43 protein-coding genes, 2 tRNA genes and 2 pseudogenes (2 of these 47 running past the window's edge) are annotated in these 57,671 nt (G+C 36.1%); 32 read left to right on the top strand and 15 right to left on the bottom strand.

From position 1 onward, the window contains the following. From C9914_RS04215 to C9914_RS04195, 5 genes are all read left to right on the top strand, one after another. Window positions 1–114 carry the end of a serine/threonine protein kinase gene (locus tag C9914_RS04215; protein ID WP_106763589.1) on the top strand. Its footprint begins 1,599 nt before the window's first position, so 114 of the gene's 1,713 nt are visible here — the last part of the coding sequence; its start codon lies off the left edge, out of view; it ends in the stop codon at window positions 112–114. After that, window positions 111–617 (top strand): hypothetical protein, encoded by a 507-nt coding sequence (locus C9914_RS04210; RefSeq protein ID WP_106763587.1) that lies wholly within the window; start codon window positions 111–113, stop codon window positions 615–617. The genes C9914_RS04215 and C9914_RS04210 overlap by 4 nt, the downstream gene beginning before the upstream one ends. 12 nt (window positions 618–629) lie before the next feature. After that, window positions 630–1,088: a hypothetical protein gene (locus tag C9914_RS04205; RefSeq protein WP_106763586.1), complete on the top strand. Its 459-nt coding sequence runs from the start codon at window positions 630–632 to the stop codon at window positions 1,086–1,088. Window position 1,089: 1 nt separating this feature from the next. Continuing rightward, window positions 1,090–8,889: an Ig-like domain-containing protein gene (locus C9914_RS04200; RefSeq protein WP_106763584.1), complete on the top strand. Its 7,800-nt coding sequence runs from the start codon at window positions 1,090–1,092 to the stop codon at window positions 8,887–8,889. Window positions 8,890–8,965: 76 nt separating this feature from the next. Beyond that, complete coding sequence (locus tag C9914_RS04195) at window positions 8,966–9,577, top strand: HAD family hydrolase (RefSeq protein WP_106763582.1); 612 nt, start codon at window positions 8,966–8,968, stop codon at window positions 9,575–9,577. Window positions 9,578–9,630: 53 nt separating this feature from the next. On the opposite strand, the gene hisS is transcribed toward C9914_RS04195, so the two are convergent. The 10 genes from hisS to C9914_RS04145 all read right to left on the bottom strand — a co-directional run bounded on the left by hisS (window position 9,631) and on the right by C9914_RS04145 (window position 19,918). Further along, window positions 9,631–10,923 carry a histidine--tRNA ligase gene (gene hisS, locus C9914_RS04190; RefSeq protein WP_106763580.1) on the bottom strand — a complete coding sequence of 431 codons (1,293 nt, stop codon included), beginning with the start codon at window positions 10,921–10,923 and terminating at the stop codon, window positions 9,631–9,633. Window positions 10,924–11,390: 467 nt separating this feature from the next. Next, the gene (gene mgsA / locus C9914_RS04185) at window positions 11,391–11,789 is read right to left on the bottom strand and encodes a methylglyoxal synthase (protein WP_022265340.1); all 399 of its coding nucleotides are present in this window, start codon (window positions 11,787–11,789) and stop codon (window positions 11,391–11,393) included. A 46-nt stretch (window positions 11,790–11,835) separates the two neighbouring features. Beyond that, entirely contained in the window at window positions 11,836–12,573 is a 738-nt protein-coding gene (locus C9914_RS04180; protein ID WP_022265339.1) for a nucleotide-binding protein, read from the bottom strand. A 123-nt stretch (window positions 12,574–12,696) separates the two neighbouring features. Then, entirely contained in the window at window positions 12,697–13,590 is an 894-nt protein-coding gene (locus C9914_RS04175) for an undecaprenyl phosphate translocase family protein (protein WP_106763578.1), read from the bottom strand. A gap of 108 nt (window positions 13,591–13,698) precedes the next feature. After that, window positions 13,699–14,040, bottom strand: coding sequence for an ASCH domain-containing protein (locus C9914_RS04170; protein WP_207654832.1), 342 nt, complete (start codon window positions 14,038–14,040; stop codon window positions 13,699–13,701). Window positions 14,041–14,064: 24 nt separating this feature from the next. Beyond that, window positions 14,065–14,553: a methylated-DNA--[protein]-cysteine S-methyltransferase gene (locus C9914_RS04165; RefSeq protein WP_022265336.1), complete on the bottom strand. Its 489-nt coding sequence runs from the start codon at window positions 14,551–14,553 to the stop codon at window positions 14,065–14,067. A gap of 2 nt (window positions 14,554–14,555) precedes the next feature. Further along, a complete protein-coding gene (locus C9914_RS04160; protein WP_106763576.1) occupies window positions 14,556–16,091 on the bottom strand; it encodes a RecQ family ATP-dependent DNA helicase in 1,536 nt (511 codons plus the stop codon). After that, entirely contained in the window at window positions 16,091–17,689 is a 1,599-nt protein-coding gene (locus C9914_RS04155) for a S1C family serine protease (protein ID WP_106763575.1), read from the bottom strand. The genes C9914_RS04160 and C9914_RS04155 overlap by 1 nt, the downstream gene beginning before the upstream one ends. Continuing rightward, the gene (locus C9914_RS04150) at window positions 17,686–19,242 is read right to left on the bottom strand and encodes a sensor histidine kinase (protein ID WP_022265333.1); all 1,557 of its coding nucleotides are present in this window, start codon (window positions 19,240–19,242) and stop codon (window positions 17,686–17,688) included. The genes C9914_RS04155 and C9914_RS04150 overlap by 4 nt, the downstream gene beginning before the upstream one ends. Beyond that, the gene (locus C9914_RS04145) at window positions 19,226–19,918 is read right to left on the bottom strand and encodes a response regulator (protein ID WP_106763573.1); all 693 of its coding nucleotides are present in this window, start codon (window positions 19,916–19,918) and stop codon (window positions 19,226–19,228) included. Before C9914_RS04145 ends, C9914_RS04150 begins: the two co-directional genes overlap by 17 nt. 533 nt (window positions 19,919–20,451) lie before the next feature. Between C9914_RS04145 and glgB the strand changes: the two are divergent. From glgB to C9914_RS04120, 5 genes and pseudogenes are all read left to right on the top strand, one after another. Further along, window positions 20,452–22,584 (top strand): annotated as a pseudogene (gene glgB / locus C9914_RS04140) (1,4-alpha-glucan branching protein GlgB); the annotation flags it as partial. Between the two features lie 500 nt (window positions 22,585–23,084). Then, the gene (locus tag C9914_RS04135; protein ID WP_106763570.1) at window positions 23,085–24,299 is read left to right on the top strand and encodes a glucose-1-phosphate adenylyltransferase; all 1,215 of its coding nucleotides are present in this window, start codon (window positions 23,085–23,087) and stop codon (window positions 24,297–24,299) included. Window position 24,300: 1 nt separating this feature from the next. After that, on the top strand, window positions 24,301–25,416 hold the full coding sequence (glgD, locus tag C9914_RS04130; protein ID WP_106763568.1) for a glucose-1-phosphate adenylyltransferase subunit GlgD: 1,116 nt from the start codon (window positions 24,301–24,303) through the stop codon (window positions 25,414–25,416). Window positions 25,417–25,552: 136 nt separating this feature from the next. After that, a complete protein-coding gene (gene glgA, locus C9914_RS04125; RefSeq protein ID WP_106763567.1) occupies window positions 25,553–26,977 on the top strand; it encodes a glycogen synthase GlgA in 1,425 nt (474 codons plus the stop codon). A 210-nt stretch (window positions 26,978–27,187) separates the two neighbouring features. Beyond that, window positions 27,188–28,795 carry a peptide ABC transporter substrate-binding protein gene (locus C9914_RS04120; RefSeq protein ID WP_106763565.1) on the top strand — a complete coding sequence of 536 codons (1,608 nt, stop codon included), beginning with the start codon at window positions 27,188–27,190 and terminating at the stop codon, window positions 28,793–28,795. 304 nt (window positions 28,796–29,099) lie between these two features. Here the strand turns inward: C9914_RS04120 and gpr are convergent, their stop codons facing one another. Further along, window positions 29,100–29,981, bottom strand: a complete 882-nt coding sequence (gene gpr / locus C9914_RS04115; protein WP_106763564.1) for a GPR endopeptidase — start codon at window positions 29,979–29,981, stop codon at window positions 29,100–29,102. Window positions 29,982–30,104: 123 nt separating this feature from the next. Between gpr and C9914_RS04110 the strand changes: the two genes are divergently transcribed. From C9914_RS04110 to aguB, 5 genes are all read left to right on the top strand, one after another. Further along, entirely contained in the window at window positions 30,105–31,001 is an 897-nt protein-coding gene (locus C9914_RS04110; RefSeq protein ID WP_158707327.1) for a M14 family metallopeptidase, read from the top strand. 178 nt (window positions 31,002–31,179) lie between these two features. Continuing rightward, window positions 31,180–31,959, top strand: a complete 780-nt coding sequence (locus C9914_RS04105; RefSeq protein WP_106763561.1) for a hypothetical protein — start codon at window positions 31,180–31,182, stop codon at window positions 31,957–31,959. Between the two features lie 25 nt (window positions 31,960–31,984). Further along, entirely contained in the window at window positions 31,985–32,485 is a 501-nt protein-coding gene (locus tag C9914_RS04100) for a hypothetical protein (protein WP_106763559.1), read from the top strand. A 67-nt stretch (window positions 32,486–32,552) separates the two neighbouring features. Continuing rightward, window positions 32,553–32,804: a sporulation transcriptional regulator SpoIIID gene (gene spoIIID, locus C9914_RS04095; RefSeq protein WP_022263823.1), complete on the top strand. Its 252-nt coding sequence runs from the start codon at window positions 32,553–32,555 to the stop codon at window positions 32,802–32,804. A gap of 14 nt (window positions 32,805–32,818) precedes the next feature. Then, window positions 32,819–33,700 carry an N-carbamoylputrescine amidase gene (aguB, locus tag C9914_RS04090; RefSeq protein WP_106763557.1) on the top strand — a complete coding sequence of 294 codons (882 nt, stop codon included), beginning with the start codon at window positions 32,819–32,821 and terminating at the stop codon, window positions 33,698–33,700. Window positions 33,701–33,800: 100 nt separating this feature from the next. On the opposite strand, the gene C9914_RS04085 is transcribed toward aguB, so the two are convergent. The 3 genes from C9914_RS04085 to C9914_RS04075 all read right to left on the bottom strand — a co-directional run bounded on the left by C9914_RS04085 (window position 33,801) and on the right by C9914_RS04075 (window position 36,714). Continuing rightward, on the bottom strand, window positions 33,801–35,042 hold the full coding sequence (locus tag C9914_RS04085; protein ID WP_106763556.1) for a sensor histidine kinase: 1,242 nt from the start codon (window positions 35,040–35,042) through the stop codon (window positions 33,801–33,803). Window positions 35,043–35,056: 14 nt separating this feature from the next. After that, window positions 35,057–35,731: a response regulator transcription factor gene (locus C9914_RS04080; RefSeq protein WP_106763554.1), complete on the bottom strand. Its 675-nt coding sequence runs from the start codon at window positions 35,729–35,731 to the stop codon at window positions 35,057–35,059. 185 nt (window positions 35,732–35,916) lie between these two features. Next, window positions 35,917–36,714 (bottom strand): heparan-alpha-glucosaminide N-acetyltransferase domain-containing protein, encoded by a 798-nt coding sequence (locus C9914_RS04075; RefSeq protein ID WP_106763552.1) that lies wholly within the window; start codon window positions 36,712–36,714, stop codon window positions 35,917–35,919. Between the two features lie 114 nt (window positions 36,715–36,828). Between C9914_RS04075 and C9914_RS04070 the strand changes: the two genes are divergently transcribed. From C9914_RS04070 to C9914_RS04020, 12 genes and pseudogenes are all read left to right on the top strand, one after another. Next, window positions 36,829–37,470 carry an HAD hydrolase-like protein gene (locus tag C9914_RS04070; protein WP_022263818.1) on the top strand — a complete coding sequence of 214 codons (642 nt, stop codon included), beginning with the start codon at window positions 36,829–36,831 and terminating at the stop codon, window positions 37,468–37,470. Window positions 37,471–37,878: 408 nt separating this feature from the next. After that, window positions 37,879–39,369: pseudogene (gene malQ, locus C9914_RS12010) on the top strand (4-alpha-glucanotransferase); the annotation flags it as partial. 30 nt (window positions 39,370–39,399) lie between these two features. After that, window positions 39,400–41,820 carry a glycogen/starch/alpha-glucan phosphorylase gene (locus C9914_RS12005; RefSeq protein ID WP_408003187.1) on the top strand — a complete coding sequence of 807 codons (2,421 nt, stop codon included), beginning with the start codon at window positions 39,400–39,402 and terminating at the stop codon, window positions 41,818–41,820. A 247-nt stretch (window positions 41,821–42,067) separates the two neighbouring features. Next, entirely contained in the window at window positions 42,068–43,060 is a 993-nt protein-coding gene (locus tag C9914_RS04060) for a hypothetical protein (RefSeq protein WP_106763551.1), read from the top strand. Between the two features lie 158 nt (window positions 43,061–43,218). Next, window positions 43,219–43,989, top strand: coding sequence for a TIGR00282 family metallophosphoesterase (locus tag C9914_RS04055; protein WP_106763549.1), 771 nt, complete (start codon window positions 43,219–43,221; stop codon window positions 43,987–43,989). Window positions 43,990–44,111: 122 nt separating this feature from the next. Further along, window positions 44,112–44,372 (top strand): stage V sporulation protein S, encoded by a 261-nt coding sequence (locus C9914_RS04050; protein WP_022263814.1) that lies wholly within the window; start codon window positions 44,112–44,114, stop codon window positions 44,370–44,372. A gap of 85 nt (window positions 44,373–44,457) precedes the next feature. Then, the gene (locus C9914_RS04045) at window positions 44,458–46,128 is read left to right on the top strand and encodes a DAK2 domain-containing protein (RefSeq protein WP_106763548.1); all 1,671 of its coding nucleotides are present in this window, start codon (window positions 44,458–44,460) and stop codon (window positions 46,126–46,128) included. 375 nt (window positions 46,129–46,503) lie between these two features. Continuing rightward, window positions 46,504–47,376: a YitT family protein gene (locus C9914_RS04040; RefSeq protein WP_106763546.1), complete on the top strand. Its 873-nt coding sequence runs from the start codon at window positions 46,504–46,506 to the stop codon at window positions 47,374–47,376. Window positions 47,377–47,405: 29 nt separating this feature from the next. Continuing rightward, on the top strand, window positions 47,406–48,704 hold the full coding sequence (locus tag C9914_RS04035; protein WP_022263811.1) for an AI-2E family transporter: 1,299 nt from the start codon (window positions 47,406–47,408) through the stop codon (window positions 48,702–48,704). 12 nt (window positions 48,705–48,716) lie between these two features. Next, window positions 48,717–50,234, top strand: a complete 1,518-nt coding sequence (gene pap / locus C9914_RS04030) for a polyphosphate:AMP phosphotransferase (protein WP_106763545.1) — start codon at window positions 48,717–48,719, stop codon at window positions 50,232–50,234. 389 nt (window positions 50,235–50,623) lie between these two features. Then, window positions 50,624–53,971, top strand: coding sequence for a starch-binding protein (locus C9914_RS04025; RefSeq protein WP_106763543.1), 3,348 nt, complete (start codon window positions 50,624–50,626; stop codon window positions 53,969–53,971). A 225-nt stretch (window positions 53,972–54,196) separates the two neighbouring features. Beyond that, complete coding sequence (locus C9914_RS04020; protein WP_106763542.1) at window positions 54,197–55,060, top strand: prohibitin family protein; 864 nt, start codon at window positions 54,197–54,199, stop codon at window positions 55,058–55,060. Between the two features lie 63 nt (window positions 55,061–55,123). Here C9914_RS04020 and C9914_RS04015 read toward each other — a convergent pair whose 3' ends face one another. Then, on the bottom strand, window positions 55,124–55,306 hold the full coding sequence (locus tag C9914_RS04015) for a hypothetical protein (RefSeq protein WP_022265438.1): 183 nt from the start codon (window positions 55,304–55,306) through the stop codon (window positions 55,124–55,126). Between the two features lie 174 nt (window positions 55,307–55,480). Between C9914_RS04015 and trmL the strand changes: the two genes are divergently transcribed. From trmL to C9914_RS03990, 5 genes are all read left to right on the top strand, one after another. After that, window positions 55,481–55,984: a tRNA (uridine(34)/cytosine(34)/5-carboxymethylaminomethyluridine(34)-2'-O)-methyltransferase TrmL gene (trmL, locus tag C9914_RS04010; RefSeq protein ID WP_022265437.1), complete on the top strand. Its 504-nt coding sequence runs from the start codon at window positions 55,481–55,483 to the stop codon at window positions 55,982–55,984. A 93-nt stretch (window positions 55,985–56,077) separates the two neighbouring features. Continuing rightward, window positions 56,078–56,153, top strand: a tRNA-Thr gene (locus tag C9914_RS04005). Between the two features lie 40 nt (window positions 56,154–56,193). Then, window positions 56,194–56,277, top strand: a tRNA-Tyr gene (locus C9914_RS04000). A gap of 227 nt (window positions 56,278–56,504) precedes the next feature. Next, window positions 56,505–57,467 (top strand): bifunctional biotin--[acetyl-CoA-carboxylase] synthetase/biotin operon repressor, encoded by a 963-nt coding sequence (locus C9914_RS03995; protein WP_022263993.1) that lies wholly within the window; start codon window positions 56,505–56,507, stop codon window positions 57,465–57,467. 73 nt (window positions 57,468–57,540) lie between these two features. After that, window positions 57,541–57,671, top strand: the 5' end (the start) of a protein-coding gene (locus tag C9914_RS03990) for an ABC transporter ATP-binding protein (protein WP_022263992.1). It continues 574 nt past the right edge of the window; only the first 131 of its 705 coding nucleotides appear in the window; the start codon lies at window positions 57,541–57,543; the stop codon falls past the right edge of the window.

Raw genomic sequence — 57,671 nt, 5'->3', positions numbered from 1 at the left:
GATATTGATGACTCTATATATAAAGAGCAAAAGCAACAGGTTAGTGCTATGATTTCTGATACTATGGAGAAATATAAAATAACAAGTGCAGAAAAAGGAAGTGGCAATGAATGACATATGAAATATATCAATATATCTTCTATGGCTCACTTATAATGTGCATAATTATGTTGGTTTTGTCTATTATACTCTTTTTTGTCTTTAAAATTCCTAAGATAGTCGGTTTTTTAACTGGTGCTACGGCACGAAAGGCAATCAAAAGTATAAATGAGCATACAGAACAATCAATGAGCCAAAGACTTAAACACAAAAAAGGTAAAGCACATAACGAAATTGATTTTTCGTCTTCTGGCAAACTTATGAAGAAGACAAATGTATCAATGGACTCGGATTCACCAGTAACTGAAAAGTTTAAGACGGCATCATTAGCACCTTATAATGAAACTATGGTGCTTAACCAAAGAGGTAATGAAACTACGGTTTTAGTGCAGATGAGTTCGTTAGAAGAAACAAGTGTTTTGAATAATAAGGCTGGTACTTATAATGGTTCAGAACCAAAAGAGTTTGCGGTTATATATGATATTACATATATATGGACAGATGAAATTATAAATTAGGAGGTTACCTAAATGAAAAATGAGAATAGTAAGGGAAAAGCTTTTCTCTTGTTATCAATGATTGCATTTTTTATAATGTCGGCTACATTTTTAGTAATGCCACTTATACATACGAATATTGATAGTGGAAGTAATGCTTATAATATTATCGTTGGTATTATCTTTTGGCTTACTTTAATCTTTGGTATGATAAGCCTATTCTTAGCTAGAAAAAATATAAATGGAATAAAAGAGGCAAAAAGAGGAATAGGTATTATAAAATTCTTTCAGAATAAAATTGCTGCCATTTTTGATATTTTGTTGATAATCAGTATTATAGGACTTATTATCTTAACGATTGCAACTGATGGTACATTATATATATGTTATATATTTTTTAGTGCAGTTACTTTTACATTTATTATGCACTGCATATTAAATGGTAAGATGTTTAATTGCTTGATTATAAATAAAAAAAGGAGTGAAGCTTAAGATGGCAGATAGTAATATTAAACTTAGAGATAGAATTGTTTCTGGTGTTCTGGCATTACTTATTCCAATACTTGGACTTAATATAGGAAGCTCGTTTAATTCAGCAGAAGCAGTTTCTTATAATGATGAAAGTACTAACAATCTAAGTGTTTCTCAACATAGCACTGAGAACACAGATAATAAAATAACTTTGACTTTAAATGCAATTACTAAAGGTAAAAGTTCCAATATTCCTGTGCCGAATACGGTTTTTAAGTATAAGGTATATGCTGATATAGATAAAAAGAATCTTATTTCTGATGAAAAGGTTGCTTATTCAGGCAGTAATGGTCAAGCAAAAATTGAATTAGATGATAATGGAACTGTATATGTTGATATAGTATCAGCTGACGCCTATGGATATATTTCAAGTGGTATAGATATGGTTGAAGTTCAGTCAAATACTGTTTCTAATATTATGCTTTATAAAGACAAGGGAGCATATTATTCAATCTCTTTAGAGGAACTTATATCTGAAGGCAGTGTAAATAAAAATGTTGTAGATTCCTCTAATTTTGAAAATAACAGCATACTTGTTAAACACTACATAACAAATGAAAATGGAAAATTAGTTCTTGATGAGCGTGGCAGTAAATATATGAGGTATACTGAAGGACTAAATAAGTATACAACCGAGCTTTATCAGAATGAAATATATGAATTTACACTCACATCTAGTGAATATCAAACCCAAACTGTGGTATATAACAACTTAAATCCTGATAATATTGAGGTTGCAGAAAGTTCATTAACAGGAAATATAGATAATTTTAAAGGTAAAAAAGTTTATGAAATACGACCTATAACTGTTGAAAAATTACTTGGTAATGAAAGTCTGAGGCTTGCATATAGGTTAGAAAATGGTAAAGAAAAAGAGTTTTCTTCAGCACTTGATATGATTTATAGTCATAGTATGGATATATATGTAAAACCAGATAACTCTAATAGTGAGTATTTAAGCAATATAACAGCAACATCTTCTAATGAAAAGATAGTTTCTGTTGTAAAAAATGGTTCATATATTAACCTTAACGCCAATAGTGTTGGTGAGGCTACTATTAATGTAATGGTGCCTTATGATGGAAAGTATAAGAAAAGTAAATTGAGCTTTAAGGTGACAGTAAAGAAAAAAGAAATAGGTAACGACAAGGTAACACTTTTAGGTATTCCTCAAAATCCTGAAGTAAATAGTAAAAGTAAACTTGATGTATCAGTTTCTACTTCTGAGAACATTGGAAAAATTACAAAAACATATTCTATATTAGATGTTACTAAGCTTGATGGAAGTGAGGTTGAAAAAGAATCATATGATAATTATGTTAGAATTGATAATGATGGTAATTTTACTTTCCTTAAAGCTTGCACATTTGAAGCAGAGGTAAATGTAACAAGTGAAAATTCAAATATTATTTTTGCACCAGTAAAAACAGGAACAATTACCATCAATAAAGCTAAATTAAGTTTAAATTTTGAAAAAGAAAACTTAAGCATTAAATATGGAGAAAAAGCTGAAAATAAACTAAATGGTTTTAATTCAGAATATGGTACTTTGACATATTCCTCGAGTGATAGTAAGGTTGCATCGGTTGATACGAATGGAAATGTGACTGGAAATGATATAGGAAAAGCAACTATCACAGCTGCACTTGATAGCGAATCATATGTATTTGGATATGATTCAGATGGCAGAGAAATCAATGAAGCTTCTTATTCAGTAGAAGTAGGAAAAGCAGACCAAGATATTTCTTATTCAAATAAAATGATTGAAATTGTTAATTATGGTGACGAAATAGAAATTAGCCCTACTTGGTTTAGTGGCATTCAAGAAAATGCGACATTATTAAATGCTGAAATTGAAGAAAACGATTATGTGGAATTAAGTGAAAATAGGATAATAGTTAAAAAGGCTGGCGATAATGCACAATTTAACATTAGATTTAGTTTTGATGAAACAAGACATTATAATAAATTTACTACTCGTTATTTTACAGTAGCTGTTAAGCGTGGGGACAGAAGCATTGATATTTTTGCTGGTAATAAGAAAATTACAGGCCATACACTTGAACTTAATTATGGTGAACAAAAACAATATCAGCTTTCGTATGCTTTGCCAAAAGAGGAAAATGTAGATGTAAATGTTAGTTATAATATTTACAAGCTTCATAATGGTGTTTATGAGAAGTTGATTGGCGAAGGAAAAACCTCAATAGACAATACAGGACTCATAAAATTTGCGGATAAAGATATTGGAAAATATAAGGTAACTATTAAAAATGCACAGGGCGAGTGCTATAATGAATCTAATGCAGAGGCATATATCAATCTTGATATTGCAAAATCAGATTCTTTATATTGTAATTATTCTAAGACAGATTATAATGACTGGTATAACACAACAAATGGTGTCACTATTACCCCTCCTGAAGGATATAAAATTAGTGATAATATGAGCATTAGTGACAGTAACTGGAAAGATGAATATGTATATACTAACAATGGAAAAAATCAGCATATTCAATTTTATGTTAGAAATAATGAAAATGGAATAGTTTATGGAGTAGAAAAAGAAAATATAAATATTGATAATACTAAACCTTATAATCTTGATATTTCTTATAAGAGCGAAAAAAATGTATATAATACTATTCTTGATTATATTACATTTGGACTTGTAAGCAGTAGAGATACAAATATTGAAGTAACCTTGAGTGCTTATGAGGATATTTCTGGTATAAAGAGTTTTTCTTATGAGTTAATACCTGAAGCTGGCAGAGAGCTTGACACAGAAAATAAGGTTAGTGAAAATGTTATACTCGATAATATAGAAACAGCGATAGATGACAACGGAAAGACCTATTATAAAGCATCATTTAAGATAGAGGCTGAGTTCAGAGGCGATATTAAGTTTACTGCAAAAAGTAAGGCAGGACTTGAAACAGAATACGATAAAAATGCTAAGATTATAGTTGATAATAGAAAGCCTGATGTTGATATTAAGCTCGATTCTGAGGCTGTGGCAACTAATGGACAGTATTACAATAAATCTGTTGTAGCCAATATTAGCATTTCTGAAAGCAATTTTGATGCGGACAAGGTTGATATTTTTATCAATAATAAGAAGCTTTCTGAAAGTGGATATAAACTTGAAAATGATGAATGGGTTAAGAATGGCAATACAGCAAAGATAACATGGACAAACTCAATTAAATTTAGTGAAGATGGAGTTTATAACATTTCTGTTATTGCAAGTGATGAGCTTGGACAGGTTTCTGATGAAAAAACATCAAGCTTTGTCATAGATGAAACAAAACCGATAATTTCTGTTGACTATTTTTCTGATTCTCCGGCTGTGAACGAAAAATTCTATACAACAAAAATTAGAGCAAAGGTATCAGTTGATGAAGTAAATTTCAGAGCCGATGATATTATATTTGAGCTTAAAGCACAAGATGTTACACTTAATAATATAAGCGATTATGAAACAGTTCTTAAAGAATTGAATGATACACTTCATAATGGAGAGTGGATTTCTGATGGAAATAATCATTATATTGAAATTGAGTTTAACGCAGATGCAAATTATAGTTTTACATTAAATTATACTGACCTCGCAGGGAACGATGCTGAGGAAAAGTATAATTCACCTGATTTTACGATTGACCAAACACCACCAACAAATCTTAATGCCAAATATTCAGAGGAAAAGAACTTCTTTGAAGAAATTATTGATAATATTACATTCAATACCTATTATTATAAGGATAATGTAACAATTAAATTTAGCGCAGATGATATGACTTCTGGTATTGATTCGATTGATTGGGAATATCAAAGACAGGTCGGTTCAAGTGATTCGTCTGTTGCTGATGTAAGTAAGCACTTTAAAAAAGAAGATGTTACATTCTCTGAAGATGGAAAAACTGGTGAAGTAACAGTTGAATTGTCAGCAGAGGAAAGCAAACAGTATCGTGGAACGATTTCGTTTACAGTTACTGATATGTCAGGAAAAACAGCAACTTATCCAGTAGAAAACAAAGATGAGAGAATAACTGTTGTTGATAATATTTCACCGACAAGAAGTGTTGAATATCAAACAAACAACTTTGTAAAGTCAATATATGCAGATAGCTTTAAAAATGCTACATATGATATGAAGTCTGACGCTAATAATTATAGACTCTATTATAAAGACGATGCCACTCTTAAATTTACAGTTAAAGAGGCTAACTTCTTTAGCGAGGATATTAATCTATATGATAATGGTAAGTCTATAAACTTTAGCGAAAATTGGCAACAAAATGGTGATGAGTATACAAATACGCTTACCCTAAGTGATGAGGGAGAGCATATTATTAAAATGACATATACGGACCGTTCAACTAATGAAATGAAGTCGTATGAGTCGAATGTTATAATTATTGATAGGACAAAGCCTGTTATAGATGTTCAATATTCTCCAGAAAATAAAATTTCTGATGCAAATAAAAATGTTTACTGCAATAAACAGCAGACAGCAACTATTAAAATTACTGAGCGTAATTTCCGTGCAGATGATGTTGCAGTAACAGTTAGTGCTAAGGACGCAGGTGGAAATAACATCAAAGTAACTGACTATGCGGCATATCTTTCGTCAAGAGATAGCTGGAAAAAGAATGGAGATACATATACAGCAACAATAAAGTATTCGGTAAATGCAAATTATACTTTTGATATTTCTTATTCTGATTTAGCTTCTCACTCTGCTGGTAACTATAAGCAGGATAAATTTACAGTTGATGAATATGCCCCAGCAACTTCAAAGATGAAAATTTCATATAGTAAAGAACTTAATTTCTGGGAAAGTGTATTAAATGGCATTACTTTTGGTTATTACGCATATCAGAAAGATGTTACAGTTACTTTGACAGCGGTTGATGATATTTCAGGCGTTGAAAGTATGACATGGACATATACAAGAGAAAATGGTTCAAGTACTACTAAAAATCTGAAAAGTGATGGCGGAACTATTAACCGTGAAAATATGACAATTACATCAGATAAGAAAATAGCAACTGCAAAATTCACTCTTACAGCCGATCAATCAAAACAGTATAGAGGAAAAATTTCCTTTACTGCAATTGATAGGTCCGGAAATCCAAGCAATGTAAAGAATGATAGTAAAAATAGTATTCTTATAGTCGATAATATCTCACCAACAAGAAGTGTTGAATTTAGTAAGGCTGATAGGATTGTTACTGCATCTGATATGAATGATGTAAGTAATTACAACTATGGTACAGAAGGAAATTTATATAAGCTATACTATAAGGACAGTGCAACAGCTACTATTAAAATTACTGAGGCAAACTTCTATTCAGAAGATGTTAATATAGAAGTTAATGGCTCAAAGCAAAAGCTGAATAACTGGAAACAGAATGGCGATACTTGGACAGGCAGTCTTACACTCTCAAAAGAGGGAGAGTATATCATAAAGATTAGTTATATTGATAGGTCAAATAATAAGATGAAAACTTATACATCGAATGAGATTATTGTTGACCATACTAATCCTGTAATCAATGTTGCATATTCTCCAAATAAGGTTGTAAATACTGCTAATGGAATTAAATACTATAATTCTGCACAGATAGCTACTATTAGTGTTATTGAGCGTAATTTCAGAGCAGATGAGATTGCTGCAAATATTACTGCGGTTGATGTTAATGGAAAGGCTGTTGGTGTTGAGAATTATGCTCAATACCTTAGCAAGAGAAGCAACTGGATAAAAAATGGCGATGTATACACAGCAAATATTAAATATTCGACTGATGCTAATTATACCTTTAAGATAGAGTATGAGGATTTGGCTGGAAGAAAAGTGCAGAACAATGTTGAGGATAAGTTTACAGTTGATAAGACTGCACCTAAAAACTTGAGAATATCATATAGCCAGAATGTTTTTCAGAATGTGCTTAATTCTATAACATTTGGTTATTACAATGCACCTGTTACTGTTACTATTTCAGCAGAAGATGATACTACAGCTATTGGAAAATTTGTATATAGTTATTTGAAGGATAATAATTCAAGTAATGTTAATGCACAGCTGCTTAATGAAGCAATAAGCAGGGCTGATATAAAGAGAAATGGCAATGTGAATACTGCAACATTCAAAATTCCAAAATCAGTTCTTGATGCTCAGCATCAGTATAATGGTACTGTTAAATTTACAGCATATGATATGTCACAAAATGATAGTGATAAATCAGATACTAAGAAGATAATAGTTGATAATATCAAACCTGAAATAGATGTAACTCTTAATAAACCAATATCAACAGCAGATGGAACAGCTTATTATGATGGTAAAATAGATGCCACACTAAAAATAAATGAAGCTAATTTCTATTCTGAAGATGTCAGGGTTATGGTTTATGATATAAACGCAGAGCGTACATTGAACCCTTCAGTAAGCTGGACAGATAATAGTTCAGATTTACACACAGGTACTTTCTCGATTGATAAGGACGGAAAATATCGTATAGAGGTTGAATATACAGACCGTTCAAAGAATAAGATGAATAACTATACTTCTGATTATCTGGTTATTGATACTAAGAAACCAAGCTTAAAGGTTACTAATATCAAAAATAATACTGCTAACAAGGATAAGACCTATGGCTTTACTATTGAGGCAAGCGATACTAATATTGATTATAATAGCTTTAAGCCAGTTCTTGAAGCACTTATGATGACAAGCTCAGGACAATTTACAAGAGAAAGCATTGACCTTAGCAAGTATCTCAGAAAAAATAGCAGTACATCATATTCATATGTTGTTGATAATCTTAGTGATGATGCAGTATATACACTTAGCTGTTCTGTTGCAGATATGTCTGGCAATAAGACAGACAAGATTCTTCTTGATGATGGCAAGACATATGATAATGCAGAATTCTCTATAAACCGAAATGGTTCAACCTTTAAGATTGATGAGAATACACAAAAGCTTTTAGATAACTATTATGTTTCAAGCGTTGATAATGATATAGTTATTCAAGAGATAAATGTTGACCCGATAGAAAATTATGTAGTTAAGCTTAACGGAACAGCTCTTAAAGAAAATGAGGGATATACAAGCTCTGAAACTACAGATGCTTCTAAGTGGTGCGAGAGAAAATATGTTATAAGTTCATCGTTGTTTGAAAATGAGAGCGATTACGATATAAAAATTGAATCAACTGATAAGGCTGGTTCTGTGGCTTATAGCGATTTGAAAGGTCTTGAAGTTAAGTTTGTAGTTGATAAGACTCCACCTACACTTATAGTCAGTGGTATAGAGGATAATGGTCGTTATCAGGTAAAGGAGCAGAAAGTTACAGTTATTCCTTCGGATAATGGAGGAAAATTGGGAAGCTTGAGAATAGTTATTCTTGATTCTAATGGCAAGGAAATAAATGTTTTGTTTAATAAATCTGGAGAGGATTTATTAAAATATCTGAGCAGTAATAATGGCAAGGTTGAATTTAATATTCCAGAAGGTTTTGAAAACCAAGTCGTATTTTACTGTGATGATTGTTCGGTAGGTTCAAATGGACAGTTTAATGAAAATAAGAAAATTATTTCAAATATAACTGTTTCACCGAATAATTTCGTTATTTTCTATGCTAATAAGCCAATGTTCTATAGTGTAACTATTGGTGGTTCTGTTTTGATTATCGGTATTATTGCAGCGATTGTTCTTATTGTTCGTAGAAAAATGAGAAAATATATATCACAATAATATTGGCTTTATAAAATAACACCCCATTTATCGGATAATTTCTGATAGGCGGGGTGTTGCTATTTTGGAGGAATTTATGAAAAAATGGTTGTTTTTCGATGTCGGTTCTACACTTATAGATGAAACAGAATGTGAAAAGCAAAGAATTATTGATACTATCAATGGGAGTTCTATTAGCTATTATGAATTTTATCATAATATGGAATATTATGCTTGTTGTAATATGAATTTCTATAAATGTGCTTTAGAAAGATGTGGACTAAAGAAAGTCCCTTGGAAAAGTGAACTTGAAACTATTTATCCACAGGCAGATTATGTTTTAAATTATTTAAGTGTAAAGTATAATCTTGGAATTATTGCAAACCAAAATAAAGATTTATCAGAAAGGTTAAGACAGTTTGGAATATATGATTACTTTAATATAGTTGTTTCTTCGTCTGATATTGGTTTTGCAAAGCCTGATGAACGGATTTTTAAATTTGCATTGAAGCAGGCAAATTGTCCGGCACAAAATACTTATATGATAGGGGATAGGCTTGATAATGATATTATTACTGCACAGCATATAGGAATGAGAACAGTGTGGATAAAGCAAGGATTTGGAGGATTGGGAAATCCTGACAAGCTTTCAACATTTCCAGACTATATTGTTGAAAACTTATCAGAACTCTTAAATCTACAATTTTGAGTTTACAAAAAAGTGGTTACAAGCTTTTTAGGCTTGCAACCACTTTTAATTTATTATTTTACAGCGAACTGCGATTGAATATAGACATTATAGAAATCTGAGAAGAAGTTTTCTCCGAGAGAAATTTCTGTTTTCTCACCAGTTTCCATATTTTTGAGCTGTGCTTTGCCACTCTCAATCTCACTATCGCCGAGGACTATGCTGAACTTTGCTCCGATTTTATCAGCATATTTCATCTGTGCTTTAAGGCTTCTGCCTACAATATCACATTCAGCAGAAAGTGATGATGAACGAACTGTTTTTACAAGCTCAAAGGATTTAAGCTGTGCTTTTTCGCCTAAGCCTGCAATATAAATATCACAGGTTGGTGCGGCTGGAATTTCAATGCCTTGAGCTTCAAGCAAGAGAAGAAGTCGTTCGATGCCGATTGCATATCCGAGAGATGGTGTGTGCTGACCACCAAGCTCTTCGATAAGTCCATCATAGCGACCACCGCCACAGACTGTACCCTGAGCACCGATAGATGAGGAAACAAACTCAAAAACTGTGCGTGTATAATAATCAAGTCCACGAACGATAGTTGGGTTTACAGTATATTCTATACCAACGGAATCAAGACACTTTTTTACACCCTCAAAGTGCTCTCTACAATCATCACAGATATAATCAAGAACAGTTGGAGCTTTTTCTGCAATTTTAGAGCAGATAGGACTTTTGCAGTCAAGTATTCTCATTGGATTTTTCTCAAGTCGGGAAAGGCAGGTTTCGCAAAGCTCTGATGTGTGTTCTGCGAAATATTCTTTAAGGGCTTTGTGATAATTTGCACGACAATTTGGACAACCAATAGAGTTAATTTCAAGGTTTAATCCCTTAACTCCAAGACGCTTGAATATCGAATCTGCTGCACATATAACTTCAGCGTCAGCAAAATATGAGGCTGCACCGTATACTTCCATACCAAACTGGTGAAATTCACGAAGTCTGCCCTTTTGAGGCTTTTCGTAACGGTAGCAAGATGTAAAGTAGTAAGCCTTGATAGGATAGCCATCATTATATACACCGTGTTCGAGGATAGCTCTTGCTGAACCAGCTGTACCCTCTGGACGGAGTGTGATTGAATCTTCGCCCTTAGTATTAAATGTATACATTTCCTTTTGGACAACATCTGTTGTATCACCAACTGAACGCTGGAAAAGCTCTGTATGCTCAAAAACAGGTGTACGAATTTCCTTGAATGAGTGAGCATTGGCTTCTTCTCTCATTATTTTTTCGATAAACTGCCACTTATAGCTTTCTTTTGGCAGTACATCTTGAGTTCCTTTTACACTTTTAGTAATTAAATCCATTTTCTATCTTCCTTTATGTTCAAAGTTATTTGCTTGACTTTTAGCATTTTAGAGATTATAATTAGACAGTACGGAGGATATTCGCAGTAAGCGGTTCTCCCAAAATCGTGTTAAAAGAAACACCGACATTTTGGAAGTGTGGCGGTGTTTCTTTTATTTTATACTAAAAAGTAAAGAGTGATAATTTCAGTCAACATAATGACAAACTGAAATAAGTTCGCTGTATGTAACTATATTATCACCTCCCTTATTCAGGGAGAACCGCCTACCGTATGTGCGAATATCCTCATACTGATAAGTATACACGATATAATAATACCTGTCAATCGTTCCTTATATTAAAATAAATAACTGCGTATCCTTAGTTTAAGGAAACGCAGTTATTTTAGTTTGTAGATATACGCTACATTTATTGCAGAATTTCCTAATACTGCTTGTATTAATAAAATATTTATTTCTTAATTCAATTAAGATTTTACGATATTACGCCAATCAAGGTCACCACGCTCAAGACCATGGATAAGAACTTCACCAGTGGCAATATTTGTTGCAACTGGAATATTGTGCATATCACAAAGGCGAAGAAGGTTTATATCGTTTGGTTCGTGTGGCTTTGGATTCTGTGGGTCACGCAGAAAGATAAGCATATCAACTTCATTGAATGCAATTCTTGCGGCGATTTGCTGGTCACCACCCTGAGCACCGCCGAGAAAACGCTGAATCTCAAGACCAGTTGCTTCTGCTACAAGCTTGCCTGTCACACCTGTTGCACATAGGGTATGTCTGCTTAGAATACCACAATATGCGATACAGAACTGAACCATAAGTTCCTTTTTTGAATCGTGTGCAATAAGAGCTATATTCATTAAAAATTACCTCCTAAGAGTTTAAGTTACAATTTGTATATAGGGCTTATTTTATTTCGAGAGGAACATTCTCTCCGTCCGCCCTTGCGGCAAATCGGTTAAAGGCATAGACAGCATCAGAGTTTCCTTCAATAGGTTTGCCCTGTTGAGAAAGTGCTGACGCAGTAAAATCTTCTGGAATTACTGCTATAAGTCTTGCACCTGCTTCGTCAATGACTGCATCTAAATCTTCGTAGAGATTGGCTTTTCTGAATTTTTTTTCAGAAAATTTGTTGATTACAAGTCTTATATCTGTTATTCCTGCCGATTGAAGGTTTTCTCTGACCATAGAACAGCCACGGGCCGAGAGCGGGTCTGCGTTACAGACGAGGAATGCTCTATCCGCAGGAGCGATAGCGGCCTCAAAGCCTGAGCCGATACCTGCGGGGCAGTCGATAATTATATGGTCGTAATATTTACGAAGAATATTTGTAAGCTGTCGCATAAGATAGGGGCTAAGCTCATCGTGAACGCTCTGCGGAGCAGGCAGCACATAAAGCTCTGCCATATTTTTGCAAGGATAGATAGCACTCGCAGGCGGACAGCTTCCGTTAATAACATCTGCTATATCAAAGACAAGGTCACTGCTGACACCAAGCATAAGGTCGATGCCACGCATACCAGCGTCACAATCTATAAGCAGAACTCTGTTTCCACGGCGAACAAGTGCCGCCGCTAAACCTACGGAAACCGTAGATTTTCCTGTTCCTCCTTTGCCGGAGGTTATAACTGTTACCATTCCCATTTTGCAATACCTCTTCTAACATTTTAGCACAATCTAACGCAAAAGTCAAAGATTTTTTTGTAAATTTTGTAGGTGCAGATATAAATTTTCTTTGATGTCAATATACATAGTTACTAATATATATTATTTTGTTATAAGATAAACTCCACCTGCTCCGAAAATAAATCCTGCTATACAGGCAATCATAATATAATTATTTGGTATTCCCGGAAAAATTTCTATTACACAAGTAAGCATTAAACCCATTATTATAAGGTGTGTCGGAGCGAGAAAATGCTTGATTGTGAAGCTAATGATTTTTGATATAAACAGACAACCTATAAAAAATCCGAGAAAAATAAAAAATAAGTTTAGTAAATCAAGGCTGATAATTGATGAAAGTATGGAATTATACATTCCAATAAAATATAAGCTATGCGAAAGACTTATTCCTGGAATAAGTATAGCTATTGCCGATACTATACCACTTATAAACAGCATTCCATAGATTTGAAAGTAATCTGTTGGATTGATTATGGGGTGATTTTTAGGTAAAAAATTAAGAGCATAAGCAAGTCCTCCGCCAAGAATTATCCATAAAAGATAGAGAGGTTTGAATTTTTTGATTTTTCCTCGGCGGTAAATTGACGGCAGAGAACCAATAATTGCACCAATAAAAAGGTATATCATAGGGTATTCAAATTTTTGCATTAAATCTAATATTATCTGCGAAAACAGGAGTATCCCAACGACAATGCCTGCTACAATCTGCAAAAGCAGTAGAAAATTATAATTAAAGTTTTTGAATAGCTTGCCTATTGAGTGTATAAGCTTATCATAAAGACTAACTATATTTGCCATTGCTCCACAGTTTATACCACCAACAAATATTGTAGAGCCGATTATAATTCCACCGAAGATATTTTCAATAACCTCTTTAATATAGAATAGCGGTCGTTGATGGATATGCTTTTTAGTTGTGAAATTTTGAACTGCCCTATCAGGCATTTTTTGCGGTATGCTATTGCCTCGTGCCATAGGTTCAGCTCCTAACAAATTATTGTCAATATTTAAAAGTTACTTTTATATAATAGTAGTTTCTTGGCGAGCGAGCAAAGCTTGCCCATATATATTGGGAAAGCTCAATTATTCATTAAGTGCAATTTCAATTCCAACAACACCATATTGCTTTTGTTTTTCTGGAGTGTAATATTCGTTCATATCTTCAGGATTCGCAAATTCATTATCTTCATAACCGATAGAAGCTTTATCAAAATGCTTGTAAAGCTCTGCGAAGCTTTCATATTTATGTAGTGCTAAGACTGTAACACTTATTGTTTCGCCATCTTTAAGATTTCTAAAGATAATTTCATCGCCAATATTAAGCTTTCTGCGTTTTTCGTCATAAAGTCTAAGCTCAATATTTTTTCTGCCGTTTTTAATCATATTGAACGGCTTATTGTTTAGTTTCATTTGATGTATTTTCACTAAACTCACCACCATAAATTTATTTTACCACTTTATTGGAAAATCTTCAACATCTGTAATATTTTCGAGCTTTAGAAGGAATTTAAGTTTATCTACTCCTCCGCCATACCCCTTTATAATGCCTTTTGCACCGACAACTCTATGACAAGGGATAGCTATTACAATAGGATTTTTGTTATTCGCCATTCCGACAGCTCTTGCCGCACAAGGCTGATGTATTTTATTTGCAATGGTTTTATAGCTTGCTGTTTTGCCATAAGGAATTTCTGTTAATGCTTTCCAAACTGAAAGCTGAAATACTGTTCCAGAAGGCTTTAGTGGAAGATTAAATTCTTTGCGTTCACCGTTGAAATATTCTGCAAGCTGTTGCTTGGCTTGGCTTAAAAGTTCTGTTTCGTTTTCGCAAGAAGCTTCAAGAGTTATCTCGCCATATGCAATATTAGTTATATAGTCGTTTTCCTCAGCAAGAGTCATTTTACCAAGAGGAGTTTCGATAAATATATAGTTTTTCATATTTATACACCTTTTTTATCAATGTATTTTTGAATTTCGGCAAGGAAGATTGAACCGTAGCGTTTTAGCTTATTATCGCCGATGCCATTTATAGATAAAAATTCTTTTTCGGTTCTTGGCTTAGTGCCTGACATTTCTCGCAGTGTTGCATCTGAAAATACAACATAAGCAGGAACACTCTGTCGCATAGCGATATTTTTTCGCAAGACCTTTAAATGCTCGAAAAGCTCCTTATCGGGAATGACTTCCTCTTTGGTATAGCTTTCAGTTTTGCGGATTGGTTTTATAATTTCTGAATAGTCATCGTTTGCGTAACCCTCACATACACTGCAATTATTGCAATGCTGGGGTGCATACTCACCGAAATAATTAAGCATACGCTTTCTAAGGCAAACTGTTTTTGAGGTAGAGTAGAAGGTCATTATTCTTAGCTTTTCAAGCTCTTCTTTAAGAAAAGCTTTTCTTTCTTCGGGAGTAAGACTTTCGTTTTCCTCACTGCCTTTGTTAATCATAAATTTATTAAGAGAAACATCTGAACCGCTATAAAGTAAGATGCATTCGGCTTTTTCACCGTCACGACCTGCACGACCAGCTTCTTGATAATATTGTTCAATATTTCTTGGCATATGGTAGTGTATTACAAAGCGTACATTTGGCTTGTTTATGCCCATACCAAAAGCGGAGGTCGCAACTATAATTTTAACTCTGTCATATATGAAGTCGTCCTGATTTTTGGTTCGTAGTTCATCGGACATTCCTGCGTGATAGGGTAGAGCGTCTATGCCATTTTCAGAAAGTGTTTCACATAATCTTTCAACTATTTTTCTTGATGAGCAGTAGATTATGCCTGATTCATCAGAATTTCTTTCAAGATAATTTAATATCCAGCTTTCTTTGGAGAGAGGTTTATAAACGGCAAAATGAAGATTTGGTCTGTCAAAGCCAGTTGTAAGCTCAAATGGCGAATGGAGCTTTAGCTTTTCAGCAATATCTTGTTTAACAAGGCTTGTTGCTGTTGCAGTAAAGGCGGCAACTATTGGGCGATAGGGCAGAAGCTCTATAAAATCTGAGATTTTTGTATAGCTTGGTCGAAATTCGTGTCCCCATTGAGAGATACAGTGAGCCTCATCTATTGCAAGAAGTGATATATTTGCATTTTTAGCGAAATCAATAAAGCTATCGGTTAGAAGTCTTTCCGGAGCAACATATATTATTTTATATGTACCAGCCTTTGCCCTTTCGGTGGCAAGGGCAAGCTGTCTTGGTGTAAGTGAGCTATTCAGATATGCCCCTCTTATGCCCATTTCTATTAGTGAGCGAACTTGGTCCTGCATAAGTGAAATGAGCGGTGAAACGACTATTGTTATTCCGTCAAGTGCAAGGGCGGGAACCTGATAGCATACAGATTTACCCGCCCCAGTTGGCATAATCGCAAGAACATCACGATTAGCAAGTATTGAATTTATAATTTCTTCTTGACCTGCACGAAACGAATGATAGCCGAAATATTCTCTTAAAATATTATGAATATCAGTCATTATTGTCCAGTATCCTCCAAAAGAACTACTGATACGCTAAAGCTCTTAGCTTTGCCATCAGAATTGAAGTTTTTAAGTCTGAAAAGCTTTATGCTTATTCTATCACCAGGCTTATGTTCATCTATTGCATCAAACATTGATGAAAGGTCTTTGATGGTTTTGCCATCAATTTCTGTGATAATGTCGCCTATCTGAACATCAGAACTTGAAAAAGCATTTTCTTCTGATAAAGATTCGATTTTGACACCAACTGGAGTATCATTTTTCTTAGCAGCATAGGTTGACCATTCTGATGCAGTAATGCCAAGGTAAGCTCTGCCCTTGACATAGCCATTTCGGATAATATTATTAACTATGCTTATTACTGTATTGCTTGGAATGGCAAATCCCATACCTTCATATTCCTCAGAAACAAGCTTAGATGTATTTATTCCGATAATCTGGCTATAAGAATTGATTAAAGCACCACCTGAATTTCCTGGATTGATGGCGGCATCAGTTTGAATATATTTTACAGCACTACTTGAGCTTATAGTTCTGTTTATTGCAGAAATTGTACCTTTTGTAAGTGAATTTGAGAATTGCAAGCCGCCAGGGTTGCCGATAGCATAGGCATTTTGTCCGATAGTTACACTATCAGAATTTGCAAATTCTGCGACTGGAAGATTTTTTGCATCAATCTTTACAACAGCAAGGTCAGTACGCTTATCAAAGCCAACAACTGCACCGATATATTCTTCATTGGTGCTTAGCTTAACAAGAATACCAGTATCTTTTGAGTCATTTATTACGTGACTATTGGTAGCTATATAACCATCACTGCTGATTATGATGCCAGAGCCTTCGCCAGATTCTGTTATTGTGTAATCTGTTCCTGCTGGATAAGAAATTATTCCAACTATACTTGGTGAAACCTTATTATAAATTGTTACAGCCTCATTATTATCACTATTTTCGGGTGTTGATGCAGCCTCAATCTGAGGACCGTTAGGGTTTGCGGAAGCATCTGGTGCTTGTGATGTCTGAAGCCACGAATTTTCTGGAACATAATAAGAATATTCGCCTGAGGAATCATATTTTATGCTATCATCTTTGTTAGAATAATTTATTTTTATACTTGCGATAGTGAAACCTATGGCTGTACTTGGAATGACAACCGCAAGTGTGATTGCAAGAACTTTCAGACCCTTTCTCGTTCTGTACCTTCCATTCGACATAGGAAGCGGAGGAGTATATGGTGTGGAATATGGCGGTTGATATTGTTGATTATAGCTGAGATTTGGTTGATTTGAAAAGGTATTCTGTTGCTTGGGGTAGCTTTCTGTTGAATGAGGATTTTCTGCTTGATAGAAATAGCTGTTATTAGGTTGATATTGTTGGCGGTATTGCTTAGTAGTATTTGTATTTTCTGATGGACCGCTATATTCGTTATCAACATTATAATGAGTTTGAGGAGAACTAAAGCCTTCCTTAATATCATTATGGTTATTATCTTGTGGAAGCTTTTGTTCTTCCTGCGGTGTGGACGGTTCGGAGCCTGGCTGTTTATACTGCCAAGAATTTTGGTTGAAATCGTCCTCTCTGCGTTCATCGCTCATTTTTCTGAATCTCCTTTTTTGAAGGGAAGTTTAGCATTTTTATTTTCAAGCTTTGAGACTTTATTCTCGTGTCGAGATTTCTTAGGTGTTTTGCGTGGAATATAGAAATCAAAGCGACAATATTTATTAATTTCACTTGAAACAGTAATTTTACCACCGTGAAGTCCGATAATAGTTTTTACAAGATAAAGTCCTAAGCCCATACCCTTCTTATCAATGCTCCTCGACTTATCTGTTTTATAGAATTTATCAAAGACAAGCCCAAGGTCGTTTTTGTCAATGCCATGACCGCTATTTATAATAGCAAATTCGGTTTTGTCTGGCAGGTCATTTATGATAAATTGAATATATCCATTTTCATTAACGAATTTTACGGCGTTTTCTATAAGGTTATAGACTACCTGATGAATAAGGTCGGCGTCACCATCAATATAAACGCTCTGCATATCTTCAAGTCCACGAATTTCAATATTCTTGCGTTCTATCTCAGCCTCGAAGGTTACAAGAGCGGAAATAAGCGTAGAAACAAAATCGAAATTCTGATAATTTAGCTTTAGTTCGCCATTATCAATTTTAGAAAGGTCGAGCATAGAACGGACAAGGCGTGAAAGTCTGCGAACCTCGTCACTTACTATTTTTAGATAGTAATTTTGTTTTTCTGGCGGAATAGTTCCATCAAGAATACCATCTATAAAGCCTGCTATGGTTGTCATAGGAGTTTTAAGCTCGTGTGAAACATTTGCTATAAAGCTGCGGCGAATGTTTTCAGATGAACATAGTGATTCTGCCATATTATTAAATTCATCTGCAAGCTGACCAATTTCATCTCGTGATTTTACTTTAACCCTTGTGCTGAAATCGCCTTGACCAAATTTATGTGCGGCAAAGGCAATCTGACGCAGGGGCTTGACCATATAATAGGTATAAATACCAATGGCGATAATTGCAACTGCAAAGGTTATAAGTGCAGAAACAAGAAATATATTGAGCATAAGTGAGGTGAACTGATAGTATTCGGAGGTATCTGCAGTTGTGAAAGCTATACAGACAAGCTGATTACCGATATAAACCGGCTGACCGTAGATATAGTGATTTTGCTTGAATACTCCGCCGAGGTCGGTTTCGTCATAATATTTGTCATTAAGAATAGTTTTTTTAACAACTTCATAGTCAATGAATTTACCTTCAGTAGCATATACGGCATTGCTATTAGCAACGATGATTTTTCCGTTGGCATTGACGAAAAATACCTCACCACCGATATTGCTTGAAATAGTTTCCATAATATCTTGCAGAGCAATACTTTCATCAAAAAAATAATCTTGCTTGATAGAATCTTGTAATCTTATGTATCTTGTGCAAAGTGACGCAAGTGAGGATGTATTTTTGCTCATAGTTTCCATCTTATTATTTGTCCAATATTTTGTCAGGACGCTCATAAGAATAAAGCCTAAAATCAAAAAGCTGAGAAGTATAATGACAAAGCTTATTGCAAGATATTTATGGAAAAGAGTACTTTGTCCGTTAAGCTTAAATTTAATCTTTAGCTTCAAATTTATATCCAACTCCCCATACTGTCTTTAATGCCCATTTATCAGAAACACCTTCTAACTTTTCTCTAAGGCGTTTGACATGGACATCAACTGTTCGTGAGTCACCGTAGTAATCAAAGCCCCAGACCTCATCAAGAAGCTGGTCACGAGTGAATACTCTGTTTGGATTGCTTGCAAGGTGATAAATAAGCTCAAGCTCCTTCGGAGGAGTATCAATTTGAACTCCATTAACTTTAAGCTCATAGTTGGTGAGATTTATAGAAAGCTTATCATATTTAACAAGCTTGATTTCTTCTTCGACTTTGTCGCCGCCTGTTCTTCTGAGAACAGCTTTTATTCTTGCTATGATTTCCTTAGCTTCAAATGGCTTTACTACATAGTCATCTGCACCAAGCTCAAGACCGAGAACCTTATCGAAAACTTCACCCTTTGCAGTGAGCATGATAATTGGCACTTGTGAAGTCTTTCTGATTTCACGGCAGACATATAGTCCATCGTGAATAGGAAGCATTATATCAAGCATAATGAGGTCTGGCTGTACTTCTTTGAATTTTGTAAGGGCTTCTTGGCCGTCATTTGCAATTTCTATATCATAACCCTCTTTTTCGATATAGAGCCTAAGAAGTTCACATATATTTTTATCGTCATCTACTACTAATATTTTCCCTTTTGTCATAGTTTCTAATCCCCCTCATATTTGAACAGCAAAGCTGATTTTTTATTTATATTGTTTACTGGTGAGTATGGCGGAATTCTATTGCCATATACATAGAATAAATTATAGCATAAATTTAAATAAATTTAAATAAATTTTATGAATTTTATTTTAACAATCATTTTTAGATGAAATAAAGTAGACTCAATATTATAGAAATTTGGTGACGAAAATTACTTTTTTTCGACGAGTGGGAGGTATTATACTTTATTTTTGAAAGGTGATTTTCGGGCTTTACCTAAGGTTTATGTAGATTTAATGGTCATTTTTCATAAAATATACAAAAAATTATTAAAATGAGCTAATAAGACTTGAAAATTATCCAAAAAATTGGTATGATATACATATATAATTAAATGGAATACCAAACTACATCGTTTTTGAAATAACCGCAGAAAAATTTTAGTAATTCTTTTCTGTGCTTGTGTATTTTAAATAAAATAAGGTCAAAATCGGTTTGTTTTGGCATTACTCAAAGAGTAGGAGGAGTATATATGATTCTCGAAAACAAAAAAAACCTTGAAATGTCCCCTATTGAATCATTCCACAACGGTGAGAATTATACAGCCTATAATTTTTTTGGCGTACATAAGGTTAAGACTGACAAGGGAATATCTTTTGTGTTTCGTACTTGGGCACCAAACGCAAAGACTGTTTCAGTCGTAGGTACTTTTAATGACTGGGACAGAGAAAAAAATCCCATGCAACGAATCAGCGATGGCGGAGTCTGGGAATGCTATATTGATGAGGGTATAGAAAACTTTACTATATATAAGTATAGCATAGAAACCTTTGATGATGTTTGTATTCTAAAGTCTGACCCATACGCCTATCACTATGAAACACGCCCTAATAACGCGTCTGTATATTTTGATATTGATGGCTTTAAGTGGACTGATGACAAGTGGTATCAACATAAGAAAAATGTATCGCACTATTCAAGTCCTGTGAATATTTATGAGCTTCATATTGGTTCTTGGAGAAAGTATGCAGATGGAAATACTTTCTCTTATACAAAGCTTGCGGACGAGCTTATTCCTTATGTTAAGGATATGGGATACACACATATTGAGCTTATGCCTTTGACAGAATATCCATTTGATGCCTCTTGGGGTTATCAGGTTACAGGATATTTTGCTCCGACTGCACGATATGGTACACCTTTTGATTTTATGACATTTATAGATAGATGCCATGAAGCAGGACTTTATGTTATTATGGACTGGGTTCCTGCACATTTTCCGAGAGATGCTTATGGCCTTGCAAAATTTGATGGTACTCCTTGCTATGAATATGCCGACCCAAGAAAGGGTGAACACAAGGATTGGGGAACTCTTGTGTTCGACTATGGCAAAAATGAGGTTGTAAGCTTCCTTATTTCAAGTGCTATTTTCTGGATGGACCGCTATCACATTGACGGAATTAGAGTTGACGCTGTTGCTTCTATGCTCTATCTTGATTACTCAAGGCGTGATGGCGAATGGGTTCCAAATAAATTTGGTGGTAAGGAAAATCTTGAGGCAGTTGCTTTCCTCAGAAGGCTTAACGAGGTGGCTTTCCAATACTTCCCTGAGGTTATGATGATTGCAGAGGAATCAACCTCTTGGCCAATGGTTTCTCGTCCTACATATTCGGGCGGTTTGGGCTTTAACTATAAGTGGAATATGGGTTGGATGAACGATATGCTACATTATATCTCACTTGACCCACTTTATAGACCATTTAATCACGATAATCTTACATTCTCATTCTACTATGCTTTCTCTGAAAACTTCATTCTTCCGATTTCTCACGATGAAGTTGTTCATGGAAAGGCTTCTCTTATCAATAAAATGCCAGGCAGCTACGAACAGAAGTTTGCAGGAGTTCGTACCTTTATAGCATATATGATGGCTCACCCAGGCAAGAAGCTGGTCTTTATGGGTACTGAATTTGGTCAGTTTAAGGAATGGGATTACGCAACAGAGCTTGATTGGATGTTGACAAGCTATCCTGCACACAATCAGCTCAAGAAATACTTTAAGGCTATTAACCATTTCTATCTTGAGAATAGTCCTCTCTGGGAGATTGATTTCTCTTGGGAAGGCTTTAATTGGATTTCTAACGATGACTATACACAAAGCTGCATAAGCTTCAGAAGAATAGATAAGAGTGGTAAGGAAATTATTGTCGTATGCAACTTCCAGCCGGTCCTTAGAGAAAATTATTCTATTGGTGTTCCTTTTGATGGTACATATGCAGAAATATTCAATACAGAAGCAACTGAATTTGGCGGTTGCGGAATATCAAATGGCAAGGCTATTCGTTCAGATGGTGCTCCAATGCATGGATTTGAACAGTCTATTACATTGACATTGCCACCACTTTCTGTAATGTTCTTTAAGCTTGTAAGAAAGCGTGCCAAGAAAAAGACTATTGATGCTGAGGTTACAGAGAAAAAGAGCAAGGCTAAAGCAAAGGCAAAGCCAGTTTCTAAAGACACAAAGGGCGAAAAGAAAACTAAGACAACTAAAGCTAAAGCAAAATCTAAGCTTATAGATGTTGAGCCTGCCGAGGTTAAGGCAGAGCCAAAGGCTAAAGCTAAGAAAGAAGCTGAGGCAGAGGTCAAGGTTGAGCCAAAGGCTAAGGCTAAGAAAGAAGCTGAGGCAGAGGTCAAGGTTGAGCCTGTCGAGGTTAAGGCAGAGCCAAAGACCAAGGTTAAGAAAGAAGCTAAGGCAGAGGTCAAGGTTGAGCCTGTCGAGGTTAAGGCAGAGCCAAAGACCAAGGCTAAGAAAGAAGTTAAAGCAGAGGTCAAGGTTGAGCCTGTCGAGGTTAAGGCAGAGCCAAAGACCAAGGTTAAGAAAGAAGCTAAGGCAGAGGTCAAGGTTGAGCCTGTTGAGGTTAAGGCAGAGCCAAAGACTAAGGTTAAGAAAGAAGCTGAGGCAGAGGTCAAGGTTGAGCCTGTCGAGGTTAAGGCAGAGCCAAAGACCAAGGCTAAGAAAGAAGTTAAAGCAGAGGTCAAGGTTGAATCCGAGGTTAAGGCTGAACCAAAAAAAGAAATTAAAAAACCTAAAAATAAGAAAAGTAAGGTATAAATATATTGACTATAAAATCGGATAACAAAAGGTTATTCTAAGGAGGAGTACAGATGTATCCAAAGCAAGAGGTTGTAGCAATGTTGCTTGCAGGTGGTCAAGGAAGCAGATTGGGCGTATTGACACAAAAAATTGCAAAGCCAGCAGTTCCGTATGGTGGTAAGTATCGTATAATTGACTTTCCGCTCTCTAACTGTGTGAACTCAGGTATTGAGGCTGTTGGTGTTTTAACGCAATATCAGCCATTAGTTCTTAACGAATATATCGGCAATGGTCAGCCTTGGGATTTGGACGGCATGAATGTTGGCGTTCAGGTTCTTTCACCATATGAGAAAAAAGGTGGTGCGGATTGGTATTCCGGCACAGCAAATGCTATATACCAAAATATAAACTACATAGATAGATATAATCCTGAATATGTTGTTATCCTTTCAGGAGACCATATCTATAAAATGGATTATTCTAAGATGGTTGCTTATCATAAGGAGCATGATGCAGACTGCACTATTGCGGTTATTGATGTTCCGCTTGCAGAGGCTTCACGCTTTGGTATTCTAAACACTAATCCTGATGGTTCTATCTACGAATTTGATGAGAAACCAGCTCATCCAAAGAGTACAAATGCTTCTATGGGTATTTATGTATTCAGTTGGGATAAGCTTAGAAAATATCTTATTGAGGACGAGGCTAATCCAGATTCTTCAAACGATTTTGGTAAGGATATTCTTCCGAAAATGCTTGCAGATGGTCAAAGAATGTTTGCTTATGCATTTTCAGGATATTGGAAAGATGTTGGAACAATCGAAAGTCTTTGGGAGTCTAATATGGACTTGCTCGACCCGAATGTTACTCTCGACCTTGCAGACGAAAACTGGAAGATTTATTCAAGAAATCCTGTTGTTGCTCCACATTATGTCAGCCCAACAGGCGTTGTACAAAATTCGCTCATCTCTGATGGCTGTATAATCGAGGGCAATGTTGATTTCTCAGTTCTTTTTTCTAATGTTACTATTGCTCCAGGTGCAGTTGTAAATGATTCGATACTTATGCCTGGTGTTGTAGTTGAAGAGGGTGCTGTAATTCAATATGCTATCGTATCTGAAAATGCAGTTATCAAGAAAAATGCAGTTGTTGGTGCAAGACCTGAAGATATAGAAAACAAGGAAGATTGGGGAGTTGCCGTTGTTGGCGATAACCGTACAATCGGTGAGGGTGCTGTCGTTGCCCCGAAAGAAATGGTCTACGAAGATAAAGAGGGGGTAAACTGATATGCGTGGAAATAATGTTATAGGCTTGATTTTCACAAACCTTCATGGAGAGCTTATAAGCGAGCTTACTGATAAGAGAACAATGGGTTCTGTTCCTTTCGGGGGAAAGTATAGACTTATAGACTTCCCGCTTTCTAATATGGTAAATTCAGGAATCAACAAGGTTGGTGTTATTACAAAGAATAATTATCAATCACTTATGGACCATATCGGAACAGGTAAGGCTTGGGATTTATCAAGAAAGCGTGACGGACTATTTATGCTTCCTCCTTTTAACAACAGTGAGGAGGAATACAGAAACAGAATAAGTATTCTTAACTCAATTAAGAAATTCCTTATTAATTCTAAAGAAGAATATGTGCTTATTTCTGATTGTGATACTGCTTGCAATATAGATTATCAGAATGTTCTTGAAAAGCATATTTCTAATGATGCTGACATAACTGTTGTGTATAAGAGAGGTCAGCTGCCAGAGCATCAGGACGAACCGACAGTATTTTCTCTTGATTCTACTGGCAGAGTTAAAGATGTCCTCATTAATCCAATCATCGAAGGCCCATGCAGTTTCTATCTTAATAAGATTCTTATGAAGCGTGAGCTTTTGATTTCTCTTGTAAGCGAATGTGTAAGCAAGAATAAGAACAACTTTAAGAGAGATATTATTCAAGGACAATTTGATAAGCTTAAAATTTATGGCTATGAATTTGAAGGCTTCTGTGCAATTATGGATTCTATGAGCAGCTATTTCAATGCAAATATGCAGCTAATGGATTTAAATATAAGGAACGACCTTTTCAATTCTGCAAGACCGATATATACAAAGGTTCGTGACGATATGCCAACAAGATATGGTCTTGGCTCTAATGTTAAGAATACACTTATCGGTAATGGCTGCGTTATCGAAGGCGAAGTTGAAAACTGCGTACTCTTTAAGGGTGTTCATATCGGCAAGGGTGCAAAGGTCAGCAACTGCGTTATAATGCAGGATACAGTCATTGGTGCAGGTTCTAATCTTAGCTATGTTATAGCTGATAAAGATGTTGTTATAAAGGATAATCGCTCTCTTATGGGCTTCCTTACATATCCTGTTTATATTAACAAGGCAAGCACAGTTTGATTTTAAAACTTAAATAACTCTCTTGCTGAGAGTGATTATATGCCGATTTTGTGTAGGGGCTTTCATACTATCGGTATGTATATAAAAATATTCTATACAATGCTTTTTGTATTGTAGTTTTAAGGAGGTATAAACCTTGAAGGTTTTATTTGTAACAAGTGAAGCACAGCCGTTTGCAGCATCAGGCGGTCTGGCAGATGTTTCTGGTTCGTTGCCACAGGCTCTTCGCAGAAGACTTATAGGCACAAGAATTGTTATGCCACTTTATGATGAAATACCACAAAATCTAAAAGACGAAATGCGTTTTATCACAAGTCTTTCTGTGCCTGTTGCATGGAGAAGACAGTATTGTGGTGTTTTTGAGGCTCGTTGGGGCGGAGTAATTTATTATTTCCTCGATAATCAGTATTACTTTAAGCGTTCAGGTCTTTATGGCCACTATGATGATGCAGAGCGTTTTGCTTTCTTCTCAAGAGCGGTTCTTGAAATGCTCCCATTTATCGACTTTAAGCCTGATATTATTCATTGTAATGACTGGCAGACAGCTCTCGTGCCTACATACTATTCACTTTTTTATGGGCAAAATCAATGGTATCAGGGTATTAAGACTATCTTTACTATTCATAATATCCAGTATCAAGGTAAGTATGGCACAGAGCTTTATGAAGAGGTTGTTGGTATTCCACAACATCAGCGTTCAGTCCTCGATTGGGACGGCTGCATTAACTTTATGAAGGGTGCTATCGAAACAGCTAACAGAGTAACAACAGTTAGCCCAAGTTATGCTTGGGAAATTCGTGACCCATGGTTCTCACATGGTCTTGACCCAATTCTTAACGCCCGTTCGTGGAAGCTTTGCGGCATACTGAACGGTATTGATACCGATTCTTATAATCCTGAAACAGATATTCAGATTTATAATAACTTTAGCGTTGATGACCTCAGTGGTAAGGCTGAAAATAAGCGTAAGCTTCAAGAGCGTCTTGCACTTGAGCAAAATCCTGATGTTCCGATTATTGCTATGGTTACAAGACTTGTATCTCATAAGGGTCTTGACCTTGTTAAGGCTGCTCTCGACCAAATGATGCGTGAGGAATATATCCAGTTTGTAATACTTGGTTCAGGCGATTGGGAATACGAAAGCTTCTTCCAGTCAATGCAGGATAGATACCCAGGCAGACTTTGTGCTTGTCATGGCTTTATCCCTGAGCTTTCAAGAAAGATTTATGCAGGTGCAGATATGTTCTTGATGCCTTCTAAAGCAGAGCCTTGTGGACTTTCTCAGATGATTGCTCTCCGCTATGGTACTATTCCGATTGTTCGTGAGGTTGGCGGTCTTCGTGACTCTATTCAAGATAGTGCAAATGGTGATGGCAATGGCTTTACTTTCAAGAATTACGATGCGATGGATATGCTTGGTGCAGTAAGAAGAGCTATTGCAGGATATTGGCAGCGTGATGGCTGGAATGTTCTTGTTAAGCGTGCTATGACATGGGATTTAAGCTGGAATAGAAGTGCTGGCGATTATATCAATCTTTATAAGACTGTTATTAACGAATGATTTTGTTAATAATTGAAATAAAATTGAACAGCTAATAATAAAGACAAGTGATGGCTTAGAATATCACTTGTCTTTTGTTTATTTTTAGATATAATAGCAGAAATTTTCATATATAATCTTGTGTAACAGATTTGTAAGTTGATTTAGAGCATAAACCATATTATTCTTAATTATATTAATATTATTTAGATTTTGGCAAGGAGAATTTCTATGCGTTTTATTAAAATATTTTTAGCTGGCTTTTTGGTGCTTAGCCTTATGCTTTTTATGTGTGGCTGTTCTGATGATGGAGGAAAATCAGAACTGATTATAAAATATAATATCGAAAGTGAACCTATCACACTTGACCCACAGATTGCCAATGATAGCTCGTCAAGGCTTGTAATTCTTAATATTTTTGAAGGGCTTATGAGGCTTGATGAAAAGGATAGGGTCATTCTTGGAGCAGCAAAAAGCTATGAAGCAAACAAAGATTACACACATTTTATATTCACTCTGTGTGATGATTTAAAATGGAATGACGGCACTGAACTTACAGCAGAGGATTTTAGATATGGAATTGTAAGAGCATTATCGCCTGAAACTGGTTCTGAAACAGTTGAGAACCTTTACTGCATAAAAAATGCAGAAAATTTTCATAAGGGCAAGGCTAAGAAATCAGAGCTTGGAATAAGTGTTGATGAAAATAAGATAATCTTCGATTTGGAATATTCGGATGAGGCTTTTCCTAAAGTTTTGACTTCTCCGCCAACTATGCCTTGCAATGAAAAATTCTTTTTGTCAACAAAAGGACAGTATGGCAGAGATGATGAGTTTATTTTGTCAAATGGTGCTTTCTATATTAAAAACTATGGTTGGTCACATAACAATAGCATAAGCCTTGCAAATAATAAAAATTATGTTGGAGATGAAGAGGCTATTCCTGCGGGAATTAATATTTCAATAGGAAGTATAAGAAATGGTTATCAGGCTATTGCTGATGGAAAGGTAGATTGCTATGCAATTTCGGGCAGTGATTTGGAAAGCGCAAAAAATTCTGGAATGACAATTAAGGAATATGATGACACAACATGGGGCATTTGCTTTAATATGCAAAACGAAACTATGCAGAATAGTAATATAAGAAAAGGCTTGCTAAAGGCTCTTAACAGAGAAAATATTGAAAAAGCTGTGCCTGAACATTATAACATCACAAGAGGAATTGTGCCGAAATCTGTGGAAGTAGGTTCGCAGAATTACCGCACAAAAGCTGGCGAGATGTATCTTAAACAGGACAAAAATGCAAGACAGTTTGTTTATGACGGTATGCAAGAGCTTGAATTGACAAGGCTTACTGATATTGAGATTCTTTGCCCTGATGATGAAAAACTTCAACCGCTTATAAATGAAATACTTGAGGATTGGAACGAAAGTACAGGATATTATTTTAATAAAAATCCTGTTCCTCAATCTGAGCTTGAATATGCTGTTTCTGTCGGAAATTATACAGCGGCGTTTTTGCCTATTCAAAGCGACGGTGATTCTCCCTTTGATACACTTAAAAAATTTCGTACAAATGAGAGCGGTAATGTATCAAATTTAAGCTCAAAGGAATATGATTCTTATATCGAAAAAATAGAAGATTCTTCAGATTATGAAAGCTTGGATACAATTATTAAAGCTGAAAAGTATCTTTGTGATAATGCGATATTTTATCCGATTTGTACTGAAACAAGATATTATGCAAGTGCAGAGGGAATAGTGGGGATAATGTTTCATCAATTTGGTGCAGAAGCAGATTTTCGATATGCTTCGGCTGTTGGAGTAGCTAACGATTAGTTAGCATATTTTTCTAAGACACTTAAAAGTTTCGCTCGAGCCTTTTTAAAGGCTCGCAGTTTCCAAAGGCAGAGCCTTTGGTCGCTCTCCGCAGAGAGCGAAATACTTTATACTTCCTAAAGCGCAGGAGGGTAGAAAAATATTCCAGTGGAATGTTTTTCGTAGGGAACCCTCGCAGGGGGTTCCCTGAAAGCTAAATGTTAATTAAAACTTTGTATTTTTATAGTTTTTAAAAGTTGTTATGAGATAATAATTATTGGGGCGAATACAGTTCGCCCCTTTGTTTTTACAAAAATTGTGTTTATTAGGCAAGGAGCAGACAGAAATCTTCTACGCTTAATCCTTTATGCAAGGCACAATTTAAGGACATTCCAACAAGACGAGAGGCTCTTTCTATTAAAAGGTCTATTTCTCGTGGTGTTACTATCATTTGTTCACCACGAGGGGATACAAGACCTTTTTGCTGATATGAAAGCTTAGCTTCTGGGATAAGCTCTAATGCAAGAGTTTGTGCGTCAACTACCGTTGGAACGCCTATGCCTATGACAGGGATTCCCATTGTTTCTTTATTAAGGCTAAGGCGATGATTGCCAACGCCTGAGCCTGGAGAAATTCCTGCGTCTGAAATCTGTATAGTACAGCCAAGCCTTGAAAGACTTCTTGAGGCAAGAGCATCAATCGCTATAACCGCTGAAGGCTTTATGCTCTCAACAACGCTCTTGATGAGTTCGCCTGTTTCTATTCCTGTCTGACCGAGAACACCTGGTGCAAGAACAGCAACTGAACGAAGTCCGGAAAGCCCTAAGGAATGCTTTAATTCTCCTGTTATATGTCGAGTGGCAAGAATATTATCCGCACTTTTTGGGCCGAGGGCATCGGGAGTTATGGTTTCATTGCCTATTCCAGCGATAAGAATAGTCCCTTCTTTTGGGAGCAAGGGTTCAATAAGCTTGCCAATATATTCGGCTTTGGAATCGCCATCACGAAGATTATCTGTGAGCGGTGCAAGTTCGGCGGTTATATATGTTCCGATTGGTTTATTCATCTTTTTGGCGGCTTTTTGGTTGAGGATTTTAATTTCAGAAATTTTAATGCCGTCTTGTTCTTCCTCTTTGACAACTACACCTTCTTCTTTTTCATCAACAAATTCTCTTGCTTCAAGTGCAAGGTCTGTTCGCAGCTGCATAAAAGTTCCTCCTGATAACAAGTTTATTGTTAATAGCTTGCCCAAAAGAAAGCAAATATTACATTTTTCATATTTCGAGGAAATTTAGCATAAGATATATGGAAATAACTGCGGGGTGATATTGTGCTTAATCAGAAATATCTCTATGCACCTAATGATGAACATAATAGGAATTATCTTATAGGTGAGCTTTTTTCTAAATATCCCTTTCTAAAAAAAGAGTGTATAGGTGTAAGTCATTGTGGACGAGAAATTCCTATGCTTAGCTTTGGCACAGGAAAAAAAGTTTTATTTGCGTGTGCCTTTCACGGTATGGAATGGCTGACTACACTTGTTATTCTGAGGTTTCTTGATGAACTTTTGGAAAGCATAAGCAAGAAAAATTTTTTCTGTGGCATTAGAACAGAAAATGCTTTTCACAATCGTACACTTTGTGTTGTGCCTTGTGTAAATCCTGATGGGGTTGAAATTTCTATCAATGGTGCGGAGAGTGCTGGCGAATATTGTGATAGCATTAAGGCAATAGGCAGTGAAAAGCGATGGCAGGCTAATGCCACAGGAGTTGACATAAACCATAATTTCAATGCGGGTTGGAAAGCTTTGAAAGCACTTGAAATAAAGAACGGAATTAACGCTCCAGCACCTACAAGATTTGGTGGAAAATTTCCCGAAAGTGAACCTGAAAGCAGAGCTATGGCAAGGCTTTGCAGAAATAATGATTTTATTCGTGCGTTTGCGTTTCATAGCCAAGGAGAGGAAATTTACTGGAGCTTTGGGAAATATATGCCCGAAAATGCAAGGCTTCAAGGAGAATTACTGGCTGAATTGAGTGGATATACGATGAGTGAACCTGATGGTCTTGCTGTTGGTGGAGGATTTAAGGATTGGTTTGTGGAAACTTTTAATTCTCCCGCTTTTACAATAGAAATAGGAAATGGAAAAAATCCGCTTCCTATTTCTGACCTTGAGGGCATTTATGAAAGATTAAAACAAATGCTCTTGATTTCTATTGTGATGTGATATATAGGAATTAGAATGATTTTAGTAGCTGCGAGCTGTGTTTGCCCAATAAAATGACTTTTGAAAGGCTTGAATGAATTATATAAAGCTAAGCTTACCATACTTGAAAAATGGAGGAAATTGTGATAGTATAGGGTTACGATTGTATGGGCTTTGACTTTGAAAGGAAAGGATAATTATGAAAAAAAGTTATAGATTTATCGCTGTTCTTAGTTCGCTTATTATCTGTGTGGCAGCTTTTAGTGCTTGCGGTGCTGATAATGAAAATAATAACAGTAACGATAGTAGTATAAGTAATTCATCTGCACAGAGTTCTTCCGATGAAAGTTCAGAAAAGAAAACCTCAAGCGATGACGAATCTAAAAATGATGAATCAAGCGAAGATTCTGAAAAAAATGAGAACTCAGAAGAAGGTTCTGAAACAACCGAAAATTCAGATTCAAAAGATTCGTCTGATAAGGAAAGCTCTAAGGCTGAAAGCAGTGTCAACAGTGAACAAAATGCTAGTAATGCAAGTGAAGCTCAAAAGCCTTCTGAAAGCTCAAAATCTACTGGTAACAAGGATTTCGATGAGGTATTTAAGGATAATAAGCTTGATATTTTATTATCAAACGATATGAAGAGAGCAGATACAACAGAGGCTATGTCCGAAACTTTAGCGAAATATGAAAAGCTCTGGCTTGCTGAAGCTGAAAATGCAAATAATAAGCTTCAGGCATCATCTCTTTCTGATGAGGAAAAGAAAGCAATTCAAAGCGATTATGATGCTTGGATAAATGGTTTTCAGACAAAAAGAAAGGAAATTGTAAAAGAAGAAAAATCAAAGTGGGATAGCGGTTCTATTTATATAGTCAATGCTGCTGAGAAAATTAAGGATTATTGCAGAGATTATGCTATGAATCTTTATGAAAAGCTTTATAGAGTTGATGGTAGCTTTGAACTGGCTTATAGCGAATGATTTTATCGAAAGGGAGTGCCATTGAATGACACGAGCTGTCAGACTTTTTAAGAGGTCATTTAGCTTATTATTTTTGGCAGGAATGATGTTTGTCTTGTCGGCTTGTTCATCTGCTGAGGCAAGTAAGCAGAATAATGAATATTATGAGCAGCTGAGCAAATGTACTGATACTTTTCTTATGAAAAACAGAGAGCTTAAAGAAATAAGTAATTCTTGGAGTTATAAAGATAAAGCTTCCACAGAAAAATATATAAATAAGCTTATTGAAATAGAAGAAATTGCCGCAAAGACTAAGAATATTGATGCAAGCAAAAATTTCATTGAATTTGATAAGGAAAATGTTGAAGAACCTTGCGATAAGGTTCTTGAAACTGTTGCTATAACAAAAGCTTTGGTTCAATCAGCATATGATAACAGAGATGATTCTGATTATCAGAAGGTTAATGAGGAAAATTCTGAAATCTATAACGAGGCATATGATGATGTAATATCTTCAGTAGCTACTCTTAGGGCAAGAATCAGATAAACTAAGCTTGCATATATTTACAGAAAATTTCATATAAATTACCACTAAACCATAGGAGGGTAATTATGTGAAAGGCTTTGTAGAACAGAGAGCGGTTGAGCTTGGAGAATATATTATCCAGAGCAAGGCTACTGTAAGAAAGACAGCCAAAAAGTTTGGAATAAGTAAAAGCACTGTTCATAAAGATGTCAGCGAAAGGCTGAAAAAGGTTAATCCACAGCTTTATCGTGAGGTGAAGAGTGTTTTAGAGATAAATAAGGCACAGCGTCATATCCGTGGTGGTATGGCTACAAGAAGAAAATATAAGGGAGATTGCTGAAAGGAATTTTAATTATGAGGAAAGTTAAAGTTGCTGCTGTTCAGATGTCTATGAGCAGTTCTCGTGAAGAAAACATTTCAAAGGCAGAAAAGCTAGTAAGAGAGGCTGCGGCAGAAGGGGCTAATATTGTGCTTCTTCCTGAACTTTTTGAAACGCCATATTTTTGCCAAGAAAGAAATTACGATTATTATTCTCTTGCTTTTGAGGCAAAAAAAGACCCTGCTGTTATAAGAATGACAGAGCTTTCTCGTGAACTTAATCTTGTTATACCTGTAAGCTTTTTTGAGAGAGCAAGGTATCTGAGATATAACAGCGTTGCTATTCTTGATTGTGGAAGCTTTCTTGGCGTTTATAGAAAGACGCACATTCCTGATGACCATTTTTATCAGGAAAAATTCTATTTTTCTCCAGGAGATACAGGCTTTAAAGTATTTAAAACTACTTTCGGAAAAATCGGCGTAGGAATTTGTTGGGACCAGTGGTTTCCTGAGGCAGCAAGATGTATGGCATTAAAGGGTGCAGAGCTTTTATTCTATCCAACTGCGATTGGTTCTGAGCCTATTCTCGAGGTTGACAGTATGCCACACTGGAGGCGTTGTATGCAGGGACATTCAGCTGCAAATATCATTCCTGTAATCGCCGCAAACAGAATTGGCATTGAAAGCGTTGAGCCATCATATGAAAATAATCATCAGAAATCTTCCTTAAAGTTCTATGGCTCATCATTTATCACTGATGAATTGGGCGAGATAAGAGCCTCTGCGGATAGAGAATCCGAAGCTGTTATAACCACAGAATTCGACCTCCACGAGATTGAGGAAGAAAGATTAAGCTGGGGAATTTTCAGAGATAGACGACCTGAACAGTACGGAATTATTGCAGGTCTTAAAGACTAAAAGTTTATAATACAAAAAAGCTACTCTTGCTTATTTTTAGTTTGATATGTATCTGGAATTTTAGACACATATCACTTAGCAAGAGTAGCTTTTTATTTTGTTATAGTATAGCTTTAAAGGTGATTATACCATCATCAACTTTTGCGGAAATCTTTCCCTTGTGAGCCTCAACTATTGCTTTTGCAAGAGATAAGCCTATTCCATAACCACCAGTTTCTCTCGACCTTGACGAATCAGCTCTATAAAATCTATCAAATAATCTTGAAAGCTCGTTTTGCTTTAATGTACAACCTGTATTGCTGACAGCAAGAATTGTTCCTCTGCTATTTCGAGTGAGGGTTACTTTTATTGTGCCGTTTTTATCTGAATATTTTAGTGCATTATCTATTAGAATACCTGTCAATCTTGCTATGCTCTCAGAATCTCCCTTTATAGAAAGCTGTGGAGTTATCTCGGAAACGAGAGTTTTATCAAGCTTTTTGGCAATAGGTTGAAAATCTTCAACAGCGTGTTCTATCGTACCAGAAATTGAAAACATACACATATTTAAAGTGGATTTGCCCTCATCGACCTTAGAAAGCTCAAGCAATGATTTAACAAGGCTATTAAGACGCTTAGTCTGATTGCGTATACTGTCTATCCATTCAGATTTGCCTGTATCAAGCTCAAGAACATCAGCATTAGCAGAAATTATAGCAAGTGGAGTTTTAATTTCGTGACCGGCATCAGTTATGAATTGTTTTTGCTTTTCCATATTTTCTATAACAGGCTTTATTGCTCGGCGTGAAAGCAACGAAACAAGAATAAATACTATCAAAAGGCTTATTGCACCAATAGAACATGACCATATGAGATATGTTGATAATGTTTTTAGCTGATTACTGCGGTCTACAAATACTATAAGCTTTCCATAGCTTTGTTCAGTTATGCGATATTTATATGAACCATAGCTTCCTGAATTTGAACCACTATTCAGCATTTCAAGTGCAATGCTTTCTGCCTCATCTGGTGAAACTGCGGCGATATGTCCTGTGTCCAGCTGAATAATATTATTATCTGAATCAACCATAACAGTAAAAAAGCGTGTTTCAAAGGGCGTTTCTTCTGTCATCATACTGAAATCAAAGAAAGGCTTTCTTTTGTTGAAATCTTTGGGTTCAGTATGGTTATTATTTTTCGGAAATTTACCATCATTATCAGAAAGTATATTGAGAATATTTTCGGTTGCCTCATTTTCGTGAATAGTGACAGCTATATTTATTCCGCCTACTATACATACTATAACTGCAAGAAATGAACACATGGCTATAAGTACAAATTTTTTTTGAAGTTGTTTAATCATATTTCAACCCTCGTTTAATCAGCTTTTTCGAGAGTATAGCCAAGTCCTCGTGATGCTTTAATCTCAACAGTCGAGCCTATTTGAGCGAGCTTTTTTCTTAGTGATGAGATATAAACCCATACAACATTTATTTCTGCTTCGGAATCATAACCCCATACTCGCTCCATAATTTTTTCTGTGGAAATCAGGCTTGCAGGGTTTGAGATGAGAAGCTCGATTATGCCATATTCCTTGCCACCAAGACGGATTGTTTCTTTAGATGTTGAAAGCTCAAAGCTTTGCTTATTTAAGGTTAAGTCGCCATATGTGATTGTATCAATGGCATTACCTGTACTTCGTCTGGTTACAGCTCTTACTCTTGCAAGAAGCTCTCCCATATCAAAGGGCTTTGCGAGATAATCATCGGCGCCGAGGTCAAGACCTGTTATTTTGTCTTCGGTTTCTGATTTTGCGGTGAGGATAAGTACAGGAGTGTTGTTTCCGTGACTTCTAAGTGTTAAGAGTACCTCTAAGCCATTCATTTTTGGCATCATAAGGTCAAGAATAATGCCGTCATATTGGTCGGCTTCTGCATAAGCAAGTGCGTCTTCTCCATCATAAACTGCATCAACAGTATAATTATTATGTCGGAGAATTGCTTTTAACGCATTGGAAAGTTCTTTTTCATCTTCACAAAGTAGAAGCTTCATAATCTCACAACCTTTGAATTTATTCTTTAATTTAAATATATAGAAGAAAACTAAAATTAAATTAAAAATGTTGTAGTGGCTTTTAAGTTTTATAGTTGGTTTTGTAAGAAAAGTTTATTGCCACTATTGAAGATTTTACCAATGAATTACCGACAAGGCGAACTTCGTTCGCCAGAAAGGTGTTTTTAAGGCAACATACCTAACATAAAGGCTATGACATAGGTTATGCCAAATATTATTGGCTGATGTGCAACATATATCAGAAGTGCGTGTCTGCCCAAGAATGAGAAAAATGGAATATGGCTTTTATAAGCGAATTTCGGAAACCTTTCTTCTGCAGCGTACTTACCTATATATGTTCCGAAAAGAAATGCGAAAAGCCATGGTATCAACGGAAAATAGTCTGATGAAGAAAAGCTTGCATTTGGAAAGCCTATCGGAAATAGCCAAGATGTTGAATAAAGTACATTCGGAAGCTTTATTGCAAAAATATTTGGTATGCCAAGGTATCTATACGGCACACAATAGCTTATTGCAAACAGAACTGCGAATAAAATCATTCCGAATATTCGTGGTATTTTTGAGAGTGGCTTTTGCATCAATCCATATATTAGCATAGAAACAGAAAGCATATGCAGGACGCCAAACTGGATTATATATTCTGGCTCTACGACTGATGTTACAAGTGTTACTGCCATTGCCACTATAAAAAGCTTTGCACCACGAGATAGATTTGAGTGGCTAAGATTTGAAGATATTCCTGATATTATTATAAAAATTGCCGCAAAAAATGGTTCTGCCGGCATAAAGAATTTTAGTAAAGATAAAAAGAATGGAACTTTGAAAATTTCACCGATAGAAAAAAATGCGTGATAAAATACCATACAAAATACAGAAAAGCCTCGCAGTTCATCAAGAGCATAAATTCGCCTTCGATTTGATTTCGGTTTTTGGGTTTTGTTGAAAAATTTTTCAATATTCATTTTATTTCCTCCAATAATGCCGAAATATCTTAGTGGGGCTTTTCGCAATCAAATATATATGCTACAATTATAACAAAGAAAAAGGGATTTTTCAACTTGAAGGAGAGTTGGGTAATGAGAAAGTATGACGCTGTATTTTTTGACCTTGACGGAACTCTTAGCGAATCCGGAGAAGGCATACTTTGGTGTGTCAGAAGGACAATAGAGGATTTAAAAATAGTTGTTCCGGAAAATTTCAGACTTGAATCATTTATCGGTCCGCCACTTGCAGATAGTTTTTATAGGCTTGGTCTTGATGATGAAAAGGTCAAGTTTGGTGTTAAAACTTATAAGAGCTATTATGATACTAAGGGCAAGTATATGAATAAAGCTTATGACGGAATCAAAGAGCTTTTAGAAAGACTTCGTGAAAAGGGTTACAAGCTTGGAGTTGCAACCTCTAAGTATGAGCTTTTTGCAAGGCAGATTATAGATAATATCGGACTCTTGCAATATTTTGATTTTGTTTCGGGTGCTACGGCAAACGCAGAGCGTCAGAAGAAAATTGATGTGCTTAATTATGGAATTAAAAATCTTGGTGCTACTCCCGAAAATTCTGCCTTGATTGGCGATACCAAGTTTGATGCAGAGGGAGCAAGGCTTTGTGGCTGTGGCTTTGTCGGGGTTTTATATGGATATGGAACTCGTAAAGAAATGGAAGCCGAGGGTGCTGTGAATTTTGCCGAAACAGCAGGCGAAATTGAGAAGTTTCTTTGAGCTTATATGCACAAATTGACGAAAAATCTTTTTTCCGACTGAAAATTAAAATTAGTGCTATGATTATTCGAAATTATATGTTATAATAAAAAATAAGGGTGTAAAAACACAAGAAGAGCTTTGAAAATTTGCTCTGTGCAAAATGCACATCGTATTTTAGCCAAAAATTGCACATTATTTTAAGGATTTTTCGCTATTATGTATTGAAAAAATCATAAAATTGTGTTAATATCTATTTATGGGCTGTTATTTTGACATATTTGTAAAATAAAGTTAGTATAATTTAAATTGGTGTGTAGATTTTATTTGGAAGTTTATACATTATTTAATTCTGCTTGAACAGCCAAAATTTATTTTGTAATTATTTCGCCATTATACCTTTATAAACCCAGGCGGAGAAAATTTTATATGGACGGAGATGATTTCATGGCAAGAAGTGCCGGAATTCTTATGCCGATTACTTCCCTTCCGTCACCATACGGAATTGGTACTATCGGCAAGGCGGCCTATGACTTCGTTGATTTCTTGAAGTATTCAGGTCAAAAATACTGGCAGATTCTTCCTGTTGGACCGACAAGCTATGGCGATTCGCCATATCAGTCGTTCTCAACCTATGCAGGTAACCCATATCTGATTGACCTCGACTTCCTTTGCGAGGAAAATTTGCTGATTCGTGATGAGATTACAGCTTTAGATTGGGGAGAAGACGAGGAAAAGATAGATTATGCAAAAATCTATAATAATCGCTTTAAGGTTCTGAAAATTGCTTATGACCGCTTTATGGCTCTTGATGACAAAGAAAAGTGGGATTTTTGGAAGTTCTGTGACAAAAATGACAGCTGGCTCGGAAATTATGCTTTGTATATGTCTGTAAAGAACTATTTCGGAAACAAGGCATGGACAGAGTGGCCTGATAAGCTTATAAGACATCGTAACCCTGATACTATAAATTATTATAATAAGCTTCTCGGATATGATGTAGGTTTTTGGAAGTTTGTTCAGTATAAGTTTTATAGCCAATGGGCAGACTTTAAGAAATACGCAAATGACAACGGTGTTCTCATCTTCGGAGATATGCCTATCTATGTTGCAATGGATAGTGCTGATACATGGGCTAACCCTGATGTATTCTGGCTCGATAGTGACCGTAAGCCTGTATGTGTTGCGGGTTGTCCTCCGGATTATTTCTCAGAAACAGGTCAACTTTGGGGCAATCCACTTTATGATTGGATTTATCTTGAGGAAACAGGCTATGACTGGTGGTTTAAGCGTATTGAAAGTGCATCAAAGATGTTCGATGTAACTCGTATCGACCATTTCAGAGCTTTTGCTTCTTTCTACGCTATTCCGTATCCTGCGGAAAATGCTATAAACGGTTCTTGGATCGAAGGACCTGGTATGAATTTCTTTAATAAGCTTAAAGAGCGTCTGGGCGATATTCCGATTATTGCCGAGGACCTCGGTCTTATGACACCCGATGTAATCAAGCTTCTTAAAGATACTGGATACCCAGGAATGAAGATTCTTGAATTTGCATTCGATTCTAAGGAGGATAGCGACTATCTTCCACATAACTTTAGTTCAAATACAGTTTGCTATATTGGCACTCATGATAATGATACAGTCTGTGGTTGGTATAACCATGCAAGTGAAGAAGACCAAGAATTTGCTAATGAATACTGTAACCTGAATAAAAAGGAAGGCATAAACTGGGGCTTTATACGCACAGCATATCAGAGCGTCAGCGATTATGCGATTGTTCAAATGCAGGATATCCTCGGACTTGGCTCTGAGGCTCGTATAAATATCCCTTCAACGCTCGGTGGCAACTGGGCTTGGAGAATGAAAGCAGGTGCTAATACACCTGAGATTTCAAAAAAGCTTTATAAGTTATCAAAAATCTACAGAAGGCTGGAGGACAAAAAAGAAATGAAGAACAACATCATCGACAACCTTATTTTGACAGCGAAGAACGAGTATTGTAAGGAGCTTGAGGAGCTTTCTCCTGCAGAGCTTCATGAATGCCTCGGCAGAGCTATGATGGGCGAAATCACTGAAAAGTGGGCTAAGGCTAAGAAGAACCACGCAAATTCACGCCGTGCTTACTATTTCTCAGCAGAGTTCCTTATGGGACGAATGATGTATAATAACCTTTATGCTATGGGTGTTCTTGACCAAGTTAAGAAGCTTCTCGCTGACAAGGGCATTGATATCAATGTATTCGAGGAAATCGACGACGCTGCTCTCGGTAACGGCGGTCTCGGCAGACTCGCAGCTTGCTTCCTTGATTCTGCTGCAACTCAGGATGTACCTCTCGATGGCTATGGAATCCGTTATAAGTACGGTCTTTTCAAGCAGAGCATTGAAGACGGTTTCCAGGTAGAAAGAGCTGACGATTGGCAGAGCTTCGGTGACCCATGGTGCATCAGAAGAAATGAGGATACTGTTATTGTTAAGTTCGCTGATCAGGTTGTTAAGGCCGTTCCTTATGATATGGCTGTTATCGGCTATGGTACAGACAACATCAATACACTTCGTCTTTGGGAAGCAGAAGCTCTTAATGACTTTGACTTCCTCCAGTTTAACGACAGCCATTATGATGCTGCTGTTCAGGATAAGAACGATGCAGAAAACATCACAAAGGTTCTTTATCCTAACGACAACCAGTATGAAGGTAAGGTTCTTAGATTAAAGCAGCAGTATTTCTTCTGCAGTGCTTCTCTCCAAGATATTATTAAGAGATATAAGGCTAAGTATGGCAATGATTATTCTAACTTTGCTAATCATTGTGCTATTCAGCTCAACGATACACACCCAGTTATCTCTATTCCTGAGCTTATCAGACTTCTTGAGCTTGATGGTCTTTCATTTGATGCTGCTTTCGATATTGCTCAGAAAACATTCGCATATACAAACCACACTGTTATGTCAGAGGCTCTTGAGAAGTGGGATATCAACCTCCTCACAGATGTTATTCCTGATGTTGTTGAAATCATCAAGAATATCGACGCTCGCCTCGTAGCTGACCTTACAGCTAAGGGTCTTAATGTTCCTGTTGAGTGTGAATGTGCTTGTGCTAAGGCAGACGCTAAGAAGGAAAAAGAACCTGTTAAGACAAAGCTTGATGGTATGAGAATTATCGACGGCAACCTTGTTCATATGGCAAGACTTGCAGTTTATGCTTCAAGCTATACAAACGGTGTTGCTTGGATTCATACAGAAATCCTCAAGGATGATGTTCTCAAGGATTGGTATGCTATCTATCCAGAAAGATTCCAGAACAAGACAAATGGTGTTACACAGCGCCGTTGGCTTGGTCTCTGCAACCCACAGCTTTCTGAACTTATCTCTGATAAGATTGGCACAAAGTGGGTAAGAAATCTTGATGAGCTTTCTAAGCTTAATGACAAGATTGATGAAGACCTCGTTAAGCAATTCAACGCTATTAAGCTTGAGAAGAAGCAAGAGCTTGCTGATTACATCGCAAAGCATGATGGCGTACAGCTCGACCCTAACTTCATCTTCGATATTCAGGTTAAGCGTCTTCACGAGTATAAGAGACAACTCCTCAATGCTTTCTCTATAATGGCTATCTACTTCCGTTTGAAGGAAGGCAAGCTTCCTAACTTCACACCAACAGCATTTATCTTTGGTGCTAAGGCTGCTCCTGGCTATGCAAGAGCTAAGGCTATCATTAAGTATATCAACGAAATTGCTAAGCTCGTAAATAACGACCCTGATGTTAATGACAAGCTCAGAGTTGTATTCGTAGCTAACTACAATGTTTCCTATGCAGAGAAGATTATGCCAGCTGCTGATATTTCTGAGCAGATTTCTACTGCTGGTACAGAGGCTTCTGGTACAGGTAATATGAAGTTCATGATTAATGGTGCTGTTACTCTCGGAACATTCGATGGTGCTAATGTTGAAATCGTTCAGCAGGCTGGTGAAGAGAATAACTACATCTTCGGTGCAAGAGTTGAGGAAATCAACGAGCTTAAGAACAACTATGACCCTAAGGCTATCTATGAAGCTAACCCAGAAATCAAGAAGGTTATTGATACTCTTATTGATGGTCGTTTCACAGACGGTGGCAACAAGACAGGCGAAGGCAGCTTTGCAGAGCTCCGTCAGTCAATTCTCGAGGGTGCAAGCTGGCATCAACCAGACCACTACTTCATTCTTAGAGACCTTCCTGATTATATTGATGCTAAGCTTAAGGCTAACACTGATTATAAGGACAGAATCGCATTTGGTACAAAGTGCCTTAAGAACACAGCTAACTCTGGCACATTCTCAAGTGACAGAACTATCCTTCAATATGCTAAGGAACTTTGGAAGCTTATGTAATTTAAAGCCTACACTCGTAAGCTAAAATGATATAGCGATTTAGCTCTCCTTGAATCTGTATTTTGCAGATTTAGGGAGAGTTTTTATTTTAAGAGCTTATTTTAGCTTTAGTGCATGGGATTTATCAAGTGCTTTAATACTATATATTATTTGTTAATTCGACAAAATTTTCTGGTATTTGTTGACAGGCATTATGATTGTATAGTAAGCTATTATACGTAATAAAATTATGAATGTGGGGAAAGTTATGACTAATACTTCAGTACTTCAGGGCTTGGCGAATAATTGCAGACTTCAATATGTAAATGAGCCTGAGCCTGCTGCTTTTGGTGTATTTGACAACTTTGGTATTGTTGTTAAATATTTAGCTTCTGAGCGACAGTATATCATTCTTGTCAGTGCGGCGGCAACATCTGATGAAGCTGTAAATGGTATGATTTCAAGTCTAAGCCAATTTGCAGGTGAACGCAAAAAAACGATAAACTATACAAGCTATCTTGATAAGGTAGTTACTATCAGCGTTCGTGATGTGGGCAAGAATACAATTTCTGCATTGCAGGAGGCTGTCGGAGCAGCTACTTATTTTTGTAATCAGTTTGGATTTGTTCCAGTATGTAAGTATTGTGGAAATCAAATGGATTTAGGGTTTTTTGCTATTGGTGGAACTGTTGATACTATGTGTACACAGTGCTTTAATAAAAAACAAGCTGAAACAAGCAATATGGCTATGACAGAGGCTAACAAACAATTTAATCTTCCTATGGGAATTTTAGGGGCTGTTTTAGGAGCACTTATTGGAGGAATTGTTTGGATTATTACTTATCAGCTTGGATTTCTATTATTTATTACAGGTGCGATTATAGTATTTTGTTCATGTATGCTTTTGAAGAAAATGGGTGGAAAGCTTACCGTAGGTGGACTTATTACTTCATTGGTTATTTCGCTTGTTATGGTCTTTGCTGCTGAATATCTTGCTGTGGGTATAAGTTTATTTACACAAGGAGGTTCGGAATTGATGTTATCATTTGGAGATTCTTTTAAGCTTTTGAATATGCTCTTATTTGATAACAGTCTTAACGATATTGGATATGGAATGTCATCAGCCATAAAAGAACTTAAATCTGGAATGGCTGAAGATATGATTTATGGCTTGATTTCTTATGTGGTTGCGGCAGTACTATTTATAGTAGATTATGCTAAAGAGAAAAAAGTTAAATATCAGGCTATAAGATTAGGATAATTTTTAAGAATGTTCTGGGCGGAGGTTGCTTCGCTCAGGCTTTTTTTTATTTAAAATATATAAAAGCTAAAATTGACTTTAATTTTTAATTTTCTTGTGATAAAATATATTCTAAGTCCGAGAAAAATTTGGAATAAATTTGCTTTGGAGGATTGTTTATGAGGATACTTGCCATTGGCGATGTTGTGGGGAATATTGGTTGTCGTTTTCTTCGTAAGCGACTTCCTGCACTTAAAAAATTAAAAGGTGTAGACCTCGTTATAGCAAATGGAGAAAATTCTGCAGATGGAAATGGTGTTACGCCAATTTCGGCAGATTTTCTTTTTTCTAGTGGAGTAGATGTTATAACAACAGGCAATCATTCTTTCAGACGCAGAGAAATTTATCCCTATTATGATGACGCACCATATATTTTAAGACCAGCTAATTTTCCTGAAAAAACTACGCCCGGAAATGGTACGCTTATATATGATATGGGCAGAGTTCAGGTTTGTGTGATAAACCTTATGGGTTGTGTTTTTCTCGAAAATCTCAAAGACCCATATGAAACGATTGATGAAATTTTGAAGAAAAATACAGCGAAAATTACGATACTTGACTTTCACGCTGAGGCTACCGCCGAAAAGCTGGCTATGGGATATTATTTAGATGGAAGAATTTCAGCGATGTTTGGAACACATACTCATGTTCAGACGGCTGATGAATGTATATTTGAAAATGGTATGGGATATATAACTGATGTAGGAATGACAGGACCTATAAAGTCTGTGCTTGGTGTTAAACCTGAGCTTGCTATAAAGAAACAAAGGGAAAAATTGCCGGTTCGGTTTGAAACAGCCGATGGCGATTGCAAAATGGATTGTATATTGTTTCAGATAGATGAAAAAAGTGGAAAGACCATAAATATTGAGCGTATAGAAATAAGATAATTATATTTTAACCAAAAAATTCAATAAACCCCTTGCAAAATATTGCATTTTGCTATATTATTATATCATGGTTAATGTTAAGGTAGCTTAAATGCCTTGACTATATTTAGGAGGAATAAAAAATGGAAGTACTAAAGGTTTCATCAAAATCTTCACCAAATTCTGTTGCAGGTGCTATAGCAGGTGTTATCAGAGATTACGGTTGCGTTGAGGTTCAGGCTGTCGGAGCAGGTGCTACTAATCAGGCTTTGAAGTCAGTCGCTGTTGCGAGAGGTTATCTTGCACCTATGGGTGTAGATATTATTTGTATTCCAGCATTTACAAGCATAGAGATTGATGGTGCAGAACGCACTGCTATGAAGCTTCTTGTAGAGATTCGCTGATTATTTGGTATTGCTTTAAGATTCGGTAGATTTTTTACTGATATGATTTATTAACAATTTACTATATTACGAGGAAGTGTTTAAGATGATAAATGGAGTTCTTTTGAAAAATGCCATTATTTCAGGTGCGAATAATATAGTACGCCATAAAAAAGAGGTCGATGAGCTTAATATTTTTCCTGTGCCTGATGGCGATACAGGAACAAATATGTCTATGACAATTACTGCTGCGGCAAAGCTTCTTGCTGAGAGTGAAGAAGTGATTTCTGTTGCTGAGGTTTCTAAAATGACTTCTTCTGCTATGCTAAGAGGTGCGAGAGGAAATTCTGGCGTTATTCTTTCACTTTTGTTTAAGGGAATTGCAGAGGTTTTAAAGGAAAGTGAAGAAGTTGATGGGGTTCTTTTTGCTGATGCACTTACTCTTGGTGTAGAATATGCGTATAAGGCAGTTATGAATCCAACAGAGGGAACAATCCTTACAGTTGCAAGGCTTGCTGCTGAGGCTGCAAGAATTGCTGCTGATGTTGAAAATGACCCTATAATTGTTCTTGGCGCGGCTTGTAATGCTGCGGAAGATGCTTTGGCTCAGACTCCTGAGCTTCTTCATGTCCTTAAAAAGGCTGGCGTTGTCGATGCAGGCGGCAAGGGACTTTGCATTATATTTGAAGGTATGCTTTCTTTACTTCGTGATGGCGTAATGATAAATATTGATGCACCTGTTGAAGTTAAAAAGGAAAATACAGACGATTTCTTTAAGAATGCTGCGGCTGAATTCGATAGTGAAATTAATTTCACATATTGCACAGAATTTATTGTGGGCAAAAATGATAATGCTACTGCTGATTCTGTGGCAGAGCTTCGTGCATATCTTGAAGGAATTGGCGATTGCGTTGTAGTTGTTGAAGATGACGATATTATAAAGACTCATGTTCATACTGAAAATCCTGGTCTTGCTCTTGAAACTGCTCTTAAGTATGGTCAGCTTCTTACTGTTAAGGTTGAAAATATGCGTGAACAGCATCGCATTGCCGCAGAAAAACACGAGCAGGAGCTTAAGCTTTTAGAGGAATCTCCTGAACCAGCTGAACCTGAAAAGGAATTTGGCTTCGTGTCTGTTGCAGCAGGCGACGGCTTACATGAGCTTTTTAAGGATTTGGGCGTTGACAGAGTTGTCAGCGGTGGTCAGAGTATGAATCCAAGCACAGAAAATCTCTATAATGCGATTATGGCTGTGCCTGCTAAGGTTGTTTTCGTCTTCCCAAACAACAAAAATATTCTTATGGCTGCAAGACAGGCTTGTGAGTTGATTACAGACAGAAAAACTGTGATTATTCCAACAAGAACAGTTCCACAAGGAATTGCAGCAATGCTTGCTTATGATGAGCAAGCTACTGTTGAGCTGAATGTCGAATATATGATGGAGGCTGCAAAAAAGATTCTTACTGGTCAAGTTACTTATGCGGCAAGAGATTCCGAATTTGGTTCAACTAAGCTTCGTGAGGGTGATATTATAGCTCTTAATAACGGAAAGCTTGTCTTTAAGGACAAAGACCCGGTTAAGGCAGCTATTAAGCTTGCTAAAGAAATGGTAAGTAAATCTACTGCATTTATTACTATTATCTATGGTGAGAAAGTCAGTGAGGCTCAGGCTAATCTGGCATATGATGCTATTCAGGCAAAATATGGTTCTTCAGTAGATATTACTTTGGTTAATGGTGGTCAACCACTTTACTACTTCTTGATTTCAGTAGAATAATATTTTTGAGTAATTAAAACTGCCACAGCTCACTTAAAAATGAACTGTGGCAGTTTTTGATATTGTGAATTTGGCAAAGCTTTCGCTAAAATCTGTTCGAGGGTTTATAGTTCAAGTGTAACGACCTTTTGCCTACACCGAGAGCAAAAAACTTGATACCCCACAAAGCATAGGAAAGTTTCTTAAAAGATAAATGTTAAATATAATTTTGATATGAAATAATAACTATCATCAAACGCATATTAATTATCTTAACAGGCAGATTGTATGGTTGATTTTTCTTTGTTGCTATATTATAATAAAATTTATAAAAGCATATAATAAGAGCAATTTTATGCTTTTTTGTTATTATATGTAAAATGGGAGTGATGATAAATGGATAAACTTAGGCGAATTAAACTCAAAAATATGATTATGCTTACAATAGCGGGTGTAATCAATGCAATCGGAATTACAATATTTCTTTCGCCTGTAAAACTATACGATAGCGGAATATCAGGAACATCTATGCTGTTAGCTCAGATTACACCAGATTATCTCACACTTTCAATGTTCCTTTTGATTTTAAATATTCCGCTTTTTATCTATGGATTGAAAAAGCAAGGAGCATTATTTACTTTTTATGCGATATATACAGTTGCGATATATTCTGTATGCTCGTGGCTGATTACTGATATTCTGCCGGTTGATGTTACATTTGCCTCACCACTTGCAGGAACAGATTTACTTTTGTGCGCTTTATTTGGTGGCGTTATTTCAGGTATAGGAAGTGGTCTGGCGATACGCTTTGGCGGAGCTATGGACGGAATTGAAGTTCTTTCAGTTATATTTGCGAAAAAGATAGGAATATCTGTTGGCAGCTTTGTTATGATATATAACATTTTGCTTTATATTACTTGTGGTTTCGTTGTTAATAGCTGGATTCTTCCACTTTATTCTATTGTTACATACTTTGCGGCCTTAAAGACAATTGACTACATTGTTGAGGGTATTGACAGAGCAAAAGCAGCTATGATTGTTACAACTATGCCTGATGAAATTTGTAAGGCACTCTCTGAAGAATTTGAAACAGGAATTACTACCTTTAATGCAAAGGGCTGGTATTCACAGAATGACAAGACAATGATTTATTTTATTGTAAATAGATTTCAAATTGGTAAGATGAAAGAAATTATCCATGGAATAGATGCAAAAGCATATATTTCAATTTATGAGGTTGCTGATGTTTTAAGTGGTGACAGAGAATAAAAACTTATAAAGACTTGGGAGCTGAGTTGATGGAATTAAACAAGAAAAATGTTAAAATGCTGATTTTCGTTATTGCGATGGGGATACTCATATTCCTTGGCCTGCAAAATATGAATTTGGTCTTTGGCTTTTTGGGGTGGATACTTTCAGTTTTTACACCAATGCTTATAGGCCTTGCATTTGCTTTTATATTTAATGTACCGCTAAAATTTTTTGAGCGTAAGATTTTTACAAGAAAAGATGGGACATCAAGACTTGGTAAGGCTACAAGACCTATTTCACTTTTACTTTCGGTTTTGCTTGTACTTGCAATAATTGCGGCAATTTTACTCTTGATTATTCCTGAATTATTAAATAGTATTATAACGCTTGTGCAAAATTTGCCAGATACATTTATAAATTTGCAAAATTGGATAGAACAGCTATCAGAAGACCACCCACAGTTTAAAGAGTTCTTTATGAGTACTAATATAAACTGGAATGAAATTTTTAATAGCTTTATTGGAACTATTCAGGATATTTCTATAAACTTTGTTTCTCAAGCCCTTAATATTCTTGTTGGAACAGTAAGCTTTGTTGTTAATATATTCCTTGGCTTGATTTTCTCGATTTACTTTTTGCTCAAAAAGGAACAGCTTTATGCACAGTTTAAAAAGCTTACTTATGCTTTTATTCCAGAAAAAAAGGCAGATATGGTTGTTTCAATCTTTAAGCTTACAGGAGAAACATTCTCCCGTTCTGTTGCAGGCTCTATGATAGAGTGTACTATTCTTGGCACAATTACTGTTACAGCTATGCTTATATTTGGTTTCCCTTATGCTATGATGATTGGTGTTATTGTGGCAGTTATGGCTTTGATTCCTATGTTTGGTGTGACAATAGGTATAATTATCGGTGCATTTCTGATTCTTACTGTAAATCCGACACAGGCTGTATGGTTTGTTGTTATGATGATTATTATTCAGCAAATTGAGGGTAACTTGATTTATCCGAGAGTTGCTGGCAGTGTTATGGGCTTGCCTGCACTTTGGGTTATGACATCAATTATCGTTGGTGGCAAGGTATTTGGTTTTGTAGGTATGCTTGTTATAGTCCCGATTGTTTCGGTTATTTACACAATTTTAAGAAGAGTTGTTCATGTTCGTTTAAGAAAGAGAAAAATCCCCAAGAATAAGATTAAGACATCTAAGGTGCTTGTGACTACACCTATTCATGCAGTAAATCCTAATAGTGAAAAGGGTAGAGAGGCTAAATCGGTTATAGGTTCTTTAAAGAAAAAGACTACATATTCAATTAAAAAGCACACTTCGAATAATAAAAAGAAGTAAGGAGATTTTAATATGCTTTCTGAAGTTAATCTTTCTAAGAAAATTGATAAGAACGAATATAAATTAAAAATCAAGCCTTTAAAAACAGAGCTTGAAATTTTTCAGAGAACTATTCAGAAGCATAAAATTTCTGTGATAATACTTATGGAGGGTTGGGAAGCGGCTGGAAAAGGTACGGCTATTAAGAAAATTATTGAACCGCTTGACCCAAGAAACTTTAATGTTTTTTCTGGCACAATTCCTACGGAAGTAGATAGGCGTTATCCATTCTTAAAGCGTTATTGGGATAATATCCCTAAGGACGGGGAAATTCTGATTCTTAATAAGAGTTGGTATAGCGATATTTATAGTGACGCTTATAATGGCGGACTTTCTGATGAGGAGATAGAAAAAAGGATTGAAAGTGTAAACACCTTTGAAAGACAGCTTGCCGATAACAGAACCATTATTCTAAAATTTTTCTTGCATATAAGCAAGAAAAAACAAAGTGAGCGCTTTGAGGAATTGCGTTCTGATGAAAATACTCTTTGGAAGGTAAGCAAAAAAGACCTTAAACAAAATGAAAAATATCAAAAATACTTCAAGAAAATTGATGAACTTCTTTTGAAAACAAATACACCTTATGCAAGGTGGAATGTCATTCCATCAGAGCAGAATGATTATGCAGTTCTTGAAATGTATAAGATTATTACAGCTCAGCTAAAAAGAGCAGTTGAGTGCGTTGAGTCTGGCGAGGCTCTATATGATAATCACGAAGTCGAAAATGAAAGAGGACTTCACCCTAATATAGTCGTTAAACCGATTTTAAAAAACTATCCTGTTCTGAGTGATATAGACTTAACACTTAGTATGGATAAGGCAGAATATAATAAAAAGCTTGATAAGCTTCAAAAGCGTCTTGAATATCTGCATAGCGTTATTTATAATAGGAAAATTCCTGTTATTATAATTTATGAGGGTTGGGACGCAGCAGGTAAGGGCGGAAATATTAAGCGTGTTAGTGAAGCCTTAGACCCAAGAGGCTATGTTGTTAATCCTATCGCTGCACCTGACCGAGAAGAGCTTGCTCATCATTATCTATGGAGATTTTGGAGGCGTCTGCCTAAAGATGGACACATTGCTATATTCGACAGAAGTTGGTATGGCAGAGTTATGGTTGAAAGAATAGAAGGCTTTTGCACAGAAAATGAGTGGAAAAGAGCATATCGTGAGATGAATGAATTTGAAGCTGAGCTAAGACGCTGGGGAGCGGTCATTGTTAAGTTTTGGGTAGATGTTGATAAGGACGAACAGCTTAAAAGATTTAAGGAACGAGAGGAAAATCCTCAAAAGCGTTGGAAGATAACTGATGAGGATTGGAGAAATCGAGAAAAATGGGAACTGTATGAATCAGCAGTTGATGAAATGTTCCGCAGAACAACAACAGAGGTTGCCGAATGGACAGTTCTTGAATCGAATGATAAGCTATATGCAAGAATTAAAGCTTTGGAGGTTATTATTTCAGCGATAGAAAAGAATTTATCAGAATGAAATAATAAGCTTTAGATAACAGTTTTAATGTAATTTAATTAGATATTTATAATTTAAATTTATGCACAATGACATTTTGAAAGAAATGTCATTGTGCATTTTGCATATTGTGTTGTTTTTGTGTTATTCAATAAGCTGAATTTAGGGCTTGCTTTTTTGGCAAAATAAACTAAAAAATGATTTTAATGATTAATTTTTAATGAAATAATTGTGCTAATTGGGAATTATGAACAAATTATGTCCTTTACATAAGATGATTGATAATATATAATAGTTTAAGAATGTAGACGATTTTATATTAAGGAGGATAGGTTATTATAGTACAAAAATAAAAGCATTCTATATTTCGCCCATAAGCTATTTAAGGAAAGAAAATTGGAGGAATTTTAGTGAAAGTAATTAAAAAAAGCGGGTTTGCTAAAAAGGCTGCTGCGTTTACACTCTCAGCGGCTATGATTACTTCTGCTTTTTCAGGATTGAGTGCGGTTAATTTTGAGCAGAGTAAAGTAGAGGCAGCAGCTATTGTTGATAACGGTCTTAGACCATCTTCTCAGGAAGGCGTTATTCTTCACTGCTGGAACTGGTCTTATAGCAATATCAAAAAGTATATGAAGGATATTGCTGCATCTGGATATACATCTATTCAGACTTCTCCTGTCACACAGCCAAAGGACTACTATTGGGAAGGTATTGCCTATGGCAATGTAGGTATTCCTGACGGTACTGGTGGTTACGAAGGCAACTGGTGGAAGGTTTATCAGCCAGTTACTATGTCAATCTGCGACAACGGTCACACATGGTTCGGAACAAAGGCTGAATTTAAGGCTATGTGTGATGAAGCTGAAAAGTATGGTGTAAGAGTTATTGTTGATATAGTTGCTAACCATATGGGCAATATCAAGGGCTGGAAAATCGGCAGCGTTGAAGAAGTTATGGGAGATATTTCTCCACAGGTAGGTGAATTCTGGAACCCTGATATGCTTACAGATTCATCTTATTGGCATATAAGCACATCTTGGGTTCATTCAAGCGATGGTCGTTTTGATGTTACTCAAGGAAATATGGGTATGCCTGACCTTAATACAGGCGATAGCAAGGTTCAGCAGATGGTACTTAACCTTTTGAAGGAATGTATAGACTGTGGTGCTGACGGCTTCCGTTTTGACGCAGCTAAGCATATAGAAACTCCTGCTGATAACCCAGCTTTTGCAAGTAATTTCTGGGATGTAGTTCTTGACGGTGCAAGAGATTACTATAAGCAAGTAAATCACTATGATGGTGTTTATTTCTATGGCGAAGTTCTTAACCGTATTGATGATGCAAATGCTGAGGCTTATTACAGAAGTAAGATGTCCTTAACAGACAACTCTACAAGTGACAATATCAGAAACAGCGTAAAGTATAAGTCTGCAAGCGGTGCTGCACAAGGCGGTTACTGCGGTTATATTGCAGGTGAGGGCGACAAGGCTGTTCTTTGGGCAGAATCTCACGATACATATATGGGTGGAGGTTCCTCCTATGATGTAAATGACAGCGATATTAAAAAGACTTGGGCTATGGTTGCTTCAAGAAAGGATTCAACAGCACTTTTCTTTGCTCGTCCATATTATTCAAAGTATATTCTTAAAAATGACACTTCAGGTTATGAGTCAAGACAAACTTATGAAGAAATTTTGGCTCAGACTGACCAAACTCAAATAGGTGATGTAGGTACATTGACTTGGGCTGATAAGGAAGTTGTCGAGGTCAACAGATTCCATAATTTCTTCGTAGGTCAAAGTGAACAGCTTGGTTCTTCAGGCGAGTGTGCTTATAGTGTAAGAGGCAACAGCGGTGTTGTCATCTCTAAGATGGACGGCGCAGGCGATGTAAGCTTTAGCGTAAATATGAAAGACGGCACTTATACAGACCAGGTTTCTGGCAATAAGTTTACTGTTTCTGGTGGTGAAATTTCTGGTACAGTTGGAAGCAAGGACGGTATTGCTGTTGTATATAATCCTACAAAGCAATATGCTGACCCATCTCCAGTAGAACCAACAATTATTAAAATTTCAGCAAATGCACAGGACGGTTCAACAACATTTACGACAGATTCTGTTGATGTTGTTATGAAGGTAGAGAATGCTACATCTGCTACTTACGAAACAAGTGAAGGCGATAAGGGTTCTTTCACAGGCAGCAAGACAATTACAGTAGGTTCTTCTATTGCATCAGGTGAGACTGTTAGAATTGCTATTAAGGCAACTGCTGATGACGGAACAAGTAAAGAAAAAACATTTATCTTTAAAAAGAAAGCACCAAGAACAGGCTATCCAAAGCTTAGCAAGGCTGGCATAGCATTTGATAATGCAAGCTACGGTTGGTCTAATGTTTATGCTTATGTTTATAACGCAAAGGACGGCAACAATGGTGCATGGCCAGGCACTGCAATGACAGAGGTTGACGGCGATTACTGGACATATGAGCTTCCTGATAAATTCAGTGGAACAGTTAATGTTATTTTCAGCGATGGTTCAGGCACACAGCTTCCAGGTGCAAACAAGCCAGGTCTTGAAATGGCTGCAACAGAGAAGAAGCTCTTTGTAGATGGTAATCTTATTGACCTCCCTGAAACTCCTGCTGGAGAGCTTAAAGTAAGTCTTTCAAGCTCAGCATCTTCTATCGACCTCGGCAATTCAGTTACTCTTAGTGCAAGCAGCACAGGCGAAAATGGTTCTGTTACATATCAGTTCTCAGCTAATGATGAAGTAATTCAAGCTTATGGTTCAGCTAAGACCTGCACATGGAAACCATCAAAGGCTGGAGTTTATACAATTAATGTAACAGCTAAGGATTCCGCTGGAAATGCAGCTTCAGATAACAAGACTGTTACAGTTAATGAAGTAGTAACTCAAAAGCTTACAAATAATTCAACAATCAGTGCAACAACAATTACTAAGGGCCAGACAATAACAATGACAGCAAATGCAGCAGGTGGTACTGCTCCTTATAAGTATAGATATTATTGCAAGCCAGAGGGCAGCTCAAAATATACAGCACTTACAGGCACAACAACAGCTACAAGCTTTAGCCATAAGCCTGCAAGAGCAATTACTTATAAGTATGCAGTTAAGATTGCTGACGCTAATGGTAAAACAGCTACAAAGTACTTTGATGTAAAGGTTAATGCTTCTGCTTCAACAGCACTTACAAATAATTCAACAATCAGTGCAACAACAATTACTAAGGGCCAGACAATAACAATGACAGCAAATGCAGCAGGTGGTACTGCTCCTTATAAGTATAGATATTATTGCAAGCCAGAGGGCAGCTCAAAATATACAGCACTTACAGGCACAACAACAGCTACAAGCTTTAGCCATAAGCCTGCAAGAGCAATTACTTATAAGTATGCAGTTAAGATTGCTGACGCTAATGGTAAAACAGCTACAAAGTACTTTGATGTAAAGGTTAATGCTTCTGCTTCAACAACACTTACAAATAATTCAACAATCAGCGCAACAACAATTACTAAGGGACAGACAATAACAATGACAGCAAATGCAACAGGCGGTACTGCTCCTTATAAATATAAGTACTATTGCAAACCATCAACAAACACTGCACTTACAGGCACAACAACAGCTACAAGCTTTAGCCATAAGCCTGCAAGAGCAATTACTTATCAGTATGCAGTTAAGATTGCTGATGCTAATGGCAAAACTGTTACAAAGTATTTCACAGTAACAGTTAAATAAAAATTAAATTTCAAAAATTCCTGCAAGATTATTCTTGTGGGAATTTTTATTTTGAATTGAGAATAATTGATATATTTAAAATTTAAAATATATTAAAAAATAATTAAATTGCTTATAATTCTTATACAGAATTTATATTTAAATTTTGTATGATATAATGCTTTCTAAAATACGAAAAAAGAAATATTTGTATTTTATGTGCTTATTAATGAAAGGAATTTAATTATGGCTGAAGAAGGAAAGAAAGTTTTTACTGTTAATCCCAATGGAAAAAAAGTTAAGATTATTGTTGGCGTTTGTGTTGCGTTATTACTTATTGTGGCAATATCTATTGCATCAATAACAATAGTTCCAGCTGGTCATAAGGGTGTTACACTCAATATGGGAGCGGTTACAGGGGCAGTTATGAATGAGGGTATTAATTTTAAGATACCATTTGTTCAAAACGCAGAGATTATTGATGTTCGAGTTAAGAAATATGAATCTAAGGATAATTCCTCTGCGAGTAAGGATTTACAAACAATTAAAAGCTCTATTGCAGTGAACTATCGTGTAAACCAAGACCATGTAGCAGATTTATACCAGAAAATCGGTATGAGCTATGAATCTACGGTTATAAATCCAGCAATTTCTGAGTGTATAAAGTCTGTTACATCAAGATACACCGCCGAGGAGCTTATAACAAAGCGCACTGAGGTTTCTGAAGAAATGAAAAAATTTCTTCAAAAGAAACTAAGCGAGAAATATATCCTTGTAGATAGTTTTAATATCATCAATTTTGACTTTACAGATGCTTTTAATACTGCAATAGAGGAAAAGCAGATTGCAGAACAAAACGCCTTAAAAGCAAAATATGACCTTGAGAGAATAAAAACTGAAGCGGAACAGGCTGTTACAAAAGCAAAAGGTGAGGCCGAGGCAATGAAGCTCAAAAACGAGCAGATTTCTCAGAGTATTATTTATCTTGAATTTATAGACAAGTGGGACGGAAAGATGCCTACATACTATGGCTCAGATAACCTTTTCTTGGGCTTAGATATGAATAATATACAATCTGCAAATACAGGTAATTCAACAAAATCTGAATAAAATTAAATCTGAATAAACTTTAAGGGCTATCGTAGATGCGACAGCCCTTAATATTTGTCTTTTTTAGCCTTTAAGCATTGCCTGCACATTATCAAGAAGGCTTTCTACGGCATTCACAGCGTGTACAGCCTTCTTCTTGGTCTTTTTTGGCTGTTGCTTCATCTGACTACCTACATAACCTACAACAGCTCCTGCAATAAGACCTGCACCGATACCTTTAACAACATTCATTGTATTCTTAACCATAATTGTTGACCTCCAAATAAAAAGTATGAAATTAATCATATTCATAGTGTTCTTCCTTTTGCTGAATTTAAGCCTTGAAAAATTTACCAGTTTTGAACTTCAAGAATTAAGGCTCTTGATTTATCCTTTGCAAAGTATTATCATTTATTTATGTTTTATATGGAGGAAAATTTTATGGCAGAATTAAATATTGTTTTAGTTGAACCTGAAATTCCGCAGAATACAGGTAATATTGCAAGAACCTGTGCAGCAACAGGTGCAAGACTTCATCTTGTAGAACCTATGGGCTTTAAAGTTGATGATAAAAAGCTTAAAAGAGCTGGTCTTGATTATTGGCATTTTTTGGATATAACCTACTATAAGAGTCTTGATGATTTCTTTGAGCGTACAAAGGGCGGAAAATATTATTATTTCTCAACAAAAGCTCCGCAAAAACATACGGATATTTCATATCCTGACGGCTGCTATATACTTTTCGGTAAAGAAACAAAGGGCTTGCCTGAATGGCTTTTGCATGATAATCCAAAAACAACAGTTCGTATTCCGATGATTGATGAGGCAAGAAGTCTGAACTTATCTAATTCAGTTGCGATTGGAGTTTATGAAATACTCAGACAATGGGATTATCCAGAGCTTCTTGAGAATGGCAAATTGAGAGAGTTTGAGTGGGAAAAGTAGTCTTAAAAAATTTTTCAAAAAAATTAAATTTTTTTGAAAAAAGTGTTGACAAACAGAATAGAGTGTGTTATTATATATGAGCGTCAGGGAGATGCTGGTGTAGCTCAGCTGGTAGAGCAGCTGATTTGTAATCAGCAGGTCGGGGGTTCGAATCCGTCCACCAGCTCCAGACTAAAAAGAGGGCTGTTCAAAAGACAGCCCTTACATATGGGAGAGTTCCAGAGCGGTCAAATGGGGCAGACTGTAAATCTGTTGTTTCGGCTTCGGTGGTTCGAATCCACCCTCTCCCACCAAGATTTTGAAGGCGATAGGTTTTACCTATCGCCTTTTGATATACTATGAAGTTTATAATAGCGTTCTTAAAAAACAATTTTAATACTTAGAGTATGTTGTGTTATTTAATATCCAAAATAGAATTGAAACTATTGATTGATTTGTTGAAAAATGCTATAATATATCCATTGAAATAGATTTTACAAAGGGTATAAACTAAATTTCAAGTTTATATATCGGTGATATTATGAAAGAAAAAGTGTTGCTTCTTTTAAAAGAAGGAGAATATATTTCAGGAGAAAAATTGAGTGAAATTCTTGGAGTTTCAAGAACAGCCATTTGGAAAGCAATTAATTCCCTGAGAGATGATGGCTATGAGATTGATTCTGTTACAAATAAGGGATATAAGCTTGTAAAAAAGCCAAATGTACTTAATGCAAGTACTATAAGTGAAGGGCTTAATGTCAAGGTGGTAGGTACAGAAATAATTACACTTAAAACTGTCGATTCTACAAATGAAGAAATTAAACGCAAAGCTCACGAAAATGCAAGGAGTGGTTTAGTTGTCATTTCTTGCGAACAAACAGCAGGAAAAGGTAGACTTGGAAGAAAATGGGCTTCTAATGAAGGTGGGGTTTATTTTTCATTTTTGTTAAGACCTGAGCTTCCTCCGAGTGATGTTTCAGGTATAACTTTAGCAGCTGGTTTGGGTGTTTGTCTTGCAATAAGAAAATTTACGGGACTTGATGCCAAAATTAAATGGCCGAATGATGTTATAGTTGGTAATAAAAAGATTTGCGGAATACTCACTGAAATGACCGCACAGACAGATATGGTTGATTTTGTTGTCATAGGAATTGGAATAAATGTTTTGCAAGAAAGCTTTCCAGAAGAAATTGCTTATAAAGCAACATCTTTAAAAATAGAAACTAAAAGTGAACCAGACCTTTCAGAGCTTATGCATGAAATAATAGCTACTCTTGATAAAACTATTTTGTCATATCTTTTTGGAATTTCTCAAGACGATTTAAAGCTTTATAAAAGTATGTGCGCAACAATCGGCAGAGAAGTTTCACTCGTAAGAAACGGTGAAAAACTTACAGGTAAAGCCGTTGATATTACGGCTGATGGTGAGCTTGTTGTTTGCCTTGAAAATGGTAAAAAAATAGCTGTAAACTCAGGAGAGGTTACAGTTCAGGGAATATATTAAAAATTAGGGTTTTGTTTTATGCTTTTGCATAGGCGAAACCTTTAATATTATATGTGAAAGGGTATATTTGACTATGATAAATGTATCTCATCTTACCAAAAAATATAAAAATACCCACGCAAACGATAATATCTCATTTATAGTAGATTCAGGAGAAATTGCTGTGCTTGCAGGTTCTAATGGTGCGGGAAAGTCAACTGCTAT

Origin of the sequence: Pseudoruminococcus massiliensis, from assembly GCF_900291955.1 — a bacterium.
GTDB classification, from domain to species: Bacteria; Bacillota; Clostridia; order Oscillospirales; family Acutalibacteraceae; genus Pseudoruminococcus; species Pseudoruminococcus massiliensis.
The sequence above is the reverse complement of the archived record's forward strand: the minus strand, read 5'-3'. Positions and strand labels throughout refer to the sequence as shown.

What these genes read in the sequence shown, in the direction of transcription:
- C9914_RS04035 (WP_022263811.1), top strand. Translation starts at nt 47,406, where the DNA reads ATGGAATTAAACAAGAAAAATGTTAAAATGCTGATTTTCGTTATTGCG.
- C9914_RS12005 (WP_408003187.1), top strand. Translation starts at nt 39,400, where the DNA reads ATGAAGAACAACATCATCGACAACCTTATTTTGACAGCGAAGAACGAG.
- C9914_RS04080 (WP_106763554.1), bottom strand. Translation starts at nt 35,731, where the DNA reads ATGAAGCTTCTACTTTGTGAAGATGAAAAAGAACTTTCCAATGCGTTA.
- C9914_RS04165 (WP_022265336.1), bottom strand. Translation starts at nt 14,553, where the DNA reads ATGAAAAACTATATATTTATCGAAACTCCTCTTGGTAAAATGACTCTT.
- C9914_RS04135 (WP_106763570.1), top strand. Translation starts at nt 23,085, where the DNA reads ATGTATCCAAAGCAAGAGGTTGTAGCAATGTTGCTTGCAGGTGGTCAA.
- C9914_RS04045 (WP_106763548.1), top strand. Translation starts at nt 44,458, where the DNA reads ATGATAAATGGAGTTCTTTTGAAAAATGCCATTATTTCAGGTGCGAAT.
- C9914_RS04105 (WP_106763561.1), top strand. Translation starts at nt 31,180, where the DNA reads ATGAAAAAAAGTTATAGATTTATCGCTGTTCTTAGTTCGCTTATTATC.
- C9914_RS04100 (WP_106763559.1), top strand. Translation starts at nt 31,985, where the DNA reads ATGACACGAGCTGTCAGACTTTTTAAGAGGTCATTTAGCTTATTATTT.
- C9914_RS04085 (WP_106763556.1), bottom strand. Translation starts at nt 35,042, where the DNA reads ATGATTAAACAACTTCAAAAAAAATTTGTACTTATAGCCATGTGTTCA.
- C9914_RS04155 (WP_106763575.1), bottom strand. Translation starts at nt 17,689, where the DNA reads ATGAGCGATGAACGCAGAGAGGACGATTTCAACCAAAATTCTTGGCAG.
- C9914_RS04145 (WP_106763573.1), bottom strand. Translation starts at nt 19,918, where the DNA reads ATGACAAAAGGGAAAATATTAGTAGTAGATGACGATAAAAATATATGT.
- C9914_RS04205 (WP_106763586.1), top strand. Translation starts at nt 630, where the DNA reads ATGAAAAATGAGAATAGTAAGGGAAAAGCTTTTCTCTTGTTATCAATG.
- C9914_RS04120 (WP_106763565.1), top strand. Translation starts at nt 27,188, where the DNA reads ATGCGTTTTATTAAAATATTTTTAGCTGGCTTTTTGGTGCTTAGCCTT.
- C9914_RS04160 (WP_106763576.1), bottom strand. Translation starts at nt 16,091, where the DNA reads ATGACTGATATTCATAATATTTTAAGAGAATATTTCGGCTATCATTCG.
- C9914_RS04210 (WP_106763587.1), top strand. Translation starts at nt 111, where the DNA reads ATGACATATGAAATATATCAATATATCTTCTATGGCTCACTTATAATG.
- C9914_RS04060 (WP_106763551.1), top strand. Translation starts at nt 42,068, where the DNA reads ATGACTAATACTTCAGTACTTCAGGGCTTGGCGAATAATTGCAGACTT.
- pap (WP_106763545.1), top strand. Translation starts at nt 48,717, where the DNA reads ATGCTTTCTGAAGTTAATCTTTCTAAGAAAATTGATAAGAACGAATAT.
- gpr (WP_106763564.1), bottom strand. Translation starts at nt 29,981, where the DNA reads ATGCAGCTGCGAACAGACCTTGCACTTGAAGCAAGAGAATTTGTTGAT.
- C9914_RS04175 (WP_106763578.1), bottom strand. Translation starts at nt 13,590, where the DNA reads ATGGCACGAGGCAATAGCATACCGCAAAAAATGCCTGATAGGGCAGTT.
- C9914_RS04015 (WP_022265438.1), bottom strand. Translation starts at nt 55,306, where the DNA reads ATGGTTAAGAATACAATGAATGTTGTTAAAGGTATCGGTGCAGGTCTT.
- C9914_RS04075 (WP_106763552.1), bottom strand. Translation starts at nt 36,714, where the DNA reads ATGAATATTGAAAAATTTTTCAACAAAACCCAAAAACCGAAATCAAAT.
- mgsA (WP_022265340.1), bottom strand. Translation starts at nt 11,789, where the DNA reads ATGAATATAGCTCTTATTGCACACGATTCAAAAAAGGAACTTATGGTT.
- C9914_RS04180 (WP_022265339.1), bottom strand. Translation starts at nt 12,573, where the DNA reads ATGGGAATGGTAACAGTTATAACCTCCGGCAAAGGAGGAACAGGAAAA.
- C9914_RS04195 (WP_106763582.1), top strand. Translation starts at nt 8,966, where the DNA reads ATGAAAAAATGGTTGTTTTTCGATGTCGGTTCTACACTTATAGATGAA.
- C9914_RS04200 (WP_106763584.1), top strand. Translation starts at nt 1,090, where the DNA reads ATGGCAGATAGTAATATTAAACTTAGAGATAGAATTGTTTCTGGTGTT.
- trmL (WP_022265437.1), top strand. Translation starts at nt 55,481, where the DNA reads ATGGCAGAATTAAATATTGTTTTAGTTGAACCTGAAATTCCGCAGAAT.
- hisS (WP_106763580.1), bottom strand. Translation starts at nt 10,923, where the DNA reads ATGGATTTAATTACTAAAAGTGTAAAAGGAACTCAAGATGTACTGCCA.
- C9914_RS03995 (WP_022263993.1), top strand. Translation starts at nt 56,505, where the DNA reads ATGAAAGAAAAAGTGTTGCTTCTTTTAAAAGAAGGAGAATATATTTCA.
- C9914_RS04050 (WP_022263814.1), top strand. Translation starts at nt 44,112, where the DNA reads ATGGAAGTACTAAAGGTTTCATCAAAATCTTCACCAAATTCTGTTGCA.
- C9914_RS04055 (WP_106763549.1), top strand. Translation starts at nt 43,219, where the DNA reads ATGAGGATACTTGCCATTGGCGATGTTGTGGGGAATATTGGTTGTCGT.
- C9914_RS04020 (WP_106763542.1), top strand. Translation starts at nt 54,197, where the DNA reads ATGGCTGAAGAAGGAAAGAAAGTTTTTACTGTTAATCCCAATGGAAAA.
- aguB (WP_106763557.1), top strand. Translation starts at nt 32,819, where the DNA reads ATGAGGAAAGTTAAAGTTGCTGCTGTTCAGATGTCTATGAGCAGTTCT.
- glgD (WP_106763568.1), top strand. Translation starts at nt 24,301, where the DNA reads ATGCGTGGAAATAATGTTATAGGCTTGATTTTCACAAACCTTCATGGA.
- C9914_RS04040 (WP_106763546.1), top strand. Translation starts at nt 46,504, where the DNA reads ATGGATAAACTTAGGCGAATTAAACTCAAAAATATGATTATGCTTACA.
- C9914_RS04070 (WP_022263818.1), top strand. Translation starts at nt 36,829, where the DNA reads ATGAGAAAGTATGACGCTGTATTTTTTGACCTTGACGGAACTCTTAGC.